The sequence below is a fragment of the Corynebacterium sp. LK31 genome (assembly GCF_014335015.1).
In the GTDB taxonomy this organism is placed as follows: Bacteria; Actinomycetota; Actinomycetes; order Mycobacteriales; family Mycobacteriaceae; genus Corynebacterium; species Corynebacterium jeikeium_D.
The window spans coordinates 57,672-114,236 of the sequence record NZ_PDGW01000014.1 but is presented as its reverse complement, the minus strand read 5'-3'; the positions used below and the strand labels follow the sequence as shown (position 1 = coordinate 114,236).

At 58.4% G+C, this 56,565-nt stretch carries 53 protein-coding genes, 1 tRNA gene, 1 other RNA gene and 1 riboswitch (2 of these 56 running past the window's edge); of the genes, 33 read left to right on the top strand and 22 right to left on the bottom strand.

Annotation, left to right across the window (positions count from 1 at the left end):
- The 6 genes from CRD18_RS07100 to CRD18_RS07075 form a co-directional block, all read left to right on the top strand.
- Positions 1-116 carry the final stretch of a type B 50S ribosomal protein L31 gene (locus CRD18_RS07100; protein WP_005511390.1) on the top strand. 151 nt of this gene lie to the left of the window's left edge, so the window shows 116 of its 267 coding nt (coding positions 152-267); its start codon lies off the left edge, out of view; its stop codon occupies positions 114-116.
- A gap of 21 nt (positions 117-137) precedes the next feature.
- The gene (gene rpmF, locus CRD18_RS07095) at positions 138-311 is read left to right on the top strand and encodes a 50S ribosomal protein L32 (protein ID WP_005511439.1); all 174 of its coding nucleotides are present in this window, start codon (positions 138-140) and stop codon (positions 309-311) included.
- A gap of 242 nt (positions 312-553) precedes the next feature.
- A complete protein-coding gene (locus tag CRD18_RS07090; RefSeq protein WP_005511429.1) occupies positions 554-1,246 on the top strand; it encodes a response regulator transcription factor in 693 nt (230 codons plus the stop codon).
- The gene (locus CRD18_RS07085; protein ID WP_049189711.1) at positions 1,246-2,802 is read left to right on the top strand and encodes a HAMP domain-containing sensor histidine kinase; all 1,557 of its coding nucleotides are present in this window, start codon (positions 1,246-1,248) and stop codon (positions 2,800-2,802) included. Before CRD18_RS07090 ends, CRD18_RS07085 begins: the two co-directional genes overlap by 1 nt.
- Before the next feature lie 158 nt (positions 2,803-2,960).
- A complete protein-coding gene (locus CRD18_RS07080; RefSeq protein ID WP_070549887.1) occupies positions 2,961-4,280 on the top strand; it encodes a S1C family serine protease in 1,320 nt (439 codons plus the stop codon).
- 72 nt (positions 4,281-4,352) lie between these two features.
- Positions 4,353-4,922: a molybdenum cofactor biosynthesis protein B gene (locus CRD18_RS07075; RefSeq protein ID WP_005511427.1), complete on the top strand. Its 570-nt coding sequence runs from the start codon at positions 4,353-4,355 to the stop codon at positions 4,920-4,922.
- Positions 4,923-5,202: 280 nt separating this feature from the next.
- Here CRD18_RS07075 and mscL read toward each other — a convergent pair whose 3' ends face one another.
- The 3 genes from mscL to CRD18_RS07060 all read right to left on the bottom strand — a co-directional run bounded on the left by mscL (position 5,203) and on the right by CRD18_RS07060 (position 7,197).
- Positions 5,203-5,619 carry a large-conductance mechanosensitive channel protein MscL gene (gene mscL, locus CRD18_RS07070; RefSeq protein ID WP_049189708.1) on the bottom strand — a complete coding sequence of 139 codons (417 nt, stop codon included), beginning with the start codon at positions 5,617-5,619 and terminating at the stop codon, positions 5,203-5,205.
- 252 nt (positions 5,620-5,871) lie between these two features.
- Positions 5,872-6,417, bottom strand: a complete 546-nt coding sequence (locus CRD18_RS07065) for an SAF domain-containing protein (RefSeq protein WP_224433571.1) — start codon at positions 6,415-6,417, stop codon at positions 5,872-5,874.
- A 105-nt stretch (positions 6,418-6,522) separates the two neighbouring features.
- Positions 6,523-7,197 (bottom strand): 5-formyltetrahydrofolate cyclo-ligase, encoded by a 675-nt coding sequence (locus tag CRD18_RS07060; protein ID WP_049171297.1) that lies wholly within the window; start codon positions 7,195-7,197, stop codon positions 6,523-6,525.
- A 132-nt stretch (positions 7,198-7,329) separates the two neighbouring features.
- Here CRD18_RS07060 and CRD18_RS07055 point away from each other — a divergent pair, with 132 nt between their 5' ends.
- The 6 genes from CRD18_RS07055 to CRD18_RS07030 all read left to right on the top strand — a co-directional run bounded on the left by CRD18_RS07055 (position 7,330) and on the right by CRD18_RS07030 (position 13,237).
- Positions 7,330-8,304, top strand: coding sequence for a UTP--glucose-1-phosphate uridylyltransferase (locus CRD18_RS07055; RefSeq protein ID WP_016423265.1), 975 nt, complete (start codon positions 7,330-7,332; stop codon positions 8,302-8,304).
- Positions 8,305-8,382: 78 nt separating this feature from the next.
- Positions 8,383-9,654: a gephyrin-like molybdotransferase Glp gene (gene glp / locus CRD18_RS07050; protein ID WP_005511382.1), complete on the top strand. Its 1,272-nt coding sequence runs from the start codon at positions 8,383-8,385 to the stop codon at positions 9,652-9,654.
- 30 nt (positions 9,655-9,684) lie between these two features.
- Positions 9,685-10,317, top strand: coding sequence for a GNAT family N-acetyltransferase (locus tag CRD18_RS07045; protein WP_049193056.1), 633 nt, complete (start codon positions 9,685-9,687; stop codon positions 10,315-10,317).
- Between the two features lie 173 nt (positions 10,318-10,490).
- Positions 10,491-11,762: a gephyrin-like molybdotransferase receptor GlpR gene (glpR, locus tag CRD18_RS07040; RefSeq protein ID WP_070652975.1), complete on the top strand. Its 1,272-nt coding sequence runs from the start codon at positions 10,491-10,493 to the stop codon at positions 11,760-11,762.
- A gap of 236 nt (positions 11,763-11,998) precedes the next feature.
- Entirely contained in the window at positions 11,999-12,403 is a 405-nt protein-coding gene (locus CRD18_RS07035) for a DoxX family protein (RefSeq protein ID WP_038629133.1), read from the top strand.
- Between the two features lie 51 nt (positions 12,404-12,454).
- The gene (locus CRD18_RS07030) at positions 12,455-13,237 is read left to right on the top strand and encodes a zf-HC2 domain-containing protein (protein ID WP_187406611.1); all 783 of its coding nucleotides are present in this window, start codon (positions 12,455-12,457) and stop codon (positions 13,235-13,237) included.
- On the opposite strand, the gene CRD18_RS07025 is transcribed toward CRD18_RS07030, so the two are convergent.
- Positions 13,234-14,730 carry a dolichyl-phosphate-mannose--protein mannosyltransferase gene (locus CRD18_RS07025; protein WP_370551033.1) on the bottom strand — a complete coding sequence of 499 codons (1,497 nt, stop codon included), beginning with the start codon at positions 14,728-14,730 and terminating at the stop codon, positions 13,234-13,236. The genes CRD18_RS07030 and CRD18_RS07025 overlap by 4 nt on opposite strands.
- Before the next feature lie 85 nt (positions 14,731-14,815).
- On the opposite strand from CRD18_RS07025, the gene rsmI reads away from it, so the two are divergent.
- Positions 14,816-15,727: a 16S rRNA (cytidine(1402)-2'-O)-methyltransferase gene (rsmI, locus tag CRD18_RS07020; protein WP_016423259.1), complete on the top strand. Its 912-nt coding sequence runs from the start codon at positions 14,816-14,818 to the stop codon at positions 15,725-15,727.
- A gap of 159 nt (positions 15,728-15,886) precedes the next feature.
- Positions 15,887-17,563: a BCCT family transporter gene (locus tag CRD18_RS07015; protein ID WP_016423258.1), complete on the top strand. Its 1,677-nt coding sequence runs from the start codon at positions 15,887-15,889 to the stop codon at positions 17,561-17,563.
- Here the strand turns inward: CRD18_RS07015 and CRD18_RS07010 are convergent.
- Positions 17,560-18,825, bottom strand: coding sequence for an aminodeoxychorismate synthase component I (locus CRD18_RS07010; RefSeq protein ID WP_016423257.1), 1,266 nt, complete (start codon positions 18,823-18,825; stop codon positions 17,560-17,562). The genes CRD18_RS07015 and CRD18_RS07010 overlap by 4 nt on opposite strands.
- 115 nt (positions 18,826-18,940) lie before the next feature.
- Here CRD18_RS07010 and metG point away from each other — a divergent pair, with 115 nt between their 5' ends.
- The 6 genes from metG to CRD18_RS06980 all read left to right on the top strand — a co-directional run bounded on the left by metG (position 18,941) and on the right by CRD18_RS06980 (position 26,258).
- On the top strand, positions 18,941-20,767 hold the full coding sequence (metG, locus tag CRD18_RS07005) for a methionine--tRNA ligase (protein ID WP_070601717.1): 1,827 nt from the start codon (positions 18,941-18,943) through the stop codon (positions 20,765-20,767).
- A 15-nt stretch (positions 20,768-20,782) separates the two neighbouring features.
- A complete protein-coding gene (locus tag CRD18_RS07000) occupies positions 20,783-21,607 on the top strand; it encodes a TatD family hydrolase (RefSeq protein WP_049171274.1) in 825 nt (274 codons plus the stop codon).
- Positions 21,608-21,774: 167 nt separating this feature from the next.
- Positions 21,775-22,926: a resuscitation-promoting factor gene (locus CRD18_RS11180; RefSeq protein ID WP_272715417.1), complete on the top strand. Its 1,152-nt coding sequence runs from the start codon at positions 21,775-21,777 to the stop codon at positions 22,924-22,926.
- A 65-nt stretch (positions 22,927-22,991) separates the two neighbouring features.
- Positions 22,992-23,906, top strand: coding sequence for a 16S rRNA (adenine(1518)-N(6)/adenine(1519)-N(6))-dimethyltransferase RsmA (gene rsmA / locus CRD18_RS06990; protein ID WP_049193062.1), 915 nt, complete (start codon positions 22,992-22,994; stop codon positions 23,904-23,906).
- Positions 23,907-23,929: 23 nt separating this feature from the next.
- Positions 23,930-24,445, top strand: a complete 516-nt coding sequence (locus tag CRD18_RS06985) for an NUDIX hydrolase (RefSeq protein ID WP_070429942.1) — start codon at positions 23,930-23,932, stop codon at positions 24,443-24,445.
- On the top strand, positions 24,429-26,258 hold the full coding sequence (locus CRD18_RS06980) for an ABC-F family ATP-binding cassette domain-containing protein (protein WP_049171263.1): 1,830 nt from the start codon (positions 24,429-24,431) through the stop codon (positions 26,256-26,258). Before CRD18_RS06985 ends, CRD18_RS06980 begins: the two co-directional genes overlap by 17 nt.
- Before the next feature lie 29 nt (positions 26,259-26,287).
- On the opposite strand, the gene CRD18_RS06975 is transcribed toward CRD18_RS06980, so the two are convergent.
- From CRD18_RS06975 to CRD18_RS06965, 3 genes are all read right to left on the bottom strand, one after another.
- A complete protein-coding gene (locus CRD18_RS06975) occupies positions 26,288-27,262 on the bottom strand; it encodes a cation diffusion facilitator family transporter (RefSeq protein WP_070652977.1) in 975 nt (324 codons plus the stop codon).
- Positions 27,263-27,282: 20 nt separating this feature from the next.
- Positions 27,283-28,050, bottom strand: coding sequence for a S9 family peptidase (locus CRD18_RS06970; protein WP_049193066.1), 768 nt, complete (start codon positions 28,048-28,050; stop codon positions 27,283-27,285).
- Between the two features lie 163 nt (positions 28,051-28,213).
- A complete protein-coding gene (locus CRD18_RS06965) occupies positions 28,214-29,857 on the bottom strand; it encodes an AbgT family transporter (protein ID WP_083295722.1) in 1,644 nt (547 codons plus the stop codon).
- Positions 29,858-30,035: 178 nt separating this feature from the next.
- On the opposite strand from CRD18_RS06965, the gene smpB reads away from it, so the two are divergent.
- Positions 30,036-30,539 carry an SsrA-binding protein SmpB gene (gene smpB / locus CRD18_RS06960; protein ID WP_038626299.1) on the top strand — a complete coding sequence of 168 codons (504 nt, stop codon included), beginning with the start codon at positions 30,036-30,038 and terminating at the stop codon, positions 30,537-30,539.
- 28 nt (positions 30,540-30,567) lie between these two features.
- Here the strand turns inward: smpB and CRD18_RS06955 are convergent, their stop codons facing one another.
- The gene (locus CRD18_RS06955; RefSeq protein WP_049171250.1) at positions 30,568-31,155 is read right to left on the bottom strand and encodes a hypothetical protein; all 588 of its coding nucleotides are present in this window, start codon (positions 31,153-31,155) and stop codon (positions 30,568-30,570) included.
- Between the two features lie 163 nt (positions 31,156-31,318).
- On the opposite strand from CRD18_RS06955, the gene ssrA reads away from it, so the two are divergent.
- Positions 31,319-31,703, top strand: a transfer-messenger RNA (tmRNA) gene (ssrA, locus tag CRD18_RS06950).
- Between the two features lie 73 nt (positions 31,704-31,776).
- Here ssrA and CRD18_RS06945 read toward each other — a convergent pair.
- Both CRD18_RS06945 and CRD18_RS06940 read right to left on the bottom strand, forming a co-directional pair.
- The gene (locus tag CRD18_RS06945; protein WP_048733544.1) at positions 31,777-32,616 is read right to left on the bottom strand and encodes a GDSL-type esterase/lipase family protein; all 840 of its coding nucleotides are present in this window, start codon (positions 32,614-32,616) and stop codon (positions 31,777-31,779) included.
- 262 nt (positions 32,617-32,878) lie between these two features.
- The gene (locus CRD18_RS06940) at positions 32,879-33,460 is read right to left on the bottom strand and encodes a PPA1309 family protein (RefSeq protein WP_016423245.1); all 582 of its coding nucleotides are present in this window, start codon (positions 33,458-33,460) and stop codon (positions 32,879-32,881) included.
- A gap of 151 nt (positions 33,461-33,611) precedes the next feature.
- Here CRD18_RS06940 and CRD18_RS06935 point away from each other — a divergent pair, with 151 nt between their 5' ends.
- A complete protein-coding gene (locus tag CRD18_RS06935) occupies positions 33,612-36,599 on the top strand; it encodes a UPF0182 family protein (protein WP_070605175.1) in 2,988 nt (995 codons plus the stop codon).
- 184 nt (positions 36,600-36,783) lie between these two features.
- A tRNA-Met gene (locus CRD18_RS06930) sits at positions 36,784-36,857 on the top strand.
- A 467-nt stretch (positions 36,858-37,324) separates the two neighbouring features.
- Here CRD18_RS06930 and CRD18_RS06925 read toward each other — a convergent pair.
- The 3 genes from CRD18_RS06925 to CRD18_RS06915 all read right to left on the bottom strand — a co-directional run bounded on the left by CRD18_RS06925 (position 37,325) and on the right by CRD18_RS06915 (position 40,950).
- Entirely contained in the window at positions 37,325-38,662 is a 1,338-nt protein-coding gene (locus CRD18_RS06925; RefSeq protein ID WP_053087322.1) for a sodium/glutamate symporter, read from the bottom strand.
- 225 nt (positions 38,663-38,887) lie between these two features.
- Complete coding sequence (locus CRD18_RS06920; RefSeq protein ID WP_049192833.1) at positions 38,888-39,991, bottom strand: trypsin-like serine protease; 1,104 nt, start codon at positions 39,989-39,991, stop codon at positions 38,888-38,890.
- A gap of 2 nt (positions 39,992-39,993) precedes the next feature.
- On the bottom strand, positions 39,994-40,950 hold the full coding sequence (locus tag CRD18_RS06915; RefSeq protein ID WP_187406610.1) for a DUF418 domain-containing protein: 957 nt from the start codon (positions 40,948-40,950) through the stop codon (positions 39,994-39,996).
- 211 nt (positions 40,951-41,161) lie between these two features.
- Here CRD18_RS06915 and CRD18_RS06910 point away from each other — a divergent pair, with 211 nt between their 5' ends.
- A complete protein-coding gene (locus tag CRD18_RS06910) occupies positions 41,162-41,668 on the top strand; it encodes a hypothetical protein (RefSeq protein ID WP_048733884.1) in 507 nt (168 codons plus the stop codon).
- Here CRD18_RS06910 and CRD18_RS06905 read toward each other — a convergent pair.
- Positions 41,665-42,093, bottom strand: coding sequence for a low molecular weight phosphatase family protein (locus tag CRD18_RS06905; RefSeq protein ID WP_049189561.1), 429 nt, complete (start codon positions 42,091-42,093; stop codon positions 41,665-41,667). The two genes, CRD18_RS06910 and CRD18_RS06905, sit on opposite strands and share 4 nt — an antisense overlap.
- A gap of 15 nt (positions 42,094-42,108) precedes the next feature.
- Complete coding sequence (arsB, locus tag CRD18_RS06900) at positions 42,109-43,176, bottom strand: ACR3 family arsenite efflux transporter (protein WP_187406609.1); 1,068 nt, start codon at positions 43,174-43,176, stop codon at positions 42,109-42,111.
- 72 nt (positions 43,177-43,248) lie between these two features.
- Here arsB and CRD18_RS06895 point away from each other — a divergent pair, with 72 nt between their 5' ends.
- Positions 43,249-43,587 carry a helix-turn-helix transcriptional regulator gene (locus CRD18_RS06895; RefSeq protein WP_016423238.1) on the top strand — a complete coding sequence of 113 codons (339 nt, stop codon included), beginning with the start codon at positions 43,249-43,251 and terminating at the stop codon, positions 43,585-43,587.
- 50 nt (positions 43,588-43,637) lie between these two features.
- Here CRD18_RS06895 and hisN read toward each other — a convergent pair whose 3' ends face one another.
- Positions 43,638-44,438 carry a histidinol-phosphatase gene (gene hisN / locus CRD18_RS06890; protein ID WP_187406608.1) on the bottom strand — a complete coding sequence of 267 codons (801 nt, stop codon included), beginning with the start codon at positions 44,436-44,438 and terminating at the stop codon, positions 43,638-43,640.
- A 10-nt stretch (positions 44,439-44,448) separates the two neighbouring features.
- Complete coding sequence (locus CRD18_RS06885) at positions 44,449-45,309, bottom strand: inositol monophosphatase (protein ID WP_187406607.1); 861 nt, start codon at positions 45,307-45,309, stop codon at positions 44,449-44,451.
- A gap of 47 nt (positions 45,310-45,356) precedes the next feature.
- Between CRD18_RS06885 and prfB the strand changes: the two genes are divergently transcribed.
- The gene (prfB, locus tag CRD18_RS06880) at positions 45,357-46,469 is read left to right on the top strand and encodes a peptide chain release factor 2 (RefSeq protein WP_038626269.1); all 1,113 of its coding nucleotides are present in this window, start codon (positions 45,357-45,359) and stop codon (positions 46,467-46,469) included.
- Positions 46,470-46,471: 2 nt separating this feature from the next.
- Here the strand turns inward: prfB and CRD18_RS06875 are convergent, their stop codons facing one another.
- Positions 46,472-47,845 (bottom strand): HNH endonuclease signature motif containing protein, encoded by a 1,374-nt coding sequence (locus CRD18_RS06875; RefSeq protein WP_242458686.1) that lies wholly within the window; start codon positions 47,843-47,845, stop codon positions 46,472-46,474.
- A 420-nt stretch (positions 47,846-48,265) separates the two neighbouring features.
- Here CRD18_RS06875 and ftsE point away from each other — a divergent pair, with 420 nt between their 5' ends.
- The 4 genes from ftsE (at position 48,266) to CRD18_RS06855 (ending at position 52,095) form a co-directional block, all read left to right on the top strand.
- On the top strand, positions 48,266-48,955 hold the full coding sequence (ftsE, locus tag CRD18_RS06870; protein WP_048759837.1) for a cell division ATP-binding protein FtsE: 690 nt from the start codon (positions 48,266-48,268) through the stop codon (positions 48,953-48,955).
- Between the two features lie 48 nt (positions 48,956-49,003).
- Positions 49,004-49,906 (top strand): permease-like cell division protein FtsX, encoded by a 903-nt coding sequence (gene ftsX, locus CRD18_RS06865; protein ID WP_070545962.1) that lies wholly within the window; start codon positions 49,004-49,006, stop codon positions 49,904-49,906.
- An 83-nt stretch (positions 49,907-49,989) separates the two neighbouring features.
- Positions 49,990-50,895, top strand: a complete 906-nt coding sequence (gene ppk2 / locus CRD18_RS06860) for a polyphosphate kinase 2 (RefSeq protein ID WP_070606543.1) — start codon at positions 49,990-49,992, stop codon at positions 50,893-50,895.
- A 72-nt stretch (positions 50,896-50,967) separates the two neighbouring features.
- Positions 50,968-52,095, top strand: a complete 1,128-nt coding sequence (locus CRD18_RS06855; RefSeq protein WP_070652794.1) for a 3-hydroxyisobutyryl-CoA hydrolase — start codon at positions 50,968-50,970, stop codon at positions 52,093-52,095.
- A gap of 11 nt (positions 52,096-52,106) precedes the next feature.
- On the opposite strand, the gene CRD18_RS06850 is transcribed toward CRD18_RS06855, so the two are convergent.
- On the bottom strand, positions 52,107-53,063 hold the full coding sequence (locus CRD18_RS06850) for a MinD/ParA family protein (RefSeq protein WP_016423229.1): 957 nt from the start codon (positions 53,061-53,063) through the stop codon (positions 52,107-52,109).
- Positions 53,064-53,114: 51 nt separating this feature from the next.
- On the bottom strand, positions 53,115-53,909 hold the full coding sequence (locus CRD18_RS06845; RefSeq protein ID WP_070652793.1) for a YwiC-like family protein: 795 nt from the start codon (positions 53,907-53,909) through the stop codon (positions 53,115-53,117).
- Positions 53,910-54,018: 109 nt separating this feature from the next.
- Positions 54,019-54,188, top strand: a riboswitch (FMN riboswitch).
- Between the two features lie 10 nt (positions 54,189-54,198).
- Here CRD18_RS06845 and pnuC point away from each other — a divergent pair.
- Together pnuC and CRD18_RS06835 are read left to right on the top strand one after the other, a co-directional pair.
- Complete coding sequence (gene pnuC, locus CRD18_RS06840; RefSeq protein WP_070652792.1) at positions 54,199-54,918, top strand: nicotinamide riboside transporter PnuC; 720 nt, start codon at positions 54,199-54,201, stop codon at positions 54,916-54,918.
- 10 nt (positions 54,919-54,928) lie between these two features.
- The gene (locus CRD18_RS06835) at positions 54,929-55,588 is read left to right on the top strand and encodes a hypothetical protein (RefSeq protein WP_016423226.1); all 660 of its coding nucleotides are present in this window, start codon (positions 54,929-54,931) and stop codon (positions 55,586-55,588) included.
- Here CRD18_RS06835 and CRD18_RS06830 read toward each other — a convergent pair.
- Positions 55,585-56,565, bottom strand: the 3' portion of a protein-coding gene (locus CRD18_RS06830; RefSeq protein ID WP_070652791.1) for an FUSC family protein. Its footprint extends 720 nt past the window's final position; the window shows 981 of its 1,701 coding nt (coding positions 721-1,701); the start codon falls outside the window, past its right edge — the gene reads right to left on this strand; it ends in the stop codon at positions 55,585-55,587. The two genes, CRD18_RS06835 and CRD18_RS06830, sit on opposite strands and share 4 nt — an antisense overlap.

Genomic DNA, 56,565 nt, shown 5'->3' with positions numbered 1-56,565 from the left:
CCAGCGAGTCGCACCCGTTCTGGACCGGTGCTCAGCGTGTCATGGACACCGCTGGTCGCGTCGAGAAGTTCCAGCGCCGTTACGGTAACCGCATTCGCCGCGCGAAGAAGAACTAAGAATAGGAGGGGAATAAGAAAATGGCAGTACCAAAGCGTCGCATGTCGCGTGCTAACACCCGCGCTCGCCGTTCCCAGTGGAAGAGCAACAACGTCGCTCTCCAGGAAGTCAAGGTAAACGGTCGCGTCTACAACGTTCCTCGTCGCATCGCCAAGGCTGTTCAGCTCGGCCTGGTTGACGTCGAGAAGTTCTAACGCGCATCTTTTAGGATGCTGACAACGTTCCTCGCTGAACCGAAGAGCGCTTCGAGCGCCCAGAGCGCGTTCAGTGTGTAAGGAACAGTTGATAAAGAGCTTTTTAAACCTCACCCCATCGCTTGTACTCGGCGATGGGGTGAGGTTTTTCAGTTCTATGGCCAGGTTTTATGGGAGCACTCTCACGAAGAATCTGTGTCACATTTACACTCACCTTATATTTTCAAGGCACAATGGGCAGTATGAAGATTTTGGTAGTTGATGACGATCAAGCGGTACGCGAAGCGTTGCGGCGATCGTTGACTTTTAATGGCTACACGGTCGAGCTCGCCGAGGATGGCGCAGAGGCCTTGGAAAAGATTGCCAAGGATCGTCCGGATTTGGCCATTTTGGATGTCATGATGCCGAAGCTGGACGGCCTGGATGTTTGCCGTCGGCTGCGCAGCGAAGGCGATGATCTGCCGGTCATGATGTTGACTGCACGTGATTCGGTCTCCGAGCGCGTAGCTGGTCTTGATGCCGGCGCAGATGACTACCTGCCCAAGCCGTTCGCATTGGAAGAGCTGCTCGCTCGTGTCCGTTCGCTACTTCGTCGTTCTGCTTTGGAAGTGCCTGCGATGGAGGATGCCGCAACTCTGCAGTTTGAGGATCTCTCCTTGGACCCGGAAACTCGTGAGGTCTTCCGCGGTGAACGCCGCATTAGCCTCACTCGTACAGAATTTGCGCTGCTGGAATTGCTGATGAGCAACCCGCGGCGTGTACTCTCCCGTACCGCCATCTTGGAGGATGTCTGGGGCTATGACTTCCCGACGTCCGGCAATGCGCTGGAGGTCTACATTGGTTACCTGCGTCGTAAGACTGAGGCAGAGGGAGAGCCGCGTCTGATTCACACCGTTCGTGGTGTCGGTTATGTGATGCGGGAGACCGCACCGTGATGTTGCGCCGTCGTCGTTCGACCGGCGGTGGCGTGCAATCAAATCAGCGTTCTGCCACGGAGGTCAATCCGGGGCAAGGTACCGTCGGTAAGCAAGAGAAGTCCGCGAATACTGAGACGATGGCAGGGGAATCGCTTCCCGGCCTGCCGCGGAGCTCGCGTATCCCTTCGCTGCGTTGGCGGCTGACTATTCTGACAGCGCTCATTGTGGCGATGTCGGTGGGGCTGATGACGCTGGCTGCATTTTTTACTGTGCAGGCAGCGCTATACCGCGAGGTGGACAGTAACCTCCGTAGCCAGGCGGAAAAGCTGCTGATGTCACCGTACGCTTCGGAGTTTGCCATTGGCCCCTCCTTTGAAGCGGACTCGAACAGGATTCTGAACCCCGATTTGGACGCGGTGTACTTTGCCCACGGCAGTGTGGCGGGCAAAGGCGGTGGCTCAATCTCTATTGGTGGCCCCGAACTTGCGGTGTTGCGGGGGAATCGACAGGAATCGATTCGCACCGATGAGTACAACGGCCGTCGTGTATACGCCGTCCGCTCCGAAGACGGTGCGACGCTGATCCTTTCGCAGGATCTGAGCTCGACGCAGTCGGTCTTGAAAGCGCTCAGTGCAGTGCTGCTGAGTATCTCTGCTATCGGAATCCTCTTCGCAATCGGATCAGGTATTACGGTGGCAACAACGGGTCTGCGCCCGGTCACTCGGCTGCGCATTGCTGCGGAGCGGGTGACGGAAACCGACGAGCTGCGCCCAATCCCTGTGGAGGGCGACGATGAGCTTGCGCGCTTCACCCGCAGCTTCAATGAGATGTTGGCTGCACTTCAAGCGTCGCGCATTAAGCAGGCGGAGCTGGTTGCAGATGCTGGTCATGAGTTGAAGACTCCGCTGACGTCGTTACGCACAAATATTGAACTGCTGATGATGGCCTCCCGTTCGGGAGCGGCAATCTCGGATGAGGATCGCGCGGATCTGGAAGCTGACGTCATCGCACAGCTGGAAGAGCTGTCGACGCTGGTCGGTGACCTGGTTGATCTGGCACGCGAAGATGGCCCGCAACAGGTTATTGAGCATGTCGATGTCGACGAAATCATTTCCACGTCGCTGGCGCGTGTTGAGCGTCGTCGTCCGGACATTACTTTCGATGTGCAGACAGCTCCGTGGTATGTCTACGGGGATTCGGCGGGTCTTGGTCGCGCAGTTTTGAACTTGATGGACAATGCTGCAAAGTGGTCGCCAGAAAATGGCACCGTGCGGGTTCGTCTGACGCCGCTCAGCGAGGTTGTTGCTGAATTCACGGTGGCGGACTCGGGGCCAGGTATCCCGAAGGAAGATCGAGACAAGGTCTTCGAGCGTTTCTACCGTTCCATTCAGTCGCGGTCGATGCCTGGATCCGGCCTGGGCTTGGCCATTGTGAAGTCGGTCATCGTCCGCCACGGGGGTACGATTACTGCCGATGAGTCCGATGATGGCGGTGCCTTGATGAGAGTAACGCTGCCGGGCAGTCCGCACAGCGGAAAAGGTGACGACTCCGATTCCGCTCAAGAGCCTAGCTAGAAACGCATAACCCCACGTCAAAGCTGATGTAATCCTCGCTGCGCGCAGCCTTTTAAGGAAGTGCGTGGCGGGGATTCGGTGTTTCATTCGGGGAATTTTCGGCGAGACTGCAGACTGCTCTCAGCCAATTGTTAGACAGACAGTGCAAGGTATTACGTATGAGCAACTCTTTCAACGATTCCTCGCGAGGAGATGAGCGGGGACACTACTCCTCGCAGTCTCACAACTTCAGCGAGAACCGTGCCATGGGGAATGCTGGTGAGACAAACCAGTTTTCTGCCGACGAGCGCGGCTGGGAGAATTCCCACTACAACACCATCCCGTCTCAGCCGAACGGCGCTTACGGAGGCGGTTCAGAGTGGGATGTTGCGGCCAATCAGCAGAAGACCAAGGGTGCCCAGGGGGCTAAGGGCATGGGGGCGCTGGCAGTCGCTGCCCTGATGCTGTGCTCGGCCGGTATTGGTGGCGGTGTCGGCGCATGGGTAGTTCACAACTCGCAGTCGTCGGCTCCCGCGGACAACGCGCTGGATAAGCCTGCGGAAACCCGTCAGGTAGCAGCAGCTGAGGGGTCCGTGGAGAAGGTCGCGCAGAAGGTCCTTCCCAGTGTCGTCTCCATCACCACTGTCTCGGAGCGGGGCACGGCGTCGGGCTCAGGTTCCATTCTGTCGTCCGACGGCCTGGTGCTGACGAATAATCACGTCGTCGCAGGCGCAGGTCCGGACGCACATATGGAAGTCCTGCTTTCCGACGGCACCACGCACCCGGCAACTCTGGTTGCAGGGGATGCAGCGACTGATATTGCCGTTATTCGAATTGAAGGTGTTAACGGGCTGCGCCCAATCTCTCTGGGTAACTCCTCGCAGGTCCAGGTTGGCCAGGAAGTGGTGGCCGTTGGTTCGCCACTGGGACTGACCTCCACTGTTACGCAGGGCATTGTCTCCGCTAAAAACCGTCCAGTGACCGCCGCTGGTGAAGACGGTCAGTCCTCGGTCATTGATGCAATCCAGACCGACGCGGCGATTAATCCGGGTAACTCCGGCGGAGCGCTAGTGGATATGGAAGGCAACCTCATCGGTGTGCCCAGCGTGATTGCCTCTAACAGTGAGGCATCGGAACAGGCGGGCAGCATTGGCCTTGGTTTCGCAATTCCGGTTAATCAGGCTCGTCGCATAGCGGAAGACCTGATTGATTCCGGTAAGGCGCGGATGCCTGTCATTGGTGCCCAGATTGATTCGCGTCCGATTGCACGTGGTGCACTGGTGCGAGAGGTAACGCCAGACGGCCCAGCTGATAAGGCGGGACTGAAAGATGGTGACCTGATTACCAAGGTTGATGACCGCACACTTGACAACGGCGTTGCACTAATTGCGGCTATTCGGTCGCATCGGATTGGGGATTCTGTCACACTTACAGTTACAGATGAGCGAGGCGGCAACGAGCGAACGGTCGATGTCACCTTGGTAGAAGCCCAGGATTGATAGGCAGCGTGGTGGAGTTAGTACCTCACCATCTGTAGAAGAGTTTTCGAGTGAAACTTCGAGTGAAAAGCTGTGGGAGAAAGCGAGATAGAGCAGATGAGTGAAACCGTGAGTACTGAGCCAAGTGACGTCAACCTCGCTGAGATGGAGCGTCTTATCAACGACGACGGCCAGGTTCGAAATGCGTTTGTTGTCCTCGTGGGCGACCATTTTGAGAACCCGGATGGTGCGGCTTCGCTCATGGTTGAGCTGTTGGAAGAAGACGGCTACTCGGTCGATGCTGTGGTCAGTACGGGTGCAGTGAAGCGTGAGATCCGGAAGGCCCTAGATACCGCTGTTGTCGGTGGCGCAGATTTGGTCGTTACGGTGGGCGGTGTTGGTGTTGGGCCTCGTGCGAAGACCCCGGATGCCACTCGCAAGGTTCTCGATGTGCGACTGCAGGGCATCGAGCAGGCTATTCGTAACTCCGGTATGGGAGCTGGCGCATTGGATGCCGGTCTGTCCCGCGGTTTGGCCGGTGTGTCCGGTCAGACAGTGATTATCAATCTCGCGGAGTCTCGCGCTGCAGTGCGCGATGGCATGGCGACAATTCTCCCGCTGGTCTCTCATGTGCTTGATGATCTCTGCCGCTGGAGCGTTTAGGAATGGGCGACGCTAAGCAGCCCAATCAGCCCGAGCAAGCTGCGCCGCGCAGTGGAAGCCGTAGGCAGCGCCGCCGCGCAGGTGCACCGGCGAAAAACTTTGCCCAGTCACGCAGTGCGAAAACCGCGCGCACAGTGCACTATCACGATGAATCCCCGGAGGATGCTCGTGATTTTGATGTGGACTATTGGATAAAACAGCGCCCACCCCATTGGGGATGAGCGCTGTGTAAAAGCGTTAGTTCGCTTCTTATCGGAAGCCTGCAACTAGCAGCTAGAGGCTAGTTCAGCTCCGTCTTCGGCTTGCCGTTCTGCTCTGCCAGCAGGTCACGAATCTCAGTCAGCAGGTCAGCCTCGGTGACCTCTGGCTCAGCGGAGGTCTCCAGACGAGCCTCACGCATCGCGTTGAACTTGTTCATCGGAGCAACGATGACGAAGTAGACAACCGCTGCGACCAGCAGGAAGTTGATGACTGCGGTGATGACAGCTGCGAAGTCAAGGTAGGTCGACGGGTTGCCCTTGATGATTTCGAAGCCGAGGCCAGTGACCTCAGCGCCACCGATGGTGTTCAGCAGCGGCTCGAGCAGGCTGTCGGTGAAAGCAGTGACGATTGCGGTGAACGCAGCACCGATGACAACACCGACCGCCAGGTCGATGACGTTGCCGCGCATGATGAACTCTTTAAAGCCCTTAAGCATAGGAAATTTCCTTCTGTAGAAACGGAACAAACCAAACGAGACCTGTGAGTCATCGTGTTGCTCATGGCAGGCCCATACGATTTTGAGAAACGGGGCAGTGCGATATCAGGCAGTGCCACTCTTCTTCGCTCTAATCGTAGTTTTGAATTGCCTGGCCATTGTATCCCCGCACTAAGTTGTGGGACAAGTCAACTTTCTGCGAAAAACACTGTTCAGGACCATAAAATCTTTGAACCAGTGAGATTTTGGTCACTAACCCGCGAGTAACAGTGTGAGCGGAGATGCTAGCGATGTCGCAGCCACCACCTCCGCGGCGCCGGTGGGCAGAGCGACCAAGACCACCTCATCGTCGACGATGTTGACCACCCTTGCCCCGTGTGCAAGCGGCGCCGCCACCCCGCGCTCATCCGCTGTCGACACAATATCCACGCTGTCACCAGTGCGAAGAGCGGACACAATGCCCGCATCAGTCAACGTGATGGCAATAATTTTGCTTTCCGACGTCCCCGTCAGCGACTTGGCAAGTGACGGGCCGACCATTCGCTGCTCTGTAATTATCTCTCTCGGTGACATGCCGGTGGCCAGGGTGCGTCCCCGCACAGAGGCGATGTCCGTTACGGCTCCACCGGGAACGAGCTCCCGGGGAATGTCCTTGAAAGCCACATCTTGTTCTGCCACCGATGCGCCAGCGGCAATGGATTTGGCGCTAACCACTACCCGAATATGGCCGCTGCGGGGTGTCAATGACTCCACCGCCGCCAGGCCGACTGCGCATAGGAAAACAGTGAGGGCAACCATCCGCCGAATAGTTGTGGGGCGGAGCTTTCGGAATGGACGCGGAAACCGGGACGAATATTTTGGGCTCATATTAAGTTAGGCGCGAAAATCCCGGAATCGGTTCCATTAAATCTGTGAAATCCCCGCTGGCGTGATCACATAATCGGCAGGAATGTCGTGCTCATCGTAGGCAAGCTCCGTGCGCAATTCGGTGTTGAAAACTGCAACAGCGATGGCCGCAGCTCTCACCCCATCCGTATCACTGTCGCGTCGAGCGAAAACCAAGCTGCGATCGTAGTAACCAGCGCCACGCCCTAACCGCATCCCGGTTGCGGGGTCGGCCGCAACTGCCGGCAGGATAATGGCGTCGGCAACACCCAGCTCAGCTGGGCCAGCAGAGTCTTCCACCGAAACAGGTTCCAAGAGTCCAAATCGGCCCTTGTGGAAGCTGCCGTTGTAGTAACCCCAGTGCAGCGGTTGTGGTGGACCGGGCGGGCAGACGGGAAGCAGAATTCGTGCTCCGGAAACCGCGTTTGCCAGAGCCTCCACAAAGCCCTGGCCGGGCTTACCGCCAGTCGAACTAGAAACGCTTGCGCCGGGTTCGTCACCAGCGGGGACATAAGCGGCAATGACAGGTTTTGCGAGGTCGCCGACGGTGTTGGATAACCATTCTTGCAACCGCTGTACCAGTGCTTCGTCGTCAAGCATGCGCTCACGCTGCCCCTTGGCGGCGCGTGCGGCGAGTACCTCGTGCCGTGTGCGGGCTTTGAAATCAGACGTGGTTTCGGGAAGCGGAGCCATACCTGCAAACCTACTCTGTCAGGTAGGGGAGCGACCTCTGTCGTCAGCGCAGGAGAAAATTTCTGATTAATGCGTTGAAAAAGCGGGGTCAGCCTCCGAGCAAATGGAAGTTATATAGGTATCGTTGCCATTATGGTCTCATCGTCTAAAGAGTCTGGTTCGGACATGACTACTCCGGTTCGAACTGTCATCGTTCCTGCCGCGGGCATGGGTACGCGATTCTTGCCTGCCACCAAGACAGTGCCGAAAGAATTGCTGCCCGTAGTTGATACGCCGGGCATCGAGATGATTGCTGAAGAGGCCGCCGCCACTGGTGCGCAACGCCTGGCTATTGTCACAGCGCCGAGTAAGGATGGCGTGCTTGGGCACTTCGACCCGCGCCCGGACCTTGAGCAGACTCTCGCCGAGCGTGGCAAGGACAAGATTGCAGCGAAGGTACGCCGCGCCACCGAGGTCATTCGCGTGGAATCCGTTGTTCAAGATCGACCGCTGGGCCTGGGGCATGCGGTGTTGGTCGCAGAGCCGCTGCTCGAAGACGATGAGGACAGCGTTGCTGTCATGCTTCCCGACGATCTCGTGCTCCCAGTGGGCGTGATGGATCGGATGACGGAAGTGCGCGAGCGCTTTGGTGGTTCGGTGCTGTGTGCGCTGGAAATTCCTCATGAAGAGGTCTACAACTACGGTGTCTTCGATATTGAGGACGCCACCCCGGCGGAGTCTGGTGAGCTCGGTGCTGACGCGGCCGACGCTGATGCCTGGGACGATGTGAAGCGAGTCAAGGGCATGGTGGAAAAGCCGGACCCTGCGGATGCTCCATCCAACTTCGTTGCAGTCGGACGTTACTTGCTCGATCGCGCCATCTTCGATGCGCTGCGCCGCATCCCGCGCGGTAAGGGCGGCGAATACCAGCTCACCGATGCAATTGAGCTGCTGATTCAAGAGGGGCATCCGGTTCATGTGGTCGTTCACAAGGGGTTCCGCCATGACCTGGGAAATCCTGGTGGCTTCATTCGTGCTTGCGTAGACTTTGGACTCAGGCATCCGGACTACGGCGAGGGGCTGCGCGACTACATGCAGCAGCGTCTGGCGCAGGATGAACAGGCTTAAAGCCTTTTTATAGAGGCTTGTACTGAGAAGCTGAATAGCATAAAGCGCACCGCGGGTTGGTGCCGAGGAAGGTAAAACATGCGTTCTGTGGAAGAACAGTTGGCGGCAATCACCGCACACGCTGTGATGCCTGATCCTGTGCGCGTTGCTATTTCGGAATCCCTCGGCATGCTGTGCGCTGAAGATGTCATCGCAGAGCAGCCGTTGCCGGGATTCGTGCAGTCAGCGATTGATGGTTATGCGGTGCGCGCTGTCGATATCGTCGGCGAATCTGGTTCTTTACCTCCGGATGCGCGTCAGAGTGATGTTGATTTTCGCGAGGTCGAGCTGCCTGTTGTCGGTGAGGTGACAGCCGGCTCTCACCACCCGATGCGTCTCCAGCCGAAGCAGGCCGTGCGCGTACAAACTGGTGCGCCGCTGCCATCGCTTGCCGACGCCGTCGTGCCCCTAAACTGGACCGACCGCGGTGGCCGTCGAGTTAATGTTCTCCATCCGGTCTACTCCGGTGACTTTGTGCGCAAGGTCGGTGACGACGTGCAGCCGGGTGACGTGGCGGTGTCCTTGGACTCGGTGATTTCGCCGTCACAGGTTGGATTGCTGGCAGCGGTGGGGCGTTCGAAGGTTTTGGTGCACCCCAAGCCACGTATGTCCGTGATTTCCATTGGTAATGAGTTGGTCGATGTTGACCGCACACCGGGGCTCGGTCAGGTCTACGACGTCAACTCCTACGCGCTGGCTGCAGCCGGCCGCGATGCTGGGGCTGAGGTACACCGAGTGGGTATTGCCACCGGTGAGCCCCGCCGCATCCGGGAAATCATCGAAGGCCAGCTCATTCGCAGTGAGCTCTTGGTCATCACGGGGGCTGTCGGCGGTGCCGCGGGTGAGCAGATTCGCCGTGTGCTGGCTGAATTGGGCGAGGTTGATGTTTCCCGCATCGCTATGCATCCTGGTTCAGTCCAGGGCTTTGGTCTGCTGGGAGATGACAAGATTCCAACGTTCCTCCTGCCGTCGAATCCGGTCGGCGCATTGGTCGTTTTTGAGGTCATGGTTCGTCCCCTCATCCGACTGGCGTTGGGGAAGCGCAATCCCCGCCGCCGCGCTGTCACCGCTCGTGCTGTCGGCCCGATCGAGTCGGCGGAGAAGCGCCGTGGCTACATCCGTGGCCAGCTCATGCGTGACCGCGAGACCGGCGAATACATGGTGCAGCCGCTGGGAGGTTCCGGCGGTGCGCAAGCCCATCTTTTGGCCGGTATGTCGGAAGCCAACAGCCTCATCGTGATTCCGGAAGACGTGCTGCACGTGCGTCCGGGAGATGTAGTTGACGTGCTGTTCATGGCGCGCCAGGCCTAACCTCACTCCACTACCGCGAGTATTGTTGCTGTGCGTACTTCTCGTCTAGTAACCAGTGGCGGCCGAGTCCGCCTGCGTGTGCCAGAGCGCTCTGATGCCTCTGCATGGCGGACACTGCGGCTGCGCGACGAGCCCATTTTGCGCCCCGTGGAGCCAACCCTCGAGGACGACTGGGATAACGCCCACAAGGCTTCTGTTTTCCGCCGTAACCTGCGCAGTTGGCGTCGTTCAGAGGCTGCGGGAGACATGATTGTCTCCACCATTGAAGTAGACGGCCAGTTCGCTGGCATGCTCACACTCGGCGGTATTACACCTTTCCCCGTCGCTCACGCATGGATTGGCTACTGGGTCGGCAGCGGCTTTACATGTGGAGGGGTCGCCACTGCGGCAGTGGCGTTGGCGTCGGATTATGCCAAGAGAGTTGGCGTCCACCGAATTGAAGCGACTGTGTTGGACAGCAATGTCCCGTCGATACGCGTGCTGGAAAACTGTGGGTTCGAGTACGAAGGCGTGGCGCGGGAAGCCTTCCATATGGATGGCGCGTGGCGCGATCATCTGACTTATGCGCGGGTGGGGGAGGACAGTGCAGTGGACCTCATCGTGGCGAGTGGTCGCGCGCAATATGAAGAGGCGGAGAAATACCCACCGCAACGGCGCGCCTGAGTAGTCTGAGTAACACACGCCGATAGGGTGATGACAACTCTACTATTGGGCGAATTCGCTCTAGATACGCTGACTGCCTTCGCAAATGCCTCTGTGGAAGGGCATGTGGGTGGCGTATTTGGGCCGGGGAGAGACGGCGAAACCCCGGGCGAAATCGCAAGGAGACACAAAATATGTCAACTTCACTGTTGCTGATACTCATCGTTGTACTGTGGCTGTTTGTGCTGGCCCCGCTGGTGGTCAATACGCGCAAGCCGATTCGTCGTACTTCCGATGCGCTAGGTAAGACCCGCGTGCTGCATCGTGGTGGCGAGGAGTTGGCCACGACGCGCCGCCGTCCGTCTTTTAAGGAGTCGGACGTGCGCGTAGCCGAAGAAGTCGACGATTCTCTCGAAACCGTTGACGCGCAGGTCGACGATGACTTCGATGTCAGCGACGTGCTTATCGACGACACCGTGGACGAGGCGGCCGACCCGGCCGTCGTTGACGGCGATATCGTCTACGAGCTGGAAGCGGCAGATGCAGAGGAGGAGACCCCGCAGGCGGATGATTCCGCTACCGAGGAAGCCACTGCTGAGTCTTCTGACCGCTCTGACATGGACGTGTCCGATGATGAGTCTGCAGACCAGTCGCTGCAGGCTGTCGTTAATGACGAGGATGCTGAATCTGACTCCGCCGTTGCCTCCGCCGAAGGTGACGTGGTTCGTGCAGATGAGTCCTCTTCCGATGTGAGCGTTGACGTTCGCCGTCAGTTTGTCGACGCCGATGACTTGATGTTCGAAGATGCCGTTGAATCTGACGCTGATTCCGGTGCCGCGGCTGACGCTGAGCACGCGGACGCTGAGGCGCTCTCTGAGACTGAAGAGGCAGCAGACACCGTAGACGAGCAGGCGGAACCCGACGAGACCGGCGAGGACGACAGCGACCACAGTGTCGAGTCCAACGATGACGCAGTCGCTGTCGATGACACCTTGACCGAAGATGATTACGCGTTCGCTGAGAAGCGCCGTGGTCGTGGTGGGTTCGATCCGATTTCGGATGCCCAGTACGCTGAGACTCGCTTTGCCCGCCGCCGCCGTTCGGTTGCTGGGCTGGCAGCGTTCATCGCGGTCACGGTCATCATCGCTGCTTTCGCCGGTGGTTGGACCTGGTGGATTCCACTGGTCGGTGTCGGCTTGATGACCCTGTATCTGGTCAACCTGCGCCGCACCGTGCGTGCAGAGCAGGAACTGCGAGCTCGCCGAATTCGCCGGATGAAGATGGCCCGCCTCGGCGTGCGTAACCGCGAGGATGATGAGCTGGGAATTCCACAGCGACTGCGCCGTCCGGGCGCGGTAGTGGTCGAGCTTGATGATGAGGACCCGGATTTCGCAGATCTGGCCTACACTGACCACCGCTTTGATGACGACGATTATGACGAAATGCCACAGGCTCGTGTGAGCTAGTCCTGTGAACTGAGCCGTAGAACAACCTTAAAGTTGTCTGAGCACGTCAGCGCGATTTTTTGTTAGAAACTCGGCCTGTTACGATGTCACTACCTAAGACATGACACACCGGGTGTGTTTGGCGGAAGGCTTCTCCCGAGGGGTTGGGAGAAGCCTTTTTGCATGTTAAAGTCGCTGGCCTCTCGCAGCCGCAGTGCTACCGTGCTTTGACCGTGCCGTCGGGTAGCATGTCCCTCATGGATCGACCGGTAATGCGCGATATCGCGCTCGTGATTCTCCGCCTAATACTCGGAATTATCTTCATCTGCCATGGCTGGGACAAGATTTTTATCACCGGTATCGACAAGACGACCGGTTACTTTGTCGCCGCGAATATCCCGCAGGCGCACTTGACGGTCTGGGTTGTCGCTCTAGTCGAACTGGTCGGTGGCGCGTTGCTGATTCTGGGACTCTTGGCACCGACGGTGGCGATGGTCTTCATCATTGAGATGATTGGTGCCTGGTGGTCGATGCACTTGGGCAATGGCCTGTTTATCCGCGACAACGGTGCGGAGCTTGTGATGTCGCTCATCGGTGGTCTGGTGATGATTTTCGTTTTCGGGGCTGGCCGTTTCAGTTTGGACAGGCAGTTCATCAGGTAAGACCTCATTAGGTACAACCCCCTTAAGAGTTAAAGGCGGTGGAGATTCCCCGTGGAGTGCGAGGAAATTCGCGCAGCATTGTCAGCTCGCCTCGATGGCGAGCAGGCAAGCATTGCCGATGAAGTCATCGATGCCCATCTTGGGGCCTGCGAGGAGTGCCGAGCTTGGTACGAGCGAGCGGTGCGGCTGAACCGCGCCCTTACGGTTGGGCCTGCCGATGGTATGCCGGAGATTTCCACGGATGATCTCTCGGAGCGCATTTTGGTCTCCATCGAACCGGAGCGCCGCCGGCGTGAGCGCGCATGGCTGCTCATGGCCGGCACCGCCCGCGGGGTGCTCATTGCACTGGGCCTTTGCTGGGCGGTCTGGGGGATTGCGACACTGGTCGACGCCTCCGGCATGATGACGCTCGGACTTTCCTCGGCGCAGCCGCAGGACGGTGCAGGAATCGCAACAAGCACGGGAGCGCCTATCGACGGTTCCACTGCCACCGTTGACCCAATGGAGCTCGGAGCACGCCTTGGCATCCAACTCGCGGCAATTCGGCTTGCGTTGGCAGTGGGATTGTTCTGGGCTGCCTGGCGGCCACGCGCTGCCATGGGCATGGCGCCGGTCTACGGTGCCGTCGCCACGTTCAGCATTGGTTTTGGTATTCGTGACATTCTCATCGGCGCCCAGGGAGCATCTGAGGTTGCTGGCCTGGCCTTGATGTTTGTCTCCGCTTTGACGCTGGCCGTTGTGTGGCTGGGTGGCTATACGCCGACGGCAATCGCACAGGCATGGCGGGCCGCCTCGGGGTTGCCGGTCACAGGCGTGCCACCACAGCGGGACTAGCTCCAAGACGGCAACCAGAACCGCCATTCAAAGTGGTTGAGAGGCAGCGGGTAGCCGGTCAAAATCGGCAGCCAGAACACAAACGCGGCCACCACTAGTGCGGCGTGCGTGCCAACGATTACCAACCCCACCGGCTTATCGCGGGGCCGCCAGTGTGAGAGATCGTCGGCAAGCAGAGCAAAGGCGATGAGTACGAATGGAATCAGCGCGGTGGCGTAGAAGAAGTACATCTGACGGTCGTAGCCGATGACCCACGGCAGCCACGAGGCGAGGAAACCGATGACTGGCAGCGCGTAGCGGCCGTCGCGGCGGCCGAGCCAGCGCCATGTGGCCCACAGGACCACGGGGACCAGCAACCACCAGATGGGCGGGGTGCCAAAGAGCATCATCCAGCCCTTGCACTCTTGGCCGCCACTGCAGGTGGTTTCGGTGGAGTAGTAGAGCATTGGCCGCCAGCTGACCAGCCACTCCCAGGGCTTGGACTCCCAAGGGTGTTTGTGGCCATTAGAGGTGGTCAGCTCGGCGTGGAACTTCAGCACGCTGTTCTGGTAGTGCAGGTAGTTCTGCACGGCCTCGGGAAGCCAGCCGGTGCCGGGGAGTCCCGTATCGCGGTCTTCGGGCGAGACATGGCGATAGACCGACGTTTCTTCGGCGAACCAAGAACGCCAACTTAAGAAGTAAACGCCCAGCGGAACCACCACCAGATCACGCAACGCCGGGGCGGTATCGCGGGCGAGTGCGCCGAGCACGGGCTTGTCCGCACCGGCATTCTTGCGTGACACCAAATCCGTGAAAACGGACCACAGGCCGAATGCGGCCATGTAGTACAGACCGGACCACTTCACCCCGGTGGCAAGCCCCAGCATGATGCCGGCGAGCAGTCGCCACCAGCGATAGCTGAGATAGGGGCCGAAACTACCGAGTTCCGTGGCGGATTCCAGGCGCTTGCGGGCATCGGCCTGGTCAATGAGAAGTGCCCACGCGGCCGCGATGATGAAAAAGGTCTGAATCATATCCAGCATGCCGACCCGAGAGGAGACAAACAGCACTCCGTCGGCAAGCGCGTAGAGACCAGCAATACCCACTGCCAACCGCGAGCCGCGAGAGATACGTCGGACGATGTCCATGAGCAGCAGGATGACCAGCGTGCCACACACCGCCGACATAGACCGCCAGCCCATTGGTGAATAACCGAAAATCCACTCGCCCAAGGCGATGACCTGCTTGGCCACTGGCGGATGCACAATCAGACCGTAGCCGGGATTGTCCTCAATGCCAGATGAGATGGGGTCGCGCGTGGACTCCAGAATCTGCCAGGCCTGTGGCACATAGTGCTTTTCGTCGAAGAGCGGGGTGCCATTGTCGGTCTTGGCAGCAAGCCCGATGAAACGCGTTAGCGCTGCGACGATTCCGAGAACCACAAAAGTGGCGGTATCCCATTTGTCCCACCGCCGCAGTGGCGGCAGCGGGGGAACCGGGGGAATCGGGCGCAGGAAACGTTTTTTCGCGCGGCGCTCGGTTTCCGGTGGTGGGGTTAAAGCGGCATCGGTCACGAATGTCAGTTTAAGCTATGGAATCATGACGCATTCGGCATCGAACTTCCAACCGCACGAGAACGAGCCCCTCAGTGAGGCTACGACGCTGGCTCCCGGCATCACTCTGGTGGCAACGCCGCTGGGCAATATAGCCGATGCCTCCGACCGCTTGCGCGGTGCGCTTATCGACGCCGATATCATCGCCGCGGAAGACACCAGGCGGGCGCGCAACCTAGCCACAGCGCTGGGCATTTCCCCCAAGGGGAAGTTTGTTTCGAACTTCGATCACAACGAAGAGAGCCGCACTGAGTCGCTGATTCAGGCGGCGAAGGCGGGACAGAAAGTCATTGTGGTGACCGATGCGGGGATGCCGGTGGTGTCAGACCCCGGCCTGGCTGTGGTGGCGGCTGCTCACGACGCGGGTGTGCCGGTGTCCTGCGTACCGGGACCGAGCGCGGTGACTACCGCATTGGCTCTCAGCGGCTTGGGTGTCGGCCACTTCTGCTTCGATGGCTTTGCACCTCGTAAACAGGGGGCGCGCCGGGCCTGGTTGGAATCACTGAAGACAGAGAAGCGAGCCTGTTGTTTCTTTGAGTCGCCGCATCGATTGGCTGCCACGTTGGCGGATGCCGCGGAGATTTTAGGTGAGGAGCGGCGCGCGTCGGTAAGCCGTGAGTTGACCAAGCGCTTTGAAGAGACTCGCCGCGCGACGCTGGGAGAACTGGCTGCGTGGGCGGAAGAAGGTGTCCGCGGAGAAATTACGGTGGTGATTGAGGGCGCGGGGCAGCAGGCGACGGAGGTATCCACGGAGGACCTAGTTGACCGCGTGGAGGAGCTCGTGGCTGATGGCATGCGGTTGAAGGATGCCGCGAAGCAGGCTGCGGCGGAGGCTGGAATGACAAAGCACCGTGATCTCTATCAGGCGGTTTTGGCTGCTCGCGAGGAAAATCGTTAGGCGATTGTTACTTTGTGCCAGGAAATGCCCAGCGCACGACAGTGAACAGGGTAAACGCCATTATTGGCAGTTTTTGCAAGCTGGGAAAAAATGAAGAAAACCTGAGAAAACCCGCATTCTAAGTTGAAATCCCAGGTCAATGGTGGACATGGTGGAGGAATGACGAATCCACCAGAACATGAAATACAACAAGAAGTAGGGGAGTCGGTCGTTGGCGAAGTCAGGGCCGACGATTCTCACGCTCCCGTGAACCTCGGGGTTACCGTCCCCGCCATTGCCGCAATTCTGGCAATTATCGTCTGGGGACTGGTGTGGCCGGACAGTTTCTCCACGTTTGCATCTAGTTCTCTGAACTGGGTCGTGGAGAACACCGGCTGGCTGTTTATCTTGGCTAGTACCGTCTTTGTCTTCTTTATTGTGTCCATCGCGATTTCCAAGTTCGGTCACATCCGCCTGGGCAAGGACGCCGAGAAACCAGAGTTTTCCACACCTAGCTGGATTGCCATGATGTTCGCCGCCGGTATGGGCATCGGTCTGATGTTCTACGGCGTTGCTGAGCCACTGACCTTCTACCGCGAAGGTGTGCCGGGTCACCAGCCAAAGGAAGTCGGTACCGCCATGGCATCGACGATGTTCCACTGGACTCTGCACCCGTGGTCGCTCTACGCCATCGTCGGCCTTGCCATTGCTTACTCGACCTACCGTCTTGGTCGTAAGCAGCTGATTTCCGCGGCGTTCATCCCGCTTATCGGTGCACGTCGCGCTGAGGGATGGTTGGGCAAGCTTATCGACGCACTTGCGATTTTTGCCACCGTCTTCGGTACGGCAGCCTCTCTCGGTGTTGGTGTGCTGCAGATTTCCGCTGGTTTGGAGATCAACGGTTTCACTGCCATCAAGGGCACAAGTTTGTGGATTGGTCTTATCCTCATTCTGGGTTGTGCCTTTTTGGCTTCTGCGCTGTCGGGTGTGGGCAAGGGCATTCAGTACATTTCGAACTTCAACATGGTTGCCGCTGGCCTGCTGGCTCTGCTGGTGTTGGTCCTCGGCCCTACCGTGGTGATTCTGAACCTGATTCCGACTTCTATTGGTAGCTACCTGAATTCCTTCTTTGAGATGGCCGCCCGCTCCAGCGCTTCCGCTGACGGTACCGCCGGCGAATGGCTCTCGTCGTGGACAATCTTCTACTGGGCCTGGTGGATCTCCTGGTCGCCGTTTGTCGGTATGTTCATCGCGCGCATTTCTCGCGGCCGTACTATCCGTGAGTTCGTCTTCACCGTCGTCGCAGTTCCGTCGATTGTCTCTGCCGTATGGTTCTCCATCTTTGGCGGCACCGCCATTACTCGTGAGCAGCAGGGTGCTTCCATCTATGGCGACGGCTCGGCTGAGAGCCAGCTGTTCAACCTGCTGGAATCCCTGCCGGGTGGCGCGATTACTTCCGTCATCGCAATGGTTCTGCTGGCTACCTTCTTCATTACCTCGGCGGACTCCGCCTCCACGGTGATGGGCACCATGAGCCAGTTCGGTCGACTCACAGCATCGCGCACGGTCACTGCTATGTGGGGTATTTTCACCGCTCTGATTGCGATTGTCCTATTGGTCACCGGCGGCAGCGATGCCCTGTCCAACCTGCAGAACATCACCATTTTGGCGGCAAGCCCGTTCGTCATTGTTATCTTGGCGCTGATGGTGGCGCTGGTTAAGGGGCTTTCCGACGATCCGATGTACCTCGATGACAAGGAACAGCGTCAGTTTGCCCTGCGCATGGCTCGCGAGCGCCGCTTGGCGGAAGCGGCCGAACAGCGCGAACGCCGCCGTGCTCGTAAATTGCGCAACTAGCTTTCCAACAGCAGCGGTGCGGCCTTGGCCTCAATCTCGGCCCATTCGCCCTCGGGCGTAGACCCGATGGTGATGCCACCGCCGATGCCAGCTTCGACCCGAACTCTCCCCGAGTTCGGGTCTTTTGCATACTCAGCGGTACGAATGGCGACATTGAGCTCAAGTGCATCCCCGTGGGCCGCACCAATCGCGCCACAGTGAGCGCCACGGGGCTCGGGTTCCCACTCGCGCAGAAGCTCAATTGCTCGCAGCTTCGGTGTACCGGTGACTGAGGCCGGTGGGAAGCAGGCATCGATCAGCTCAGCGTGGCTGAGCTGATCGGGAAGTTCCGCGGAAACTGTGGAAAACAGGTGCCACACGCCCGGTGCCGGACGCACACTGAGCAGATCCGTGACCTTCACAGTGCCAGTTTTGGCCACCTGGCCGAGGTCGTGGCGCACCAGGTCGACAATCATGATGTTCTCGGCGACATCCTTATCGCTGCGCAACAGCTCATGCGGGGGCCGGTCAGCGGGAATCGTGCCTTTGATAGGAGTTTCAGTCACGCTTGTGCCAGCGCGGATGAGGAACTCCTCAGGACTCAGCGAGGCCAGAATTGGAATTCCAGCATCGAGGTTGCCGGGCAAGAATGCCGCTCGAGCCGGCTGATACCGCGCCACGCGGGAGGAAAACCACGCGCCGGCGTGGGCTAGTGCAGCATTGTCCACATCGACGTTCGTGCCCGATCCCGCATTCAGCTCCGCGTGAAAGCGTGTAGAGATGCAGGTTTGGTACACCTCGCCCGCGGCAATTGCTTCCTTACAGTTCTCCACTGCAAGCTGGTGGCGTTCTCGGTCGCCCTGATCCCACTCCAGTGGTGTGGCCGCGGGGAGCGCGTCGTCACGCGTGTTTTCGTGCGAGTATTTGATGGTCTCCTGAAGGGCTTGGAAATCCGGATTTGAGGGGTCACCGGTGCCGGGGCCGTCGAAATGCCACGTGCCGTCGTCGGCAAGCAATGCGACGCAGGCAGCGATCCCATGCGCGCTGGTGCCGGAGTAGGGGCGGAACCCAAATAGCCACGCATTGGGGTCGGGGCTGGTGAAAAGCGCTGTCGAATCGCAGGCGGTGAGCTCGACGTTAGCGGCGAGAACCGCGCGATAACCGAACCAGGAGCCGACGAGTGCGGCGGGGCGATGACCGGCGGCGATAAGACGAGCTAGCGCAGTGGTCGCGCGCGAAGTGAAGTCAGCGGCCGAGTCGGAGGAGGTGGACCGAGTGGACATAGGACATAAGCGTAGTGACTGCGCGAGCGCGCGATGACGCTAGGGGACAGTTCTTGGAAGACTTCATGAGGGCACAGTTCATCGTGATGGTAGGTCATCTATTACCCTGTTAGATATGTCTCGCATTTTCACAGCAGTTGCGTGGCCGTACGCTAACGGTCCGCGACATATCGGCCATGTTGCAGGTTTCGGTGTCCCCTCGGACGTTTTCGCTCGCTACCAGCGAATGATTGGCAATGACGTGCTGATGGTCTCCGGTACTGATGAGCATGGCACGCCACTGCTTGTGCAGGCGGAGAAGGAAGGCGTTTCTGTCCAGGAATTGGCCGACCGTTACAACCGCCAGATTGTGCAGGACCTCGCGGGTCTGGGGCTTTCCTACGACCTGTTTACGCGCACAACCACGCGCAACCACTACGCCGTTGTCCAGGAGCTCTTCCGTGGGCTCTACGAAAACGGCTATATGGTCAAGCAGACCACGATGGGTGCGATTTCCCCGTCGACCGGTCGCACCCTGCCGGACCGTTACATCGAAGGTACCTGCCCAATTTGTGGCGCTTCCGGTGCCCGCGGCGACCAGTGCGACAACTGCGGTAACCAGCTTGACCCGGCCGATCTGATTGATCCGGTGTCGAAAATCAACGGCGAGACCCCGAAGTTCGTTGAAACTGAGCACTTCCTGCTAGACCTGCCGGCTCTGGCAGAGGCCTTGACCGAGTGGCTGCAGGAGCGCAAGGACTGGCGCCCGAACGTGCTGAAGTTCTCCCTGAACATCCTGAAGGACATCCGTCCGCGTGCAATGAGCCGTGATATTGACTGGGGTGTGCCGATTCCGCTGGAGGGCTGGTCGGAAAACGGGACGAAGAAACTCTACGTTTGGTTCGACGCCGTCGTCGGTTACCTATCCGCTTCCATCGAGTGGGCCTGGCGCATTGGTGACCCGGAAGCGTGGCGCAAGTGGTGGAATGACCCGGAGGCGCTGTCCTACTATTTCATGGGCAAGGACAACATCACCTTCCACTCCCAGATTTGGCCGGCTGAGCTGCTGGGCTACCGTGGCGAGGGCTCCCGCGGGGGCGAGGTCGGGGAGCTCGGTGAGTTGAACCTGCCGACGGAGGTCGTCTCCTCGGAGTACCTGACCATGTCGGGCTCGAAGTTCTCCTCTTCCAAGGGCGTTGTCATCTATGTGAAGGACTTCCTGGCGGAGTTTGGTCCGGATCCGCTGCGCTACTTCATCGCGATGGCAGGCCCGGAGAACCAGGACACCGACTTCACCTGGGATGAGTTCGTCCGCCGCGTGAATAACGAGCTGGCCAACTCCTGGGGCAACCTGGTCAACCGCACCGTGTCCATGGCTTTCAAGAACTTCGGTGAGGTGCCAACTCCGGGCGAACTCACTGACGCTGACCGTGAACTGCTCGACCTGGCTGAGCGTTCCTTCGCCGAGGTCGGCGACGCGCTTGCGCTGTCCCGCTTCCGCGCCGGTATCACCGCCGCCATGCACTTGGTCGGAGAGGCCAACGCCTACATTGCTGCGCAGGAGCCGTGGAAGCTGGCGAAGGACGAGTCCCAGCGCGAGCGTCTCGCCACCGTGCTGTGGACAGCACTGCAGGTAGTCAGCGACGCCAATGTGCTGCTGACCCCGTACCTGCCGGAAAGCTCGCAGAAGGTCTTCGAGACCCTGGGCGGCGAGGGGATCTGGGCCGCAATGCCAGAAGTCCAGGAAGTCCAGGACGACATGCCGGTCGAACCGGTCGGCGCTGACCTGCCGGCAGAGGGTAGGAGCTACCCAATCATCACCGGTGACTACGTCAATCAGAAGGCCGCCTGGCGTCGCTTCGACATTGAGCCGGGTACGCAGCTTGCCAAGCCGAAGCCGATTTTCACCAAGCTCGACTCTGAGTTGGCTGAGCACGGCCCCGAGTGGGCACAGGTGAAGTAGGGGCTCAGTAGAGGTATGGGAAAGCGCAAACGCAAGATTGCAGAACCCGCGGAGTATCTCACTCCGCTGTTTGACGCCCACACGCATCTCGCGTCCTGTGGGGCGCAAACTCCGGAAGAGATTGCGGCGCTCATGGACCGGGCCGCCGCAGCGGGCGTCGTCGGAGTCTGCACGGTCGGCGATGGCATGCCGGAAACCGAACTGGCCTTTGCCGCTGCGCACGCGCACCCCAACGTCTGGGCCGCCGCCGCCATCCATCCGACGCGCGCGCACGAGCTTGACGACGACGCCAAGGCCCGCTTAACCGAAATGGCTGCCGACCCCAGGGTTGTGGCCGTGGGGGAGACGGGATTGGATTGGTACTGGCTGGATTCCCTCGACGGCTGCGCGTCGAAGAGCGAACAGCTGGCTGCGTTGCAGTGGCATATGGAGCTCGCAGCAACCGTCGGCAAGCCGTTGATGATTCATAACCGCGACGCCGATGAAGACCTGATGGCGGCGTTGGACGGCTACGACAATACGGTCATTTTGCACTGTTTCTCTTCGCCCATCGAGGTTGCCCGCGAAGCCATTGCACGCGGTTACCTGCTGAGTTTTACCGGCAACGTGACCTTCAAACGCAATGATTACCTGCGGCAGGCTGTGGCTGAGGCGCCGGCGGAGCAGCTGCTGGTGGAAACCGATGCCCCGTACATGACCGCGGAGCCTTTCCGAGGTGCGCGCAACGAGTCCACTTTTATCGGTCATCAGGCGCGTGCGATGGCCGCAGCCCGAGAAATCGGGGCGGAGGAGATGGCACAGATTTTGACGGATAATGCACGTCGGGTGTACGGCATTTAAGCACGTGCTGGCGTATTGCCGCCCCTGAGCTGTGGAAATGCAGCCGGGGCGGTTTGTTGTATTTCCCGTCACTTTTATCGATATATTTTAGACAACACTGAATCTTTACCGTACTGTTACAAACTGTATTTCTTTCATTTGCTAGCTGCCCCATCCTCCGAAAGGCTGTGACGAACCCCGTGAGTGCTGCGAAGAAGCGTCATCTCAATCGTGCTAATGACGGAGTCTCCACTTCGTCCAAGATTGCCGCAGGCGGTCTGGTCGCTGCTGTTGCTCTGGGTGGTACTGTCGCAGCATCCAACTATGACACCATCACCGTCGAAATCGACGGTAAGGTTGAGCAAATCGCAACCTGGTCCAAGGATGACAAGGCCATTCTGCAGAAGGCTGGTGTCGAAACCACCGGTGGCGACCTGGTTCAGCGTCAGGGCGATCTCACGGACGGCGGCAAGCTGGTCTACCGCTCTGCCAAGCCAGTCACGATGATTGTCGATGGCAAGCCGCAGGAGCACAAGACCAATGCCATCACTACCGATGAGCTGATTGAAGGTCTGAAGAAGCAGGGGCTCATCTCCGATAAGGACAAGGTCGAGGTCGAAAAGGGCGAGATTTCCGCTAAGGGAGTCGAACTCGACGTCGTTCGTGCCAAGAATATTGTGCTTCACGACGATGCCAAGGACATCGACCTGACCGTCCCGGCTATGACCGTCGGAGATGTGCTGGCTCAGCGTGGCATTGAACTGCGTGAAGATGACACCGTCGAGCCGGGTCTGGATGCTCCGGTCACCGAGGGGATGCGCATCGCTCTGTCTCGTCTGATTGATAAGACCATCACCGAGACTGAGGAGATTCCAGCTCACGAGAACATCATTGAAGATGATTCGATGTTCGAAGATGAGCGCATCGTTGAGCAGGAAGGTGAACCGGGCCAGGTAGAGCGTCAGGTCAAGGTCACCTCTCGCGATGGTGAAGAGCTCGGACGCGAGGTCCTGGAAGAAAAGGAGCTAAAGGCTCCGGGTATCTCCACTATTCGCCAGGGCACTAAGTCCCGCATTGCAGCTCCGGCTGCCGGCTACGGCGTGTGGGATCAGCTGGCTCAGTGTGAGTCCGGCGGCGACTGGGCTATCGATACCGGTAACGGTTTCTCCGGTGGTCTGCAGTTCACCGATTCCACTTGGGCAGCTTACGGCGGTACTGAGTATGCACCGCGTGCATCGCAGGCTTCCCGCGAGCAGCAGATTGCTGTCGCTGAGCGTGTCCAGGCTGGTCAGGGTTGGGGCGCATGGCCCGCTTGTACCGCTTCCATGGGGCTTCGTTAAAGCTAGTTCCGTCTAGCCATAACGAGCTAAGCCTATTTTTTGTGTTGACCCCGTAGTATCTAACTGTGACTAAAGCAGAAGTTTCTTTCTTGGGGCCGGTCGAAGTACGCGACTTGGCGGCGCAGTTGGATATTGTCCCGACGAAGAAATTGGGGCAGAACTTCGTCCACGACGCCAACACCGTGCGTCGAATTGTCGCTGCGGCGGACTTGCCGGAGGATTCCTACCCTGTTGAGGTTGGCCCCGGCTTGGGCTCGCTGACCCTCGGGCTGCTCGAACACTGCGGCCGCGCGGCGGCTGTTGAAATCGATTCGCGGCTGGCGGCGCGTCTGCCCCAGACAGTCACTGAGCGCGCTGAGGGCTGCGCGCTAGAGCTCATTGAGAAAGATGCGCTGAAGGTCAGCCGCGAGGACTTTCAGACCGCCCCAGATGCGCTGGTGGCCAATCTGCCATACAACGTTTCGGTACCGGTGCTGCTGCACATGCTTGCCGAGCTCCCCACCATCCGCCGTGTGCTCGTGATGGTGCAGTCCGAGGTCGCTGACCGGCTGGCGGCTCAGCCGGGCTCCAAGATCTACGGCGTCCCCAGCGTCAAGGCCGCCTACTACGGCACAGTGCGTCGCGCCGGTGCCATTGGTCCGCACGTCTTTTGGCCGGTCCCGAAGGTTGATTCCGGGCTTGTGCGCATTGACTGCTACGCCCGCTCCGACGCTCCTGAGAACTCCAATGCCGCCGATGCCCCCGAGGCTCCGTGGGAGATTTCGCCGCAATTCCGCGCGCGCCTTTTCCCGCTTATCGACGCTGCTTTTGCGCAACGCCGCAAGACCCTCCGTGCGGCCCTATCGGGGATTTACGGATCTGGTGCCGCAGCCGAAGAAGCGCTTATGGCAGCGGGGATTGACCCCAAGCAGCGAGGAGAGAAGCTCGAAATTGCCGATTTCGTTCGCCTCGCTGAGGTCTCACGAGACCAGCGCTTTTAATAAAGGACAGGCAATCTTTCCCCATGCACCGTGATGACACCCCCAGTAGGGCCGAGATCGGCCGGCGCGAACCGCGCAGCCTGGCTTGGACTAAGTTCTGGCCTGACGACGACGGCTGGGTGTGCAACTGCATAGTTTTCCGCGGTGACCGCTTGCTGCTTCTGCTGCGTGAATACGAGGGCTTCCTCGGGGGCCAGTGGGATTTGCCCGGTGGCAAGCTAGACGCGGGGGAGGAGCCCGTGGAGGCCGCTGTGCGCGAACTGCGTGAAGAGGCCGGCTTGCGCGCAGCGGAGGTCAGCGAATTTGCCCATTATTCCAATCCGGACTTGGGCGGGGAGAATTTCCGCTTCCACACGGTGACCTTTCTAGTACGCGAGGCCGACGACACGCAGAATGTCCAGCTCAGCGGCGAGCATCCGGAATTTAAATGGGTAACCCGAGAGCAGTTCGAGGAGCTGCCGGTGGCCTGGTATGTCCGGCGTGTGCTTGGCAACGTCGAATGGGGCACAATAAATACTCATCATGGCGAATCTGATTAATTGCGAGAATATTTCTAAGTCCTTCGGGCTCAAGACTCTGCTCGACGGCGTCAGCCTCGGTGTTCAAGAGGGCGACCGCATCGGCGTTGTCGGTTTGAACGGTGGCGGCAAGTCCACACTGCTGAAGATTCTGGCAGGCGTGGAGCCGGCGGACTCCGGACGTATCTCGCGAGCCAACGACATGGCCATGGCTCATGTCACCCAGGGCGCCGAGCTCGACCCGAATTCCACCGTGTTTGAGTGCGTCATTGCACCGCTGGGACTCGCTGAACACGAGTGGGCGGGTAACGCTTCCATCCGCGAGGTCCTCGATGGCATCGGTATCAATGACCTCGGTATGGATACCAAGGTCGCCAATCTCTCCGGTGGTGAGCGCCGTCGCGTTAACCTGGCGGCCGCACTGGTCCGAGATCTGGATCTGCTCATTCTCGATGAGCCAACGAACCACCTCGATATTGAGGGTGTGCAGTGGTTGGCCGATCATGTCCTTTCGCGCCGGGCAGCCCTGGTCGTCGTCACGCACGATCGTTGGTTCCTGGATACCGTTGCCACGAAGACGTGGGAAGTCCACGATGGTACCGTCGATTTTTACGATGGCGGTTACAACGACTGGACGTTCGCGCGTGCCGAGCGTGCGCGCCAAGCCGATGCCGCCGAGCAGCGTCGCCAGAACCTTGCGCGTAAGGAACTCGCGTGGTTGCGCCGGGGTGCGCCGGCCCGCACCTCGAAGCCTCGCTACCGCATCGAAGCAGCTGAGGCTCTCATCGCCGATGTCCCGGCGCCGCGTGATTCCGTGGAGTTGATGGCGTTTTCGCAGCGTCGACAGGGCAAGGTGGTCGTAGAGCTAGAGCATGCGTCCCTGGAAACGCCCGATGGTAGGGAATTGCTTAACGACGTCACGTGGCGTCTGGCCCCCGGCGAGCGCATTGGCCTGGTCGGTGTCAACGGCTCGGGTAAGACGACTTTGTTGCGCGCATTGGCGGGAGACTACCCCTTAAGCGATGGCAAGCGGATTGAGGGCAAGACGGTGCGCCTGGGTTGGCTGCGACAGGAGCTCGATGATCTGCCGCTGGATATGCGTGTGCTCGACGCTGTGGAGGACGTGGCGACCTACATTGACCTGGGCAAGAAGCAGATTAGCGCCTCGCAACTGGCGGAGCGACTGGGTTTTTCCCCGAAGCGGCAGCGCACCCCAATCGCAGACCTCTCCGGCGGTGAGCGCCGTCGCTTGCAACTCACACGCGTGTTGATGAGTGAGCCGAACTTCCTGCTGCTCGACGAGCCGACGAATGACCTGGATATTGACACGCTGCAGGAATTGGAAGATCTGCTGGACAATTGGCCGGGCACGTTGGTGGTCATCTCGCACGACCGCTACCTGATTGAGCGTATTGCCGACTCGACCTGGGCCCTCTTCGGCGATGGCGAGCTGACGAACTTGCCAGGCGGGATTAGTCAGTACCTCCAGCGTCGCGCACAGCTGGCTGACTCGGCCGCTAGTGGTGGTGCCTCTCAAGCAAATGCCGGTAGTCCGCAGACCCGTGGCGCAGCTTCAGAGGAGGATACCTCGAAGCTCTCGGCTGCGGAAGCTCATGCTGTCCAGAAGAAGATGAGTGCTCTGGAGCGGAAGATGGCGAAGCTCAGCCAGCAAGAAAGTGAACTGCATGCGCAGATGGCGGAAGCGAGTGCTGATGTAGCCAACTTGGACACACAAAAGCTGGCGGACCTCGATCGCCGTGCTGCGGAGGTGGTTGAGCAGAAGGCAGAGCTGGAGATGGAGTGGCTGGAGCTAGGGGAGCAGCTCGAGGGCTAGCATCTTACTTCAGCTACTAGCCGAACATTTTAGGTATGAGCCGGGTACTCGTGGTCAGCGTGCCCGGTTCTTTCAATTTGCACCGTGGCGTGTTCAATCCCGTGGACGTCGTGAAGCAGTGCCTGCGCACGGTCGAGCAATGCGTGCTCGTCGCCGTTGGGGAGCGTGTCACAGCGCACGAGGTGAACAGATGCCAGCAGGTCGCTGCCGTTGAGGGACCAGACGTGGAGATCGTGGACATCGACCACTCCCTCTAGGCCGGACAGGTCAGCAGTGATTTTCTCAGTGTCGACGCCCTTCGGGGTGTACTCCAGCAACACGTGGAGACAGTCGCGCACCAGAACGGCGGCTCGGGGGACGATGAAGAGCGCAATCACGATGGAGACCACAGAGTCGATGGCAGTCCAGCCGGTGTATGCGATAGCGATAGCGGAGATAATGACGGCAACCGAACCAGCGGCGTCGACAAGCACATGCAGATACGCACCGCGGACGTTGACGCTTTCCTTGGCAGCCCCCGCGAGCAGAAAGGCCGCAATAACATTGGTGAGCAGGCCGATGACCGCGATGATGAGCATCGACGTGGTCTGAATTTCCGATTGTTCTGGGGAGCCAAAACGCCGGATTGCGCCCCAGAGAATCACAGCGGCAATGATGAAAACTGTCAGACCGTTGATAAGAGCAGTCAGAACCTCAACACGACGGTACCCGTACGTCGCGCGGTGATTCGCACCGCGCTGGGCGATAGCCAAACCGGCAACTGCCATAAGCAGGCCCGCGGAGTCCGTCACCATATGGCCGGCATCTGCCAGCAACGCCAGCGAACCCGAAACCAAGCCACCGATGAGCTCGGCGAGAAATACGACAAGAGTCAGACCCGCAGCCACGAGCAGGCGACGGGCAGGAGTATTCGCGGGGTCAAAATGAGCGTGGTCATGGCCGTGTGAATGACCGTGTGAATGACCGTGGCCGTGCGAGTGGCCAGAGTGTTCAGTCGTGTCCATAACCCCTAATGGTAACAGGGTTATTCAGCCTCCGGAAGATAGCTATCCGCCCACGCATAAATCAGGTCAGCAGCGCGCGCGGCGGACTTAGCGCGAGTGAGCAAGTGGTCCGCGCGATCCAAGCTCATCAGAGATTTTGGATAGCGAGATACCTGGAAAATCTTCTGGGCGCTATCGATACCAACAGTCTGGTCGGTCGGGGAATGCAGAATAAGCAGCGGCTTGCGCAGCTGGCTGAGATAAACCTCCGGGTTGTAGTCCGCCAACACTTCCAAGAACTCACGGGAGATGGGAATGCCACGACCTTCAATCTGCAGAACCTGCGTGCCGTGCTCATCGACCGTCGAAATGTCACCGGCGATGCGCACAATCGAGTGTGCCGGATCGAAGGGTGCACCGATTGTCGCAACCGCCTTGACCTTCGGCATATCGTGGCCGGCGTTCAGCGCCGCTGCACCACCGAGCGAGTGCCCAATCAGTAGCGCGGGGGCCTCAAATTCTGCCTCCATGAACTCGTAGGCGGCCTTAAGATCATCGATGTTGGTCTGGAACGTCGTCTCACCGAAATCACCAGTGGACTGCCCGAGGCCAGTGAAGTCGAACCGGAATGCCGCAATGCCCTTCTTCGCCAGCGCCTTACAGGTGCGTGACGCGCCGGGCACCATCCGATTACACGTGAAGCAATGACCAAATAGCGCCCACGCGCGTGGCTGACCGTCCGGCAAATCAATTGATGCAGCCAGAGTCTCGCCGGTCGATCCCGTAAATTTTAGGTGCTTTGTTGGCATAGGTTATATCCGCGTCTCAGTGTGTGCTCAATGTGTGTACGTTTTCGCTTTACGACGCCCATTGTGGTGGCGACCGTACGCAATATTAAGCCCGGGTGCCACAAATAAGTGAGGGATTGGGCGAAAAATTCGACCAATCCCTCAATCTCCTAGTGGCTGTGAGTTAACGCACCGGAACCCCTGGCCCCAGCGGAATGCCCGCGAGGTACCACACGACAAAGAATAGGAACCAGCCCACCATCATGCACAGCGAGTACGGGATGGCCAGTGACATCAGCGTGCCGACACCCGCCGGCTTGTAGTACTTCTGCAGGAAGGTCAGCGCCAGCGCAAAGTATGGCGACATCGGTGTAATGATGTTGGTCGGGGAGTCACCAATACGGAATAGCTGCTGGGAGACCTCTGGGGAGACGTTGACGTACATCAGCATCGGTACCACGACCGGCGCCATCAGTGCCCACTGCGCGGAGCCAGAGGTAATCAGCAGGTTGAGAACAGCCACCATCAGGACGAAGGCAGCAAAGAGCAACAGCGGCGGCAGATCCGCCTTGGTCAGGAATTCGGAGCCCTTGATAGCGGTCCACTGGCCGATATTGGACCACTTGAAGTAGGCCGTGAACTGCGAGACGGCGAAGAAGAGCACCATCATTGTGGTCAGTGTGCCCAGGCCGCGTTCCATGAAGGCGGGCACGTCTGCTGAGGAGGTGATGGTTTTGGCACCGATGCCGTACGCAATGCCGACCACTGCGAAGAAGAGGGCGATGGACGCCACGACGTCGGTAAGCAGCACGGAATTCAAGATGCCGTCGCCTTCGCCGCGCAGAGGCGAACCCGGGATGAACAGGGCAGCGAACCAAAGCGCCAGGAAGATGACAGCGGCGATGTTGCCGTAGCGGAGGCCACGTCGTTCGGCATCGTTGAGGATTAGCTTGTCGCGGCCATTGCTGGAGCTGCTAGATGCGGTGTTCCGCTCCTCCTTCTTGGCGTTTTCCTCGGCAGCTTCCTCCGAAGCGCCCGGTTTGGTGAATTCCGCGGCATCGTGGTCAATGTGGTCGTCGTGGACGGTCTTCTCCACGTGCTTGGTAATAAACAGTTCAGTAACGGCGGTAATAATCAGAGCCAGCACAATCGACGAGGCCATAGTGAAGAAGTAGTTGGCCAGCGGTGAAACTACGTATTCCGGATCCACGAAGTGCGCTGCATGCGTGGAGATACCTGCCAGCAGCACATCGGTGATGTTGAGCACCAGTGACGAATTGAACCCGGCCGACGAGGCGGCAAAGGCGACCATCGCACCGACAATAGGGTTACGACCAACTGCGGCGAATGAGGCGGCACCCAGCGGAATGAGAATCACGTAGACGGCATCAGAAGCGATTGAACCAGTCACGCCGGCCAGTGCAACAATGAATGTCAGCAGGACAGGGGAGTGCACCTTGGAAATTGCCGCGCGGATTGCCGAGCCGATGTAACCGGAGTACTCCGCAATTGCGACACCGAGCATGCACACCAGAATCAGGCCAACTGGTGCGAAGTCCGTGAAGTTCGTTACCGCCTCAGAGACCATCTTTTGCAGGTACTCTGCGGTAGCAAGGCTTTCCACCTCGATGATGTCACCCGACGCGGGATCCTTGGCCTGCATACCCGCAGCCTCACCGAGCCACGAAGAAACGATGACTACACCGGCAAGAATCACGAATAGCCAAAATGGATTTGGCAGTGCGTTGCCGATACGTTCCAGTGTTGCTAGGAACCCCTTTGGCTTCGGTGGCGCTTTGTCCGGTTCCAACGTTTTTGACTGTCCCATATATATAAATCCCTCTGTGTTAGACGTTGGTAAAAGGTTAGGGGAAAGTAAGTTGCGTCACAACGTAAAAGGCCAGAGGCATATGTATGTCGGGTGCGAGCAGGCGCATAAGGGAAAGTTAAGGGAATAGCTAGGGAATAGCTGTAGTGCACCTTCTTCGACTAGAGTTAATCAGGTTATGGGCAAGAAGAAGTCGAAGAAAGAAAAGGTCAGCGCCAACAACGCGGTGGTGGCCACCAATCGTCGTGCCCGCCATGACTACAACATTCTGGACACCTACGAATGCGGTGTCGTTCTCGTGGGCACTGAGGTCAAGGCGCTGCGCGAGGGCAAAGCATCGCTTAATGACGCCTTCGCGACCATCGACGACGGCGAAGTGTGGCTCCGCGGGCTGCATATCCCGGAGTACTCCTACGGTTCGTGGACTAATCACTCACCGCGTCGCTCGCGCAAGCTGTTGTTGCACCGCAAGGAGATTGACACCCTGTGGGGCAAGGTCCGCGATGGCAACAACACGCTTGTACCCCTGAAGCTGTATTTCACCGACGGCCGCTTGAAGGTCGAGCTCGCACTCGCCCGCGGTAAGCAGGATTATGACAAGCGCCAGGACATCAAGCGCCGCACGGAGGAGCGCGAAGCTACTCGTGCGCTGGGCCGTCGTGTGAAGGGCATCAAGGGGTAAAAGAGGTCTTCATTAGAAGAAACCCTTTTTAGAAGGGGAACTCAGTCGCATCGACTGGGAGGATGAGTAGGCCAATGACGTTTTCGTGACGGTCAAAGGCAACTCGAGCCATCCATTCGCCAGCCTCATGTTTGAGGGTGGTGATGACGAGACTTGTGCCGAGAATCTTCGACAGGAGTTTCTGCGAGGTCGGTTCCTTAGTCCTGGTTCCCCCGAGGCTGGTGACTTGGGTGTCGTCGAAAGATTCGAACGCCCCAGTCTCGGTGAGAACATCTTCCCAGACAGAGTAGATAGTGGACCAGGGGAGATCCTTCCGGAGCTTTGGGGAAATCATGCTTACGGTTTCTGCTTCTTCGCCGTTGATGATGTGGCGAAGGAATTTTTCGCCGAGCTCGGCGATATGTGTAGTTTTTGTGGCAGTCATCAATTCTCCTGAAACGGGGTTTTGGACACTTCCGAACCGCTTGAATGCCGCTTGCCGGGAGATATTGAGTACATTTCCAATCTCTGCCCATGAATGGCCCGCTGCGCGAGCCTGCGCCACGGCATCTTCAAGTTCTTGTTCGGCAATGTTCGTTGCTTGCAGTCGGTGACGGATTGTCGTCAATGGATCCATGACTGCAGTCAACCATTGGTTGACGTCAGTGTCAACCCGGAGTTGACATTCGGGGGGGGCTGTGGGCCTTGCGGCGAAGCTTGTTGACTTTTCCCGTCGTAAAGCGTTATTCTTGAACATCCTTTGAGTGCTACGCACTTTCCCGTGCTCGAAGGCATTGTATGGGGCTGACATGGTTTCGACACCGTACAGTGAGCCAGGGGAAGCGTGCCGGTGCAGGCTAGAGACCACCGTTTAAGCGTCGTAGCAACTGATTAAGCGCCGAGAACACTCAGCGCGACTACGCTCTCGCTGCCTAATTAAGCGACTAGCGTGTCTGTCAGACCGGGCTTGCCCTTTGGTCCGGACCCTGGCATCGACTTAAAAGGGCTCGCCCGATGGGTGTGCCGTAAGGCTCATCGGGGATCTTCTTACTTGCGGCTGGGCCCGTCATTCGGACATGTTTGCCTGAGCCGAAGGGTCGAGTAGAGGCGATCGTGCGAACTGCGCACGGAGAAGCCCTGGCGAGTTGGCGGTGGACCCGAGTTCAATTCTCGGCAGCTCCACAAATGGAAATCCCCGGTCATTACGACCGGGGATTTTTCGTTGTACTTGAAGACGTCTGAGCGACGTCGAAAGACCTTAGAAGGTGCTCTTGTAGACGTTGGCGATAGTGGTGCCAGCAACTGCCGAACCGTGGAAGGTCGGGTGGTTGGTCATGTTGTAGGAAGCAACATCGGTATCCAGAATTGCGGAGACCTGACGCTCACCGTCCGGACCGCACATTGCGACGTCGATGTTGGTGACCTCCTTCATGTTGACGAAACCGATACCGGATTCAGCGGCAGCACGCATCTGGCGGTTCTGCAGAGCCATCTCAAAGTGGTGCATACCGGCAGCCGGAATGTGCGGTGCGAAACCTGCGGCGTTAACCGGGCAAGCGTAGTGAGTCGGGTCATTAGAGGTGAAAGCCGGGTAACCAATCAGCATGACGCGAGCAGTTGGGTTAGCGGCCTTGATCTTCTCCACAGCGGCCACAACGTTGGTGGTGTACAGGTCATCCTGAACCGGCATTGGCAGCACAGCGCCCTGCATCGCGTCATTGGCGCCAACGTAGATGGTTACCAGCTGGGTAGCCGGGCCGAGGGAGCCCTGAGCGATGGCGTTGTCAACCTGGCCCATCAGGGACTTCTGCGGCTGAGTCGGCATGAAAGCGGTAGTGCCATTGCAGGAGTAGTCGTGCAGTTCAAGACCAGTCTCACGAGCAACGTGAGAGCCGATGTTCGAGACCGAAATCGGGCAGCCACCACGGCCCGGTACGGCCGGGTCGGACTGACCCGGGTTAGCAGCGAAGGAATCGCCGAAGGCAACGTAGTTACCAGTAGGAAGAGCGTTGGCAACACCACCGGTCAGGAGGGAGGCTGCCAGCGCAGAAGCTGCAGCTGCCGAGGCTGCTGCACGGCGAACAACGTTGTTCTTCATAATTAAAAACCTCTTAGTTGAAAACCTATAGAAGGAAAAACTCGCGCTACACTCGCGATTTCTTCGCCACAGACCGTCCCTGGAAGAACCAAGTCCGACAGAACCAAGTCCGACAGAACCCTGAGCGGATACTTAGAGACGCGCCTTTATCACTTTGTTATACAACTAGGTTCTAAGTCCGATGTCAACCGGAATCAGCTAGTTATATGTATATTCGGCGCTTTCAATACCTCTTTTTGTCTCTTATCGCTGGTAGGTGGGTTTATGAGGCGCTTCCGAACGTGGAATACAACGCAGCGATGACACCATCGGCTACCCCAGAACCATCTTTTAGCTCAATCTCATCTTCAGCAAAGGGCCCACGCTCATCCAGTTCCGCCTCTGTGGGGCGAGGTTGGATCAGTGTTAGGTGTGGACCTTCGCTGATAACACCACTGAAAAGACGTGCCTGGCGAGCCGCCTCACCATCCGCCTGTGCCCGCACCTCGTCCAGGGATGCACCCTCAAAGCTGTCCGCCTGCTCCGGAGCGATGACCATTATTTCCTGCGCTAACACGGCACCGACGACACCTGCCGGCCACGATGTCCGAGCGATAAAGTCCGCCAACTCAGGGCTACCGCCTTCAATTCCCTCGGGGAGGGGTTCCTGCGCAACGACAGTCAATGGGGCGCTGTCAATCAGCTCGTCGGCAAGCACGTCGGCAAGCGCGGCGGTGGGGACGAGGGCGAAGAGGCTCGGAGCGCGGTCCCAACCTTCGGTGTGGACGTATTCGACAGCTTCGCGCACGGCGCGATTGAGTGCCTGCTGGCTGAGATGAGTCTGAGTGCCGTTGTTTTCGCTCATGACGCTTGACGACGCCCCTTTCCTGGCAACGCTGTATTAACAGCATCCTTAGTCAAATGTTAGGAACTTTATTTAGAGTAGATGACAGATAAGCGTACGACCGACTTACCAGCTCGCTGGCAAGTCAAGCTCAACTCGAACAGGAGAGACGTTGTCTCTAAACCAGACTCGACCGAGACGATCGGCGGGTGGCCGACCGGGGTGGCTGGCAATTACCGTGTTGGTGATTGCCGCGCTGACCTTTGTTATTCCAATCGCCGTCAATTTTTATACGGACTTTCAGTGGTTCGGTGAAGTGGGGTATCGAGGGGTATTCGCCACCACGTGGCTCACTCGTATCGTCCTGTTTATCACTGTAGGCCTGATAGCGGGCGCACTGACATTTCTATCTATGTGGCTGGCGTGGCGCTCGCGGCCCGTCGACCTCGGACTGACGGATCCACGCAGCCCGCAGGCAGTGTACCGACGGATGGCTGAATCCGGTTCGAAGTCGATGTTCACCACGCTGCCCGTTGTATTCGGCGTACTCGGTGGCCTTGTGGGGCAGGGTAATTGGCAGACGGTGCAGCTGTTCTTAAACCGGCAGTCCTTCGGTGAGACTGACCCGCAGTATGGCAAGGACTTGGGCTTCTACGCATTCCAGTTGCCGCTGTGGTCGTACATCGTTTCGACGCTGGTTGTCCTGGTAGTTATTGCGTTCCTGCTGTCGCTGGTGACGCATTACTTCCTTGGTGGCATCCGCCCAGGTAACCCGACTACAGGGGAGAAGACCCGCGTTTCCAATGCGGCTCGTGCGCAGTTGGCGTGCTGGGCCGGTGTTTTCATGCTGCTCAAGGCTGTGTCTTACTGGCTGGACCGCTATGAGCTGCTGAATAACAAGCAGAAGACCTTCACCGGTGGTTCCTACACCGATATCAATGCGCTGCTGCCGGCGAAGATTACGCTGCTGGTCATCGCAATCGTCGTGGCCGCTGCATTCTTCGCGGCCATTTTCCTGCGCAATCTTTCGATCCCGGCGTTTGCCACCGTGCTGATGTTGGTTTCCGCAGGTCTGATTGGCGTGGCCTGGCCGATGGCAGTTGAGCAGTTCTCAGTTAACCCGAACCGCGCTTCCAAGGAACGCGAATACATTGCGCGCAATATTGAATCGACGCGCTACCACTACGGGCTTACCGACGACAAGGTGAAGGTCGAGCGCGACTGGGGCGTTCCGGCTGAAAAGGAAGGCGATAAGGAAGCCGCGAAGGAAGGTGCGGACTCGATTTCCCGCGATGCCGCTACTCTGGCCAATATCCGAATCCTGGATCCGGAAGTGCTGCCACGTACCTTCACGCAGCAGCGTCAGCTGAAGAACTTCTATGGTTTCTCCGATCCGCTTGCCATTGACCGCTACCAGATCGATGGCGCGTCCCGTGACTTCATCGTCGCTGCTCGTGAACTGAACCCGCAGACGCTGCAGGGTAACCAGACTGACTGGATCAACCGTCACACGGTCTATACCCACGGCAATGGTTTCGTTGCTGCGCCGGCTAATAAGGTCGACGAGGTTGCCTCCGAGTCCGGTTCCGCCCGCGGCGGTTACCCGCTGTACACCGTGGCTGACCTGTTCGAGTCCGAGGACCCGAACGGCATGAACCTGAACCTGAAGCAGCCGCGTATCTACTACGGCCCGGTTATCGCCAACAGCGATGCCGACTATGCGATTGTTGGCGGTAACGGTGACGGCAAGGACTATGAGTACGATGCCGACGGCCGTAACTTCACCTACGACGGTGAGGGCGGTGTTGGCGTAGGCGGACTTGCCAGCCGCATGATTTTCGCCACCCGTTACCAGGAGCTCAACATCCTGCTGTCCGACCGCATTGGGCCGGACTCCAAGATCATCTACAACCGCGATCCGCGTGACCGTGTTCAGAAGGTCGCCCCGTGGCTGACTACTGACACCAAGACCTACCCGGCTGTAGTCGATGGCCGTATGAAGTGGATTGTCGACGGCTACACCACGCTGGCCAAGATGCCGTACTCCCAGCGCATGAGCCTCCAGGAGACCACGCAGGACTCCATTAACCCGGATGGCACTCCACGCCCGCTGCCGAACAGCGAGGTCAGCTACATCCGCAACTCGGTCAAGGCGACCGTCGATGCCTACGATGGCACCGTTGAGCTCTACGAGTTCGATGAGAAGGATCCGGTGCTCAAGGCCTGGGAGGGTGTCTTCCCGGATGTGGTGAAGCCAAAGTCGGAGATTTCCGAGGAGCTGCAGGAGCACCTGCGCTACCCGGAGGACTTGTTTAAGGTTCAGCGTGAGCTGATGGCCAAGTACCACGTCAGCGATCCGGGCGTGTTCTTCGCCAATGACTCCTTCTGGTCCGTCCCGTCCGATCCGACCGCGCCGGAAGAGCAGAACCTCTCCCAGCCGCCGTACTACGTTGTCGCTTCCGATCCGAAGACCGGAAAGCCGAGCTTCCAGCTGATTTCCGCCTTCCGCGGTCTGGAGCGCGAGTTCCTCGCCGCCCAGATGAGCGCTTCCTCCGATCCGGAGACGTACGGTCAGATCACCATCCGTGCCCTGCCGACCAACACCCAGACCATGGGTCCGCGTCAGGCGCAGGACACGATGATGTCCGCAGATGAGGTCGCCCAGGACCGTACTCTGCTCGAGGGCACGAACGTGGTCACCAACGGTAACCTGCTGACGCTGCCGGTCGGCGATGGCGAGATTCTCTACGTCGAACCGGTCTACACCCAGCGCAAGGGCCAGGAGACCGCATTCCCGAAGCTGCTGCGTATTCTCGTCGCTTACCGCGGTCAGGTGGGCTATGGCGCCACGGTCACTGAGGCTCTGAGTCAGGTCGGTATCGATGCTTCCGCCGCGACCAAGGTCCGCGGTGAGGAAGAGACTGAGGAGCAGTCGGCGGATAAGGACAAGGATGCCGCCGACGCTGAGTCCGACGACGAGGCACCGAAGGAAGAGCGCAAGGTTGATGTCGCCGCGCGTGACGACGCCGCTCGCCGTATCTCCGACGCACTGCAAAAGCTTAACGACGCTCAGAAGAACGGTGACTACGCGGCACAGGGCCAGGCACTTGCCGAGCTCGACCGCGCTGCCGCTGACTACCAGAAGGCCAACGGCCAGTAAGACGTGCAACGAGTAGTTAACCGAGAATCATAGGTTTCTATGGTCCGAAGACTCCCTAGGTTGTAGCGAAATTGGCTATGACCTGGGGATTGGTCTTTGTTGGGAGCGTCGTGCTACAGTTACTTCTCGTTGGTCAGAGAGACCAGCGCCCGCTGTGAGTGCTTGTAAAAGCCAGGACAGTTGACGCGGGGTGGAGCAGCTCGGTAGCTCGCTGGGCTCATAACCCAGAGGTCGTAGGTTCGAATCCTGCCCCCGCCACTAAGAAGAGACCCCTACCGGTGCAACGCCGGTAGGGGTCTTCTTTATTCTGGGGCCAAATCACCGTTTTTCACCGTTTTTTTTGGGGGGGGGTAAGTCGTTGGGTAGCCGTTGGGTCTGACGAACTCGCGCACTGCACAACCGGGCATTAAAGGGGCGGCCATCAGAAATGCGGTGTGAGGCGCTGCTCGATTAGTCGGCCTGAAGGTACTTAGCTTGAGGGGGTGCTGGGTTGATTCCGGTCGATTTGCCTCAGCTCATGTACGCGCTGCTGGCTTTCGGTTTCACATATCGATGAGTTATTCACTTATGGATACGCTGGAGCGCATCGATAGGTGAATTATGCATCGATAAGTGAGCGCAGCGCTAGAAAATAGCTGGCAGACGGGCCTAGTCAGTCCACGGTGGGGTCGCAACAGTAGAGGGCGGGAGAAAACTTTTCCTGTCCCCGCCCTCTATAAAGAACTCTACGAAGCCCTGGTCTTCGATTTCTTCAGCATGATCATCGGCGGAATCAACAGGGCTAGCCCGCCGATAAGCGCGACTCCACCGAATAGCCACACCAGTCCGGCGAGGATTGCGATGGGTGCGAGGATGGCTGCCGCGATCTCGAAGGGCGCGAATCCCACATAGGCCATGCCAAATTCCTCGAGCGTGCCGGATTTCTGCTCCGGGTCCACAATTTTCAGTACGGCGATGCCCGTGGCCACGGAGGCAGTTGCCCAGCCCCAGCTGAATACGGCGCGCTCGAACCAGCCATGTTCAAAGATGCGTGGTGCGACGTAGAAGAACAACACCAGGCAGAAGGCCAGGCCCACGACGAACAGGATAATTAGCGGGACGATGTAGGTGGCCACCACTGCCGGCACAATCGACGCGATGCCGACTGCAACCAGGAAGTCCGTCGACGCGCCGGAGACCGAACCCATCAACTTTGCATCCAGGTAGTGTGGTGCCTTAATCAGGTGCAGCACGCCTACACCTGCCAGGCCGACCAGGAATGCCATTGCGAATAGTGGGAAGCTCAGTGCAGGGAAGATGTCATTGACCCAGTTGGTCAGGATATTTGCCAGGAAGAGCGTCACCGCTAGTGCTGCAACGTGCAGCGCGATTGGTTCGATTGAGGACGGGCTTGTAGTCGCCCGCCCCACACTTGGGCGCTGACCAGGAAGGGAGATGATGCCTGTCCGCATATCCTCCGGCAGTTTATCCAAGTCTGGCAGCTCGTTGGTATGGCCCTTCTTCGAGCCCCATCGGGCGAAAATCACGCCACCGATAATTGCGGAGAACATGCCCACCGCTGCGGCCGTAAAACCCAAACTCGTGGCCTCGGTCATGCCTGCTGAGTCCAGCGCGCCACCAACTGCGGCGGCCACACCGAAGCCACCGACGAAACCAACGGGAAGCATGATGCCGAACCAGTCCGGCGTATTGAACAGTGGGGCGAAAATTATCACGCCGAGTAGCGCGAAGAATCCCCACTGCGCCAGGTACATGCCTACGGAATAGGACCACATCGTTCGCGCGCGCTGGCGCACCTTGGCATCGAAATCCATTGTGAATGGCAGGGCACCGAAGACTGCCGCGATGAGAATGGTCGCGTAGTCGCCGAAATGCTCGCTGAACTGGATTATTCCCAAAGCGTTGGGGCCTAGCAGCAAGCCGAGCAAGCCCGCAGTAATCGGTGCGGGGATGAGAAGCTTTTGGAACCAGGGGATGAACCGTCGCATCAAATTACCGATGATGAGCAGCAGCGAGATCCAACCGATATCCATCAAGACGTCGAAGGGTGTGTAGCCATCCACGTGAACTTATTGCCTTTCTCGTAGGTGGGGTTTCACCATTTAACAATTATGCGAACCACATCATGGATTCTAAGAAAAGGGTTAGAACCATAGGGATACGTTGCGATTGTATGTTAGCTACCGCGAGATTTTGAGGCTTCGGCCCCAGTTGAGCTCACTTCCTTTGCAGAAAAACCACCTACCCAGTTCCTTCTGGGAGGTGGTTTTGGTTGAGGTCAGACGGTTTTACTGTCGCCCATTCCTAATGCGCGACCAAGCCGCCGCGATAACCACGCCAGCGCATGCGATGGCGAGGTAGGCCCACACGTGATCACCGCTGGTCTGAATGGTCTTTGGCGGAGCAGGAGTGTTCTCCGCAGTCAGCACACTTTCTGTGTCACGGCCGGAGGTGATGTCATCGATCCAGTCAGCAGTGCCAGCGAGGGTAGTTATAGCCGCGCTGGGGGAGGGCAGGTCAGGGTCGCCATTGGAGGTTCCGGCGGTAGCGAGACCAGCGAGCTTTCCGTCGACGAAGAATGGGCCGCCGGAGTCGCCTCCCTGCATACCCGCGCCAGAAACGGAATGTGCGTCCAGGATGGCGCTTCGAATCATTGGCATCATGGCAGCGTCGGCTGGGATACTTTCTGTCCCTGCCGGGATCGACTCGGTTTTGGAGTCATCTGGCATGGCAGCTCCTGGCTGCATCTCCATTGATTCCATAGCGTCACCCGGAACAGCGCCGCCCGGAATAGCGTCACCCGGAACAGCGCCGCCCGGAATAGCCTCACCCGGAACAGCTTCGCCTGGAGTAGCGTCACCCGGAACAGCACCACCAGGCGCAGCCTCACCTGGAGTTCCATCAGCCGGTCCTCCGCCTAGCAACTCATTGACGACCATCTTGGTCATCGGAAGCTGCCCGGATCGTGCCATGGACGAACTGCTACTCCAGCCATAGAGAGTTCCCGTCTGTCCAGGTGTTGGGATATCGCGGGAAACATTCGCGGGTGTTGCGTCAGTGACCTTTTGGGTCAGGTGGAGCAACCCCGCATCAGACATTGGAGACAGCGCCCAAGAATCGGCATCGTAGACCTTCCCGCCGATGCGGGCCTGGGTCCCTTCGTTGTTCACAGACTCCAGGCAGTGGCGTGCAGTGAGCACCCACTGGTCGGCAACCAGCGTCCCGGTACAGTCACCGAAATTGCCGATTTTGCCAATCTTCAGCGCGGCCACAGAACTGCTTTCAGCATTCGCAGGTGCGGGTTCGCCGTTTTCCAATGCAAGAGCTGGGGCTGCAGATAGAAGCAGGGTGCTGCTAACAATTGCTGCGATGGAAAAAGATGTTTTCTTCACGGTTATTTCCCTTTCCCAGAAGGAACAATGGCCTTGATTGCGGTGGCAACGAGTTTTTCGGCAGGGCCCTGTCCGACAAATTTCTTCCAGAGGCTAGCAATGACGAGGAAGAATACGATGAAACCTGCTGCAGACAACGTGGAATGCAATACAACATTCTGCTGCCAATAAAACGCGGTGAGAACGTGCAGGATGTAGATAGTCAGTGACATTGTTCCCATAGCCGCGAATGGGTAAACCACAGCTGGGAAACGATCGCCTACGAACAGGCACAAGTGCAGGACAATGGCGGCAACTGCGACGGAGAGAATGATTTCTCCGAAGACGCCAGTGTGTCCGGTAAAACGGAGCCAGCCAGCAATCTCGGGATCAAATCGGAAGTACATGCCGACGGCCGTGATGACAGCACTGACAGCGGTGACAATCCAGCTCAACCGAGCATTGGCGCTGTTCTCAGAGGTGGAAGTGTCTTGCAGGCGACGGCGTAGGTAGACGTCGTAAAGCAGCATGCCGCCGATGAAATATGCGATCCACGCGAGTAGCGGATAGATCTGCGGCAGCGTCATAGGCGCGTACTTAATTGTGGCGGCGATGGTGGCGGCGATGAAGAAGCCGACTCGCCACCAGGTTCCGAGCGCTGGCATCCAGGAAACCAGCATCATTACCAGGCCCATGATGACGAGGACCACCTGAATTTCTCCACCCACCGGCAATAGTGCCAGGCCGATGAGAATGATTAGGGCGCCGCGAGTGATCAAGCGCAAGAAGGTAGTGCTGCTGTAATTGCGGCCGATGATCATCATTGTGGCGCCGGCGATAATGGCGAACAGTGATGAGGGTAGGCCAGAGAGCACAACCTTTGTGCTCCAAAGTAGTGAGGCCATATGGACAATGATCATGCCGATGATGGCGAGTGAGCGCGCTATATCGAGCCCCACAATTCGGGTAGGTTTATTCACCCCGGATTTCTCCTTTACTACAACTTATAGGGAGGTGCTCTTTGGTAAAAAGCACTCTCTACAAACGGCGTATTGAAAACGACTTTCTAGTTGTAGCAACCGAACCTGACAATACATTAAGTGACTATGTGTAAATCATGGTGTTTCGTCTGTGTTTTTACTGGGAAACTAGCGCGCTCAAAAAGCTAAGAGGCAGGCGTAACCTGGTGGCATGACATCGATGCTGACGAGTTTCACCTGGGCAGAGGTGCCAGGCGTCTTCCTCGCGTACCTATTAATCATTGCCATCCCCACCGCTCTCGCATGGGTGGGTGCCGCATGGTTGGCCAAAAAATACGGCGAGCGTATCGCATTTGGGCACACGATTTTCGTCTTTGTCGCAGCATTCCTAATCTGCTTTTGTACGCTCGCGTGGACACTTGAGGGCGAATACGACTACTCGCCGTGGCAGGTTTTCTGCAGCGGCTTTGCGATGGTCATCCTCACTGCCTCTGCCATGATGCGCGTGCCCGCCCCAACTCTGAACCTGCTGCCCACCTGGTGGGCTGCCGTCGCCGGCTACGCCCTGTGCTGGAGCATCATTGCCGGCACCGACGACACCACCGGGCTCTGGGCAGTCGGCCTGATGTTCCTGCTCCTCGGTCTCATCGCAGGCGTCGGCGCAGTCGTGTGGCTTACGCTGGCGATAAGGAGGCTTTTGTTGGATTCTGCCGCTTAGGGATTCTTAGTGGAACGGAGTTCGACAGCTAACTCGTCGATACGGCGCTCGAGGTCATCGCGAATCAGATCCATGCGTTCTTCTCCGTCGATGCCTCGTTTTGAAGGCTCGTCAGTAAGCCAACGCTCGAGTGAGCCTTCAGCGTCCGAGGGGAGCTCTACATGAGCGGCATCGCCGATGATGACAACACGATCTGCAGTCTGGAGAATCGTGGGGTCAATGGGCTTTGGTGATGCACCGTCCATAGAGGCGCCGATTTCTGCAACTGATTTGGCTGCAAGCGCATTGGTAGTAGTTTTGGGGTTTGTTCCTGCTGAAAGGGCGATGAACTGCGTGGCATATTTTGCACGCGCAATGGCCTCGGCCATCTGGGATTTACCGGCATTTGCCACGCAGATGAAAAGTACCTTCGGGATTTCCTTCACTTCAGAACCCTTTTTCTATAGTTTGTCCGGTACGGAAAGGTCATTGGGGAAAAGGCGCGGCCCGAGCCAGCGGGTGACGTAGACAAGTGCAACGAGTACGGGTACTTCAATAAGTGGTCCAATCGTTCCCGCAAGTGCTTGCTGGGACAATGGGCCGAAGGTGCCAATCGCAACCGCAATTGCCAACTCGAAGTTATTTCCGGCGGCCGTAAAGGCAATCGATGCGGAGGTTGCGTAGTTCATGCCCGCGGCCTTGGCCGAAGTGAGAGCGATCGCGAACATGGCGAGGAAGTAGATCACTAGTGGTAGTGCCACTTTCGCAACGGTCCAGGGATTCTCAAGAATCTGCTGTGACTGAAGCGCAAAGAGCAACACGATTGTGTATAGAAGGCCGGCAAGTGCCAATGGTGAGATTTTGGGCAAGTACTCATTTTCATACCAGTCGCGACCACGGGTGCGTTCACCAATTATGCGTGATGCCGCGCCAGCCAGAAGCGGAATACCGAGGAATACCACTACAGATAGTGCGATTGCCCAAAAAGAAAAGGTGGCGGAAGTGGTTTCCAGTCCCAACCAGGAGGGCAGAATCTGCAGGTAGAACCACCCTAGAGCGCCGAACATGAAAATTTGAAATAGCGAGTTGACGGCCACCAATACGGCAGCGACTTCAGTATCGCCGCAAGATAGGTCGTTCCAGACCAAAACCATTGCAATGCAGCGGGCGAGACCGACGATGATCACGCCAGTGCGCAGTTCTGGACTATCACTGAGGAATATCCAGGCAAGGGTGAACATCAGTGCGGGGCCGAGAATCCAATTGAGGAAGACTGTGATGCCCATCAGCTTCCTTGATGTCAAAATTTTGCCCGTTTTGTCGTATCGAACCTTTGCGAGCGGTGGGTACATCATGACCAGCAATCCGATGGCGATTGGTACGGAAATTGTCGCAATTTTTGCCTCTGCCAGCCAGTTCACAAGTGACGGTGCAGTTTTGCCCAGAATGAGGCCAATTGCCATTGCAGCTGCAATCCATAGCGGCAAGAAGCGGTCTAGGAAGCTGAGTGACTTTGTAGTCTGTGTCATAGTTTCCGGTGTAATCAATATATCGATGATTGTCAATATATTTAGAGGGGAGGCCGTGTAGCCTCAACGGGTATGGACGAAATCTCAGAATGCTGTGCACTTGGCGGTCGGCCTCTCGACGCGGCGGAAGCGCAGGCTGCGGCAACGCTCTTCAAAGCGCTGGCGCAACCGGCGCGCCTGCAAATTTTGTCTCAGCTCGCTGCCGCTGGCTGTAGTCCGATGACCGTAGGGGAGCTGGCCGCTGTTTCTGGGCTTAGTCAGCCGACGGTGTCGCATCATTTAAAGACCATGGCGGATGCCGGGCTGCTAACTAGGTCTAAGAGTGGACGGGTGGTAACCCATGAGGTACGCCCTGAGGTATTTGCTGAGCTGCGACGTATCCTGGATATCGGTCACGCGGACGGGAGATAGTGAGATAGTGAGCCGCTCGTCGCAAATTGCGATAGGTTGGAAAACCCTGTTTACCCGCCCAGGCGCTTGACGACGGCGTCGTGAAGCAACCCATTCGTCGCAACCGCGTCCCCGCCGTGCGGCCCGTCGACTCCCGCTAGGGAAGTGAAGCGGCCGCCAGCTTCCTCCACCAGAATCGCAAGAGCTGCCAGGTCCCACAGGGAAACTTCTGGCTCGGCGGCGACATCGACCGCACCCTCCGCTACCAGGCAGTAGGAAAAGAAGTCGCCATAGCCACGAAGGCGCCAGGCGTCATCGGTGAGACCGATGAAGTTGTCGCGCAGGTCGCGCTCGGCCCAACCTGTGAGCGAAGAGTTAGAAATTGAGCAGTCCGCGATGTTCGCCACCTTCGAGACTTCAATGAGGCGCTCAGCGGCTTCCCGGCCGCCGACCTGCACGCGCTTGAATGCGCCGTCGCCCTTGGACGCCCACCAGCGACGTCCCAGCGCAGGTGCGGAGATCACGCCGACAACCGGCTTGCCGTCTTCCAACAGGGCAATCAAGGTGGCCCAGACCGGGACATTGCGCACAAAGTTCTTCGTGCCATCGATGGGGTCGATGACCCACTGACGGCCCTCAAACACAGCTTCGCCGCCGAATTCTTCGCCGAGAACTTCATCGCTCGGGCGCTTGTCCGACAGAATCTCGCGGAGCAGCTTCTCGCACGCGATATCGGCATCGGAGACCGGAGTCAGGTCGGGCTTGGACTCGACGATTAGATTGGCCGCCTCGAAGCGGGACATCGTGAGGTCGTCGGCTGCGTCGGCAAGCGAGAGTGCGAGGGCGAGATCTTCGGAGTAAGAGGTGGTCATGGCCGAAATTCTAGCGCAGAACCTCACTCAGCTCTGCGACCTGGCCACTCGAGCCCGCAAGCTTCCAGCGCCCCACCGACGTACATTCGCCGCCTGCGCCCGAGATAAGCGCATACCCAGGCAGCCAGTCCCAGGCTGCGACGTCGCGCTGGAACCATACGCCGATGCGGCCGTCGGCAACGCCTGCCATATCCACCGACGCTGAGCCCAGCATGCGCCAGGTAGCGCTGCGGGACACCGCATCCAGCCAGGACTTTGTAGCCGTGGCCTCGGATTCCTCGCTCGAGCTCACCACCGTGGTGTGGAGGTAGGTCGCTGCGCAGACTTCCGAGAGGGGGCGGTCAGTGACCCGGAGGTCATCAACAGTGCCATCGAGGTTGATACGAGTGGTCGGGAGATTGGGGCCACCAATCCAGCTCTCGCCCGTTGCCGGGCGGTGCACCGCGCCGAGGACGACCTCATCCGGATTGTTCGCATCGCCCATAACCAGCGCCAATGCGCTGCACCAGTAGTCCGAACCAGTGGTGAAGTTGTAGGTGCCATCGACAGGATCGATCACCCACGTGCGACCAGACTGGGACTCCTTCGCGGACCCTTCCTCGCCAAGAATGCCGTCCTCCGGGCGGAGCGCGGCCAAAGCCTCGACGACGAATTTCTCCGCTGCGCGGTCGGCCGCGGTGACGACGTCGGAAATCGATGTCTTGTACTCCGTGACCAGGCCTTCGTCGCGCATACGAGCGGCAATGGTAGCGGCACGCTTCACGATGGCAACCGCAACGCTGGTATCCGATGCCACAATCGACTCGGACACTTGGGCGAGAAAGAGTTCTAGGTCCTGGCTGGAATCTTGGCTGGCGGTGGATTCAGACATACGTCCTATTGTGCACCGAAACAGGCGGTATAGCTAAGGTAGTACCCGTGAACCCGGATCTGAATGCTGACCTCAAAGAACTCGACGCGACGCTGACCACCATTGAGAAGGTGGTCGATGTCGACGAGCTTTCCGACCGGATCAGGGAGTTGGAAGCCCAGGCCGCCGACCCGTCGCTGTGGGATGACCCCGACCACGCGCAGCAGGTCACCAGTGCACTGTCGCAGGCGCAGGCGAAGAAGAAAAAGATCGACTCGCTGCGCGGGCGCCTCGACGATCTCTCCGTGATGTATGAACTCGCGGAAGAGGAGGGCGACCCCGACGCCGTCGAGATGGCCGATGCCGAACGCGCTGAGCTGCGTGCCGACATCGAATCCCTCGAGGTCACGACGATGCTTTCGGGGCCTTACGACGAGCGCGAGGCGGTCATCAACATCCGCTCCGGTGCCGGTGGCGTGGATGCCGCTGACTGGGCCGAGATGCTCATGCGCATGTACCTGCGCTGGGCCGACAAGCACGGGCATAAGGTCGAGGTTTACGACACGTCCTACGCTGAAGAGGCCGGTATTAAGTCCGCTACTTTCGTCGTCCATGGCGAGTACATGTACGGCACCCTCTCGGTCGAACAGGGCGCGCACCGGCTGGTTCGTATTAGTCCTTTCGACAACCAGGGCCGCCGCCAAACTTCCTTCGCTGAGGTCGAGGTGCTGCCGGTTGTGGAGGAAACGGATCACATCGACATCCCCGAGTCAGATTTGCGTATCGACGTCTACCGCTCCTCCGGCCCAGGTGGGCAGTCGGTGAACACCACGGACTCCGCGGTCCGGCTTACGCACGTCCCGACCGGCATCGTGGTGACTTGCCAGAACGAGAAGTCCCAGCACCAGAACAAGGCATCTGCCATGCGAGTTCTGCAGGCGAAGTTGCTGGAGAAGAAGCGCCAGGAAGAGCGCGCGGAGCTGGATGCTCTCGGCGCAGGCGGCAATGCCTCGTGGGGTAACCAGATGCGCTCCTATGTGCTGCACCCGTACCAGATGGTCAAGGATCTGCGTACCGAATACGAAGTCAACAACCCACAGTCGGTCCTCGACGGTGACCTCGACGGTTTCATCGAGGCCGGTATTCGCTGGCGCATGGCTCAGCAGTCCGAAGGCGAGTAGCGCTAGAAGGGCGGTTCGTCTTCGGGCGCTTCCGGTGCCTCGGGTGTTTCCGGTGTGGTGGGTTCGTCGGCTTCTCCGTTTCTCTCGTTTTTGTTCATTCCCAGTTCTTCGCGAGCCTGATTTGTCAGCTCCTGTGATTCGCGGAGGTGTTCCAACCTCTGCTCGTTGTATTCCTTGAGTGTCTGTGCTTTCTTTGTCTTGCGCAGGTCGAAAGAGTAGCGACCGTGGCCGGAGAGCGGTCCTGATTCTGTGCTGATAAGCGCAGCTTTTTCGGTGCTTTGATCAGTGACGGAGGTCCAGTACTCCACGCCGTCGATATCGCGCACGACATTCCAAAGACCGGCCGTTTTTAGATTGTGGTGGCGACGGCATAGGCAATGGAGGTTAGGCGTTTCGGTTTGGCCACCTTCTTCGGGATTCTCGTGGTTATACGACTGAATGTGGTCGATGTCGCACTTCGTTGCATCGACATCGCATCCGGGAAAGCGGCAGGTGCCGTCTCTACCTTGGACGTAAGTACGCTGTCGCTCTGTTGGCGAGTACTTTTCCGTTTTCTCGTCCGCTAGTAGCCGGATGCTAGTGACTCGATCGAGCCAGGATTCAGTGGCGATTTTGTTGATCCACCCCAGACCGCCGATCCATGCCTCCTGCGGCTTGTCTTGAGTAAGTGGGCAGTACAGATTCAATGTGGCGGTGACCTGAGCAGTCCCGTGCAGAAGGTGTGAAAAAGCCTCGACGAAGTCGCAGTCCTGATCAGCGGTAATTTCTTCCAAGACTTTCTGAAACTCAATTGCCCGCTCAGGCATCAGTTCCATGGTGACTTCAGTGAGGTTGTTCTTTAACTCGAACTTTATAGATTCGCCAGCTTTTTGCTCGATGCCTTTTTGAAACGAAGTAATCGGCGGGTCGTACTCATTTTTAGGGCGCAATAGCGGGCTGACTTCATTAATAAATCGCTGAATATTCTGTTGAAGACTCCGAACTCCGCGAAGAACTTCACCATTGACTCTCGGCGTGATCAGTTCGAGGAGATGGTCTTCGAAATATTTCACAGTAGAGGAGTCATCCAAGGGGAGGATGGCTGTGGCAATGACCCGCATGTGGGGAAGCGGTAGCTGTGCGCGTTTGAGCAGAAGCTCTTTCAACCGCGGGAGCCGCTCTAGCTGCATCCCGATATCGATGTACTGGAGTGTTCTCCCGCGCGACATGCCAAGAGCTGGAGCGATTTTGGCGATGTAATCTTCGACATCTTTTGTTGAAGAAGACGGAACACAAGCAAGGGCAAGCTGCAGATCAGCTCGATTACGGTCAATTCCAAGACGTGCTGGTGCTGTTTGAGAAATCTCATGGTGAAAGCGTGGCGCTGTTGCTTCCATCGCCGCAGCGTAAGTGCGTTTCCGTGGTATATGTTCCCCGCTGGCCATTGTTGAATCCCCCTGAAAGATAAGGCCTGGACGTTGAAATGTTGAAATAAGGAAGAGATAGTGAAAATATTTTCGACTAACTCTGAGCGAATTTTCCGAGCTTTAAGCAGCTCGGCGACGTTATTTGGTGTTTTTAATCCTCGCGTTTAATCTTTCATCGCTCATTTTAATCGAACAGGTAAGCGAAGTAAAGGGTGATTTAAAGATTTTGGGGAAAATAGTTTCGAATACTGTCGTAGTGTGCACTTCCGTGTGGTCGCGCGCTCTGGGGGGGGGGCAACGCCACCCGGTCCCGCAGCCTCGCTACTCCAGCGCCCAATTCCACGCATTCCAGAGTGACTTGAGTGGCTTAAGTGATTAGAGTGTCTATCTATGATCACTTTCGACGGGGTTACCAAGTCCTATTCGACTTCTAGCCGACCAGCTCTAGACGACGTTTCAGTCCACATAGATAAAGGTGAGTTTGTCTTTCTCATTGGACCGTCGGGCTCTGGTAAGTCGACCTTCCTGCGCCTAATGGTGCGTGAAGAGAAAGTGGATTCAGGAAAACTGACGGTCGCAGGCCAGGATCTGACCAAGATTTCTCGCCGCAACATCCCGAAATTGCGCCAAAAGGTAGGGTACGTCTTCCAGGACTTCCGCCTGCTGCCAAAGAAGACCGTGTACGAAAATGTCGCGTTCGCATTGCAGGTAATTGGCAAGCCGAAGGCGAAAATCGACAAAGCTGTTCCGGAAACGCTTGAAATGGTCGGGCTCTCGGGCAAGGAAAATCGCTACCCGCACGAGTTGTCTGGTGGTGAACAGCAGCGCGTTGCCATTGCTCGAGCCTTCGTCAACCGCCCGCTCATCTTGCTTGCCGACGAGCCCACCGGCAACCTCGACCCAAGCACTTCCGGTGACATCATGCTCTTGCTTGACCGCATCAATCGCATGGGCACGACGGTTATCGTGTCGACTCACGACAACGATGCCGTGGACTCCATGCGTCGCCGCGTGTTGGAGCTGGAGCTGGGGCGTCTCGTGCGTGACGACGCCACGGGTGTTTACGGTCTGAACAATTAGCAGACAGTCCATCGGTAGAAGAACTCATTCGAAAGGTATTACTGACCTATGAAGACTCGCTTTGTCCTCGGTGAGGCTTTCTCCTCCTTGGGCCGAAACATCACGATGACCATCGCGATGATTATTACGACTGCGGTGTCGTTGGCGCTGCTTGCGACCGGCATCCTGGTTACTGAGCAGACCAGCCGCACGAAGGATCTCTATCTCGATCGCGTAGAAGTGCAGATCGAACTGAATGAACAAATCTCCGCCGAGGACCAAACTTGCTCCTCGCCGGAGTGTGCTGAGGTCGTCGGCAAGCTTGAAGAGACTGACGGCGTTGATTCGGTGACCTTCCGAAATCGTCAGCAAAACTTTGACCACTTCGTGGAGATGTTTAAGGATAGCGACCCCGTGCTCGTAGAAAATGCGACGCCGGAGTCGCTGCCGGCTGTCGTGATGGTGCGTCTGAGCGACCCGACCGATGTCAGCCCGCTCGATCCGATTCGGGAGCTGCCACAGGTCGACCACGTTACTGACCAGCATGAAGAGATCGGTACTGCAGCTCAGAACCTGGACTCGGTGCGAAATGCGACCTTCCTGCTGGCGGCGGTGCAGGCCGTTGCCGCTGTGTTCCTGATTGCGAACATGGTCCAGATTGCGGCGTTCTCGCGTCGTAAGGAAGTTGAGATTATGCGCATGGTCGGTGCCAGCCGCTGGTTCACACAGGCGCCGTTCGTCCTCGAGGCTGTGATTGCGTCGCTGATTGGTGGTCTGCTGGCTATTGGTGCGCTGTTCCTGGGTAAGGCGACGGTCATCGATCCGGCGCTGAGTAACCTGTACAAGGCACAGCTTCTGGCGCCGCTGACCAACGGCGATATTGGTGTGGTGGCGCCAATCGTGGTCATTATCGGCATGGTCTTTGCTGGGCTTGTTGCACAGGTCACGCTGCGTCTTTACTCACGCGACTAGGGTTGCAAAAAGGTTAGCTATTAGGCCCCGCGGTTAAACCCGGCGAATAGGGTCGTCGCGCCCTGCCGGGTAAACTGTGGACTATGAATAATGACGACGTCCAGCGCCCACCGAAGCTCGACAAGAAGGCTTATGAGGCTGAGCTCAAAAAGCTCCAGGCAGAGCTCGTCGAAATGCAGCAGTGGGTGGTAGAAACCGGTGCCCGAATTGTCATCGTGATGGAGGGGCGTGACGCTGCCGGCAAGGGGTCGGCCATTAAGCGCATCACGCAGTACCTGAACCCCCGTACCTGCCGTGTTGAGGCTCTGCCGGCCCCAACTAGCCGTGAGCAGGGTCAGTGGTACTTCCAGCGGTACGTCGAAAAGCTGCCGACTGCTGGTGAGATCGTGATTTTCGACCGCTCCTGGTACAACCGTGCCGGCGTTGAGCGGGTCATGGGCTTCTGCACCTCCCAGGAGTACCGTCGCTTCTTGCATCAGGCGCCGATTTTTGAGCGTCTGCTGGTCGAAGACGGCATTATCCTGCGTAAGTACTGGTTCTCTGTGTCGGACGAGGAGCAGGTTGCCCGCTTCAAGTCCCGCCGTGAGGATCCGCTGCGCCGCTGGAAGCTCTCGCCGATGGATTTGGAGTCCATCACCCGCTGGGAGGATTACTCCCGTGCAAAGGATGAGATGTTCATCCACACCGATATCCCGTCCGCACCGTGGTTCACGGTTGAGTCTGAGGATAAGAAGCGTTCGCGTATCAATGTCATCAACCACCTGTTGACGACCATTCCGTACGAGCGCATTCACCGCGATGTTCCGGAAATCCCGGAGCGTCCGGAGTCGGAGGGAAGCTACGAGCGTCCGCCGCGCACGGAGTTCCGCTATGTGCCGGACGTTGCCGCCAATCTCGAGGCTGACCGCGTAAAGGGCGCAGGCAAGTCCGATAAGAAGGGCAAGAAGCACAAGAAGGACAAAAAGGACAAGAAGAGCAAGAAGAAGTAGCTCCTTAGTCTCAGTGAGGTTCTGGTCGTCAGAACCTTTCCCTGGTTAGTTATCTGTGTCACACTGGGTGACATGACTGCTACTGATAACGGTTCTGGCACTGCACGCACCGAGGTCGATGAGCCGAAGGTGCTGCGAGAAGTCCACGGGCGATCTGGTCACCTTCGGCTGAATAGGCCGAAGGCACTTAATTCGCTCGATTTGGATATGGTCACCGAGGTCGTCGAGGGGCTCCGCGCATGGCGTGACGACGACTCGGTGGACCACATTGTTGTTTCATCCGGTCACCCCAAGGCGTTTTGTGCCGGTGGTGATGTGCGCGCAGTTCGGCAGGCTGTGCTCGATGGCGTTCCGGAGCAGGGGGAGGAGTTTTTCCGGGATGAGTACGAGATGAACGCGATGATTGCGGAATTCGCGCAGTCCAAGCCATATATCGCGATTATTGATGGCATCGCTATGGGCGGTGGCCTTGGTGTTTCTATGCACGGCTCCCACCGAATCGTGACCGAGCGTGCCAGCGCTTCCATGCCAGAAATGGCAATCGGCTTTATTCCCGACGTCGGCATTACCCACTTTTCGCAGCATGTGAACACGCGGTTAGGAGGGCCCTCGTCGGCAATCGCGAGGTTTACCGGGCTGACCGGTTACCGCCTTACTGCGGCGGACATGCTGTGGTCTGGATGGGCGACACATGCGGTGCCATCCGCGCAGCTGGACGAGTTTGTTGCGGCTCTGGACCGCGATGGAATTGATTCGGCGCTCGCGGAGTATGCGCTCGATGTGGACTCAGCTGAGGCTCGTGATCTGCTCGGGGATCCGCAGTTGGCCGAGTGGAGCGACTGCATTGAGGCTTGCTTTGGGGCTGATACCTGGTCGGAGATTGAGCGAGCTCTCAACGAAGCCGCTGAGGCGGGCTCCTGTGCATCGTCAACAGTGGAGACTTTTCGCGACCTGCTGGCACCCGCCAACCCGGAAAGTCTCGTAGCGGCCGTGGAACTCTATGCGGCTAACTCGGCCCACGAGGTCACCTTGCAGGAGGCGCTAGACCGGGAAATGAAGCTTGGCGCTTACATGCGTCAGCACCCCAATTTTGCCGAGGGCGTGCGGGCAGTGTTGGTGGATAAGGACCGCGACGCCGCCTTTAAGCCCGCTACCGTGCAGGAAGTTGACGTCGAGGAGATTCGACAGCACCTTCGTTAGCTGGCTATGCGTTAGACAAAGCTGTGGCGGCCAGTCGTCGGCGCGAAATCATCGGCAATCATGGCCGCCAATTCGAGATAGCTCTGGGTGGTGGCAGGCTGGAGATTGTCCAGCTCGATATTGGCACCATTTGCGATATGCGGATCATAGGGGATGACCTGTACTGCGCGGCAGCGCTGGGCAAATAACTCGTGTACGGTCTCTGTGGACAGTCCCTGTTTATTTAGCTCGTTGACCACCACGACAGTGGTAGAGACCAGCCGTTCGAAGCCGTGCGCTGAAAGCCAATCCAATGTCGTCCAGGCACTTTTCACGCCGTCCAGTGCAGGCGTGGTGACCAGCACCAGACAATTGGCCGCAGACAGAATCGAAGCGGAGATGGGCTGCGTCAGGCCGGTACCGCAGTCTGTCAGACTCACGTTGTAATGCCGCCGAAGGATGTCGAGGGCCGCGCAGTATTCGCCGTCGGAAAGCGCGATCGTCGATGTCGGATTTTGGTCGCTGCCGACAACCTCCAGCCGTGACGGCGTGTGTGATGTATATGCGCGGACCTGCGCGTATTTGTCCGTATCCGGGGCTCGGAGCAGATCGCGAATAGATGCGGGATTGGCTGCGGTGACGCGTGCGCCGAGGGTGCCAAAGTCCGGATTCGCGTCGATCGCGACGATTCGGTCACTGCGCAGGCTTGCAAGCGTGGCGCCCAGGCACATGGTTGTCGACGTCTTGCCAACGCCGCCCTTCACGCTGATAACAGCGATGTTGTAGTCACCGTAGATAGGCTGTCGCACCCGCTCTATCAGCTCGCGTTGCTTGCGTGCCGACGATGATTCCCGCGGTGAAATTGCGCCCCAGGTGGCCTTATGAACCCAGCTGCGCCAGCCCGACTGTGGTGCCTGCCGCGAGTTCAGGCTAGCGGCCAAGTCTGAGACGGAAACTGCGTGATTGACTGCGTGTTTGGTGGAAGTCATAGACTTCATCCCCTCCCCAAAAATCCCCAAAGTATGTCCCCGCCGTCGTTTTTACCACGCAGCCAGAACGACGGCGACTCCAAAGAAGGCATCGAGAATTCCGACCTGTTTCGGAGTCCACGGCCGAGCGCGGCGAGCGCCGGAGATTGGCATGGTAAAAGACCTGATGAGAAGCCCAATTGCGACGATGGGCACACCGATGCTGATGAGGTTCCGGTCGTGGAGGACGAGCCACCCGATGATGGCCACGGCGGTAATGAGAACGTGATACGTGACCGAGCCAATGAGCCACTGGCGGTTGCCGCGCTTGCGAATCATAGTTTTTACATAGGGCACGGTGCCGACGAAATATCCAGCGTAGATAGCCGCAATTGCCCAAGCTTTCGGGGTTGGTCCGGCGATGATAGGCACCATGAGGCTAGCGGCCAGAACGGTGGAGACACCAGAGAGAAGTGAGCGCGGTCGGCGGCGGTAGGTCTCCCAAATAGCGATAGCGGCAAGAGGGGCAATGAGGGCGACCCAGGTGAGGAGGGAAACGTCGGCAAGCAGTGTGATGCAGCCGGCGACGGCGGTGAGCGCGGTGTATGTGGCGGCGGGTGCGAGGTGGCGGCGTTGGCGACGAGAGCGGAGCCAGACGCTGACGGCGAAGAATGCGAAGTAGCCGAGCAGCCAGGTTGCGGTGACGGCAAGGCCTGTCCATGTGGGGTTGAGGGCGAGAGCGGTCAGCGGGGGAATGGTGACCATGAACCAGGCGCCGTGCTGGTCCGGAACCCAGCCAGCGGAGCGCTTGTGATGGGAGCGGCGGGCGGGGCGGGGAGGACGTGGTTGGCGGGGCTTTTGGCTCATACTACGCATTGTAGATGCGTAATTATGTCGGGGCTGTATTAGAACCTCATATTGAAACCTCATTGAATAAAATGCACATGCGCGCAAGGCGACAGTGCTAACGTTGAACTCGCATTCTCAGGGCGAGGTGAAATTCCTCACCGGTGGTGATGCTGCGGCTGACGCAGACAAGTCCACGAGCGCCCTACCTGTGGCCAGAAGGGTCGTCAGGTAGGGGACAAGCAGATTTCGGTTGGAATCCGAAACCGACGGTCATAGTCCGGATGAAAGAGAAGGAGTTGAATAATTCGTGGAATACGTGTCGGGTTTTTTGGTGGGTTTCCTCACTGCACAGCTCAGTGTGGCGGGAGCGCCAATCTTGATTCGTGAAATTGTCGGTAACCTCTTTGGCCTGGCGTGTGCCTTCCTAGGTATGAAACGGAAGGTATGGGCTTGGCCGGTCGGCATTATCGGAAATGCCTTGCTGTTTACCGTCTTCCTCGGCGGAGTTTTCCACACGCCGCAAAATCTTGATCTCTATGGCCAGGCGGGGCGTCAGGTCATGTTTATCGTCGTCAGTCTCTACGGGTGGTTCAGCTGGGTCAAGAGCCGCAATCAGAGCGGTGACGAGGTCGCAATTGAGCCGCGGTGGGCGACGGCATCGGAACGCATTGGGATGATTACCGTGGCTATCTTCGCCACTGTGATCTGTGCCAATGTCTTTGAGATGCTGGGCTCGTGGGGGCCATGGGCCGATGCCTGGATTTTCGTCGGTTCGATGTTGGCGACCTGGGGTATGGCCCGCGGGTGGAACGAATTCTGGCTAATTTGGATTGCCGTTGACGCCGTGGGAGTGCCGTTGCTGCTCAAGGGTGGCTACTACCCGTCGGCGGCGCTGTACCTCTTCTACGGATGCTTCGTTATTTGGGGCTTTGTCTCCTGGGTTCGCCTCGAGCACCAGAGCGACAATGACCAGCAGAAGAGCTCCGAGACCGACCAAGTACCGGCTTTGGCAGCAGCCGAGCGGTAGGATAGTCCAGGTGAGCTTCCGACCAGATAACTCCCGTACCAACCGCGCCCATCAAGCCGAAGAGCGTGCCCGCAGTCTCGTGCAGGACGTCCTCGACCGCGAGGAGCGGGTACGCAACAATCTGGCCAGCGCTGATGTCGACCCGTGGACGATGCGTTTCGTCGTCGATGAGTCGATTTCTGAGGGCGCAATCATCACCTGGCGCAATGAGGCCACTCGTGCCCGCCGCATCATGCGCCGCTATGACATTCAGCGGGGCTACCGCGAGAAGTTGCGCGAAGTTGAAAAGCGCATCGATGCCATGTTGCACCTCGCGGAATCGCTGGAGGAGTCGTGGGACGCCGCGGCACACGCCTCGAAGAGGCTTTCCGACGCGGAGGCCCGCGATGTCGCCGCCTTTGAGCGTGAGCGCGAGCGGCAAAATGACGCGGCAGAGACTAAGCGGCAGCGTGAGGAGAAGGTCCGCAAGTTCCGTCGGAAAGCGGAAAATATTGCTACCGACGCGTGGGACGCGGGCCGTGACGCGCTGGAGAAGCTGCCGCCGCTGTCGTCTTCGCTGAAGGACATCGCGGCTAAGTTCCGTTCGCGGGGCTCGGAGGAGGAACCGCGCGAGGTACGGCGGGCAACAGCCCGCGACCTGCGCAAGGAGCCCCCGCTGCCGGAGGACTAGCGCTCCTCAGCTTTAGCTGCCTGGACTACCTCAGCGAGCTTGGAAATCTCCTCGTGAGAGGGGCGGATATCTGGATGCGTGCGACAGTAGTCCAGCAACAAATAGCCAGCTGTGCGAATGCGACGATGCCCATCCCAGTGTGGAGTGGCGATTTCGGGGTCGTTGGTGGCCAAAGACGAGATGGCCTGGCGCTCACTGAGCAGCTCGTACTGGAGATCTCGACGAATATCGAGCGCCTGATTCGGAGTACCGGTTAGCAGCGCGCCGAGAAGAGCGCCCATCTGTCGATAGCAGCGCGGAATATGACGCAGGTAGTGCTTTTCAATGCTCTCGGTTGGCCAGAAGTGCAGGACAGCGAGAGCCAGCGCGCAGGCGATACCGACTTCCAAGACACGATCGGTCACAATCGGTGCGAGTTCGCCAGCGACGTTTCCGCCCAGCAGCAGCGCCAATGGAGTGGTGACGATTGTCGTCAGCGCATAGTTCTTCACCACGAGAATCTCCGCGCCGAATTGGCAGGCTGCAAGCGCGATAAGTAGCGTCCAGCTGTCCAGGCCAAAGGAAAAGAGCAGCGCATAGAGGAAAATGCCGATAATCGAGCCGACCATGCGGTGAATCCCTCGGATCGAACCAGCGGTGCGGTCGGGACCCCACTGCAGAGTCATCAATGCGCTGACCACCGCCCAGTCAGGCCGGTCGAGACCGACAAGCACGCTGATGAGACCAGCTAAGCCACCGGTAATAGCAACCTTTGCCGCAGTCATCGACGCATGGGAATAGCGATCGAAAGAGCGGAAGATCCGGTAACTCACGCTTGGTCGCGCGAGTGGAATGGTTGTCTGCGTCTCGTCGAAGAGGTTAGGCGTGTCCACGATGTCCACAGCGCTGCCGTGCACGCCCAAGCGTGTGCGGATAGCAATCAGACGCTGATGAGCAGCAATGACACGGTTGACCAGTTCCGTGTGGGAGGGCTTAAC

Excerpts from the sequence above, each read along its gene's own strand:
- rpmF (WP_005511439.1), top strand. The coding sequence starts at position 138 with ATGGCAGTACCAAAGCGTCGCATGTCGCGTGCTAACACCCGCGCTCGC.
- CRD18_RS07090 (WP_005511429.1), top strand. The coding sequence starts at position 554 with ATGAAGATTTTGGTAGTTGATGACGATCAAGCGGTACGCGAAGCGTTG.
- CRD18_RS07085 (WP_049189711.1), top strand. The coding sequence starts at position 1,246 with ATGTTGCGCCGTCGTCGTTCGACCGGCGGTGGCGTGCAATCAAATCAG.
- CRD18_RS07080 (WP_070549887.1), top strand. The coding sequence starts at position 2,961 with ATGAGCAACTCTTTCAACGATTCCTCGCGAGGAGATGAGCGGGGACAC.
- mscL (WP_049189708.1), bottom strand. The coding sequence starts at position 5,619 with ATGCTTAAGGGCTTTAAAGAGTTCATCATGCGCGGCAACGTCATCGAC.
- CRD18_RS07065 (WP_224433571.1), bottom strand. The coding sequence starts at position 6,417 with ATGGTTGCCCTCACTGTTTTCCTATGCGCAGTCGGCCTGGCGGCGGTG.
- CRD18_RS07060 (WP_049171297.1), bottom strand. The coding sequence starts at position 7,197 with ATGGCTCCGCTTCCCGAAACCACGTCTGATTTCAAAGCCCGCACACGG.
- CRD18_RS07055 (WP_016423265.1), top strand. The coding sequence starts at position 7,330 with ATGGTCTCATCGTCTAAAGAGTCTGGTTCGGACATGACTACTCCGGTT.
- glp (WP_005511382.1), top strand. The coding sequence starts at position 8,383 with ATGCGTTCTGTGGAAGAACAGTTGGCGGCAATCACCGCACACGCTGTG.
- glpR (WP_070652975.1), top strand. The coding sequence starts at position 10,491 with ATGTCAACTTCACTGTTGCTGATACTCATCGTTGTACTGTGGCTGTTT.
- CRD18_RS07035 (WP_038629133.1), top strand. The coding sequence starts at position 11,999 with ATGGATCGACCGGTAATGCGCGATATCGCGCTCGTGATTCTCCGCCTA.
- rsmI (WP_016423259.1), top strand. The coding sequence starts at position 14,816 with ATGACGCATTCGGCATCGAACTTCCAACCGCACGAGAACGAGCCCCTC.
- CRD18_RS07015 (WP_016423258.1), top strand. The coding sequence starts at position 15,887 with ATGACGAATCCACCAGAACATGAAATACAACAAGAAGTAGGGGAGTCG.
- CRD18_RS07010 (WP_016423257.1), bottom strand. The coding sequence starts at position 18,825 with ATGTCCACTCGGTCCACCTCCTCCGACTCGGCCGCTGACTTCACTTCG.
- metG (WP_070601717.1), top strand. The coding sequence starts at position 18,941 with ATGTCTCGCATTTTCACAGCAGTTGCGTGGCCGTACGCTAACGGTCCG.
- CRD18_RS07000 (WP_049171274.1), top strand. The coding sequence starts at position 20,783 with ATGGGAAAGCGCAAACGCAAGATTGCAGAACCCGCGGAGTATCTCACT.
- CRD18_RS06985 (WP_070429942.1), top strand. The coding sequence starts at position 23,930 with ATGCACCGTGATGACACCCCCAGTAGGGCCGAGATCGGCCGGCGCGAA.
- CRD18_RS06980 (WP_049171263.1), top strand. The coding sequence starts at position 24,429 with ATGGCGAATCTGATTAATTGCGAGAATATTTCTAAGTCCTTCGGGCTC.
- CRD18_RS06975 (WP_070652977.1), bottom strand. The coding sequence starts at position 27,262 with ATGGACACGACTGAACACTCTGGCCACTCGCACGGCCACGGTCATTCA.
- CRD18_RS06970 (WP_049193066.1), bottom strand. The coding sequence starts at position 28,050 with ATGCCAACAAAGCACCTAAAATTTACGGGATCGACCGGCGAGACTCTG.
- CRD18_RS06965 (WP_083295722.1), bottom strand. The coding sequence starts at position 29,857 with ATGGGACAGTCAAAAACGTTGGAACCGGACAAAGCGCCACCGAAGCCA.
- smpB (WP_038626299.1), top strand. The coding sequence starts at position 30,036 with ATGGGCAAGAAGAAGTCGAAGAAAGAAAAGGTCAGCGCCAACAACGCG.
- CRD18_RS06955 (WP_049171250.1), bottom strand. The coding sequence starts at position 31,155 with ATGGATCCATTGACGACAATCCGTCACCGACTGCAAGCAACGAACATT.
- CRD18_RS06945 (WP_048733544.1), bottom strand. The coding sequence starts at position 32,616 with ATGAAGAACAACGTTGTTCGCCGTGCAGCAGCCTCGGCAGCTGCAGCT.
- CRD18_RS06940 (WP_016423245.1), bottom strand. The coding sequence starts at position 33,460 with ATGAGCGAAAACAACGGCACTCAGACTCATCTCAGCCAGCAGGCACTC.
- CRD18_RS06910 (WP_048733884.1), top strand. The coding sequence starts at position 41,162 with ATGACATCGATGCTGACGAGTTTCACCTGGGCAGAGGTGCCAGGCGTC.
- arsB (WP_187406609.1), bottom strand. The coding sequence starts at position 43,176 with ATGACACAGACTACAAAGTCACTCAGCTTCCTAGACCGCTTCTTGCCG.
- CRD18_RS06895 (WP_016423238.1), top strand. The coding sequence starts at position 43,249 with ATGGACGAAATCTCAGAATGCTGTGCACTTGGCGGTCGGCCTCTCGAC.
- hisN (WP_187406608.1), bottom strand. The coding sequence starts at position 44,438 with ATGACCACCTCTTACTCCGAAGATCTCGCCCTCGCACTCTCGCTTGCC.
- CRD18_RS06885 (WP_187406607.1), bottom strand. The coding sequence starts at position 45,309 with ATGTCTGAATCCACCGCCAGCCAAGATTCCAGCCAGGACCTAGAACTC.
- CRD18_RS06875 (WP_242458686.1), bottom strand. The coding sequence starts at position 47,845 with ATGGAAGCAACAGCGCCACGCTTTCACCATGAGATTTCTCAAACAGCA.
- ftsE (WP_048759837.1), top strand. The coding sequence starts at position 48,266 with ATGATCACTTTCGACGGGGTTACCAAGTCCTATTCGACTTCTAGCCGA.
- ftsX (WP_070545962.1), top strand. The coding sequence starts at position 49,004 with ATGAAGACTCGCTTTGTCCTCGGTGAGGCTTTCTCCTCCTTGGGCCGA.
- ppk2 (WP_070606543.1), top strand. The coding sequence starts at position 49,990 with ATGAATAATGACGACGTCCAGCGCCCACCGAAGCTCGACAAGAAGGCT.
- CRD18_RS06855 (WP_070652794.1), top strand. The coding sequence starts at position 50,968 with ATGACTGCTACTGATAACGGTTCTGGCACTGCACGCACCGAGGTCGAT.
- CRD18_RS06850 (WP_016423229.1), bottom strand. The coding sequence starts at position 53,063 with ATGACTTCCACCAAACACGCAGTCAATCACGCAGTTTCCGTCTCAGAC.
- CRD18_RS06845 (WP_070652793.1), bottom strand. The coding sequence starts at position 53,909 with ATGAGCCAAAAGCCCCGCCAACCACGTCCTCCCCGCCCCGCCCGCCGC.